The following is a 57,671-nucleotide window of genomic DNA, read 5'->3' on the forward strand; positions in this document are numbered from 1 at the left end:
GCGAGCGCCACCGAGTGGCCGCCCGAGGAGTACACGACCGCGGGCACGGTGTCCGAGGTCTCCTCCGACCACGAGCCGAGCAGACCGGAGAGCCGCAGCACGGGCAGGATCTGGCCGCGGTACTGCACGACCTCCCGGGAGCCGACCCGCTCCACGGCCTGCACCGGGAACTCCTCCAGGCGGGTGACCATGGACAGCGGGATGGCGACCCGGCGGTCGCTGACCCGGGTGACCAGCAGGCGGTCGCGGGTCTCGGCCTTGACCGCCTCGGCGGCCAGCGCGGCGGCCGCGGCGGCGGCGCGCTCGGCGTTGCCGAGGTGCGCGTTGCGGGCCAGCGCCAGCACGTCCAGGATCAGCGACACGCGGCCGTCACCCAGGATGGTGGCACCGGCGTAGCAGCCGACGTCCTTGAGGTGGCTGGCCAGCGGCTTGACCACGACCTCCTCGGTGGTCAGCACGCGGTCGACCACCAGGCCGAACTCGTGCCCCTCACCGTTGAGGACCGCGACGTAGATCGCCTCGCCGCGCTCCTCGGGGCGCTCGGGCGCGCCGCCAAGGGCCTCGTTGAGCCGGACCAGTGGCAGCAGTCGGCCGCGCAGGCGGCAGACCGGGGCGCCGGAGACGTACTCGATGCGCGCCGAGGTCTGCCCCTCGACCGAGACCAGCTCGCGGACCGACATCTGCGGCAGCACGTAGCGCTCGCCCGCGCTCTCCACGATCAGCGCCTGGACGATGGCCAGGGTGAGCGGGATGGTCAGCCGCCACGTGGTGCCCTTGCCGACCACCGAGCGCAGGTCGACCGCGCCGCCGATGGCCTCCAGGTTGGTGCGCACGACGTCCATGCCGACGCCGCGGCCGGACACGTTGCTGACCTTGGCCGCGGTGGAGAAGCCGGGCCGGAACACCAGGCGCAGCACCTCGTCCGGGTCCATCGCGGCGACCTGCTCTGCGGAGAGCAGCCCGCGCTTGACGGCGGTCGCGCCGATCAGCTTCGGGTCCACGCCCTTGCCGTCGTCGGCGACCTCGACCACGACGTGGCCGTGCTCGTGGTAGGCGCGCAGGGTCAGCGTGCCCTCGGGGTTCTTGCCCGCCTTGACCCGGTCCGCCGGGGACTCCAGGCCGTGGTCGACGGCGTTGCGGACCAGGTGGGTCAGCGGGTCCTTGACCGCCTCGAGCAGGCTGCGGTCCAGCTCGGTCTCGGCGCCCTCGAGCTCCAGCCGCACCTGGCGGCCGATGGAGTTGGACAGGTCGCGGACGACCCGGGGCAGCTTCGACCAGAGGTGGCTGATCGGCTGCATGCGGGTCTTCATGACCCCTTCCTGCAGCTCGCTGGTGATCAGGTTGAGCCGCTGGGCGGCCCGGCTGAGGGTGTGGTCGCCGGAGTGCTCGGTGGCCCGCACCATCTGGTTGCGGGTCAGCACGAGCTCGCCGACCAAGCGCATCAGCTTGTCCAGCAGGTCGACGTCGACCCGGACGGAGGTGTCGGCGACACCGCGGCGGCTGGCGGGCTCCTCGGTGGGCGCGGCGGCGGCCTCGGGGGCTCCCGGCTGCGCGACGGCGGCCGGGGCCTCGGCGACGGGCGCGTCCACAGCGGGGGCGTCCACGGCGGGCGCCTCGACGACCGGGGCGGGCGCGGGCGCCTCGGCGACCGGCTCGGCGGGCGCGGCGGAGTCGGCGGTGGGCACCGGGGCGGGCTCGCCGTTGATGCACGCCTCGACCTCCACGATCAGGTCGCGGATGTCCATCTCGCCCTCTTGGCCGTCGGCCTCGATCTGGGCGAGCAGCGCGCGCACCACGTCGACCACGCGCAGCAGCACGTCGGCGCCGCGGCGGTCGAGGATCTGGGCACCGTCGCGCAGCCGGGCGAGCAGCGACTCACCGACGTGCGTCACCTGCTCCAGCTTGGCGAACGCCAGGAACCCGCTGGTGCCCTTGATGGTGTGAATGGTGCGGAAAACACTGGCGAGTCGGTCGCGGGCCGTAGGGTCGCGCTCCAGCGCGACGAGGTCTTGGTCCAACTGGTCGAGGTTCTCGTAGCTCTCGACCAGGAATTCCTGGACCACATCATCGAAGTCTTCCACGCTCCACCACGCTTCCAGGTCCGGTGTCGACGCCTTCATCGGCGAGTCCGGCCAGCGCATGAGGTTTTGCGCACGGGGTTTCCGCGTGGCAGGCGGACCAGCCCCGATCGAGCGCATGCTGATGGCCAGGTTGGACTGTCCTTCGGCAACCGGGTCGAGCACTTCAGCGGGACCCCGGGAAAGCTCCGATCAGGTGGCCGATTTCGCCCCATCGGGCGACACCCGGCGCATCCCGCTAGATGACGGTCAGCGTCAGGGTCGCCGTGTAGGTGCCGGGGCTGGGGAGCAGCAGCCGGAAGTCGGCGGTGAGGCGCGCGGTGCCGCGACCGGCGTCCGGGTCGGCGGCGGCGAGCAGGCGGCTGCCGTCGAGACCGATGATGGCGCGGCCGGTGGTGAGGACCTGGACCGGCGAGTGGTCGACCACCAGCGGGGTCCAGGACATCGGGTTGCCGAGCACGGCACCGGTCGAGTTGGTGAAGGAGCTGATCTGGCCGGAGACGGTCCAGCCGGGGTCGCCCGCACGGGTGTCGACGACGGTCAGCGCCGGGAGGGTGCCTGCGGTGGCGTACCAGGTGCCCGCGAACCGGGCGTCCGGGAGGGCGTACGGGGTCTGGTCGACCGAGATGAGCAGGCCACCGTCGTCGACGGTGACCGCGAGGGTCTCGGTGGACGCCCACGCCGTGCCGCCGCTGCCCGCGAGGGCGAGGAGCACGAGCGCGACCACAACGGGCGCACGACGCATGGAGACCCCAGTTCTGACGAAGAATCGCCGCACAGTGGCAGGCGTCGGTGAACCGGGGGCAACCTGCGGCACAACAGCGGACGAACCAGTCGCTCGACCCAGAAGGTTGGCTGGGTATCGGCCTGTCCACGGCGTTCCTGGCAAGGCGCCGGAACGGCCTCGTACTGGACCGTACTTGGGCGTTTCGGCAACGCCGCCAGGGACGTCGTAGGCAGGTCGAGACCCTGTCAACCTTCTGGGTCGGGCCACTGAGTGGCCCGGACCTCCCTGCGGCGGTCCGGGCCACCCGGGCTCAGCGAACCACCTCGACGACATCCCCCGGGGCCAGCGTGCGGTAGAACGTCCGCGCGGCCTCGGGCGAGAGGTGGACGCAGCCGTGCGACTGCTGGGACAGGCTGCCCTGGTGGAACGCGACACCGGTGGTCGTGAAGAACACCGAGTACGGCATCGGCCCGTGGAAGGCCTTGCTGTAGTGGTCGATGTCCTTGTAGGTCACCTGGAAGCTCCCGGTCGGGGTGCGGTGACCGGCCTTGCCACTGGTGATCGGGACGGCGCCGTAGGTGACGGCGCCGTTGTCCATCAACCACGCGGAGTGCGCGCTGAGGGACACGCAGGCTCTCGCCGCCGCGCTGCACGGTGCCGCCGGTTGTGCCGGTGCCGCCGCCGCGGGTTGCGCCGTGAGCACACCCGCCACTCCCATGGCCACTGCCACACTCGTGACACCGACCGCCTTGCGCAGACCCGTCGCCGCCTCGCGTTGGGTCCCCATGCCGACCTCCCATCCGCCCGCGTGCGGGCTCGTGTTTGGTACTGCCTTGGGTAACCGGGTAGTACCCGGTTCCGTTGCGGCCCAACCGCCCACGATCCGGGAACCCGAGCGGGCGGGCGGCCGGAGCGGAAAAATCCCGGCATGGACCGGTTGCGCGCGCTGTTGACGAAGGCGGTGCTGGACCTGGGCGCTGTCCTCTACCCACACCCGGACTTCCTGCGGCCCCCGCCGCGGCCGCACCCGCCGTCGCCGGGGCACCCCGAGCTCATCGGGACGGCGCCGACCAGGGCCGAAAGGGCGGTTCTGCGCGCGTTGGCGGGTGAATAAGCGGACCTCGGGGTTATCTTTGATCGACCCACCGCGCGAGTCCCCGGAGGCGGTCATGGTCACGACCACCCAACTCAACCCAGTCCAAGACGGTCTGGTCCACTCCTACCTGTTCCTGCGCCGGGCGATCGGCTGCATCGGGCTGTGCCTGCCCGTGGCGCTGATCGTCGGCAACCTGGTCGTCGGCGACGGCCTGCGCGACTCGATCAGCGGCTACTACTACAGCGACGTGCGCAACGTGCTGGTCGGCGCGATGTGCGCGGTCGGGGTGTTCCTGTTCTCCTACCGGGGTTACGGCTGGGTCGACGACCTGGTGTCCGATCTGGCCGCCGTCGCCGCGATCGGGGTGGCGGTCTTCCCCGCCGCGCCCGCGAACCCGGTCGGCGACGACAAGGTCTACGGCGTCCTGCACCTGGTGTCGGCGGCCGTGTTCTTCCTGTCGCTGTCGTACTTCAGCCTGGTTCTGTTCCGCCGCAACGAGGGCGAGTACACACCGGAGAAGGCGGCCCGCAACCGGCTCTACCTGACCTGCGGCGTCGTGATGCTCGCCTGCCTGGCCGCGCTCGTGGTCTGCAACTGGCCCATGGCATCGGTCACGGCGGGATGGCGACCGGCACTGTGGCTGGAGACCACCGCGATCCTCGCCTTCGGCATCTCCTGGCTGACCAAGGGCGAAGCCATCCTCGGTGATTCACGTTAGTCAGCAACGGTTCCGCTCGTCGCAGGGCACGAACCCCGCGTCCCGGAGTTGGGTGCGGACGGCGTCGCCGGTCAGGTAAGCCAAAAACCTGCCCTCGGCGCTGTCCGCGTCCGGCTCACCGAAGCTGTAGACGGACAGCGGGCTCCAGAACGGGTAGCCGCCACCGCGCACGTTGGCGATGTCCGGACCGTTCCCGTCCAGGTTCAGGACGGTGAGCGTGCTGCCCTTGAGCGCGGGGAGGTCCGCGTAGCCGAGCGCGCCCACGGTGGCCTCGATGGCGTCGACCGTCGCGCTCGCGGTGTCGCGTTCGCACCGGATCACCGGGGCCGCGTTGTCGCGCGGCGACAGGCAGTCGTCGGAGGTGATGGCGGGCTCGGTGCCGTGCAAGACCTGCTTCTCGAACAACTCCCGGGTCGACGACTCCAGCCCGCGACCGACCAACCGGATGGGCACCTTCGCGCCGCCCAGTTGCGACCAGTCGGCGTACTTGCCCGCGTAGATGTCGCGGAGTTGGGTGCTGGTGAGACCGGTGATGCCGGTGTTCTTGTTGACCGCCAACCCGTAGATGACGGTGGCGAGTGGTCGCTCCACCAACGCCGGGAACGCCTTGTTCGACACCGGAACGACCGCCAGGTTCCCGTCGGCGCTGTCAGGATTGGGCGTGCCCAACCGGTTCAGTGTCTCGCGGGGTTGGGCACTTGACGTGATCACCACATGGTTGCCCGCGCAGCCCGTCGTGGCCACGTACTCCTTCACCACGCCGTCGAGCACGGGCGCGGCGATGCTGGACGCGAGGACCTTGACATCCCCCGTGGGGCAGGTGTTGTCGACCGAGCTGTTCCCGATCGCCAAGCCGAACAGCACGAGGAACACGACGAGCAGTCCGGTCAGCAGACCGGCGGCGGGTGATTTCTGCTTGCCGTGCAAGAACTTCCCCGCGCGGACGCGGCCGGAGGCGGTGACCGTGCGACCGGAACCGGACAGCAGCACCAGGAGTTTGAACCGCTCCCGGCGGTTGAGCGGTACCGGCGGTACGGCGAGGGTGTCCTGGCCCGCGTTGTCCGCCAGTTCAAGACCTCTGGACAACTCGGCCCGCAACCCGGGCGCGGCCTCGGCGATGTGCACGGCCTCGATCCGGCGGTCCGGGAAGGCGAACTCCACGCCCTCTTGGTCTTCCTGGTGCAGCGGCCGGGTGCCTTCGTTGGCGAGGCGGAGCAGGACCGTGCTGTGCTCGCTCGGGAGATCACCCACCATGACCGGCGCGTCCAAGTGCACCCGGTAAGTGAGCACCCGGCCGCGCCGCGACCACACCACGACCAGAGCGGCGACGGCCAGCAGCACACCGGCCCCACTCAGCGCGAGGTACCAGGTCACGTCGCCACGTCCACCAGCATCGGCCGGTCCTCCGCTCCCCAACTGTTCCGGCGGCATGCTAGCCCAGCGGCCGTGTGGCTACAGTTCCCCGTCATGGGGGTGTGGCGTCCGACGAACCGGCAGGCGGAAGGCCTGGTGCTGCTCGCCGTCGGCGGCGCCCTCCTGGTGGCGGCGAGCCTTGCTGTGAGCGGGGTGTTGCGCTGGTCCGATGTGCTGCGGTGGTTGCGGAGTTGGGGGCCGTTAGCCGGGCTGGCGCTGGTGGCATTCGTCTGTGTTGTCGTGGGCGCGCGAGCCGTGCGGGGTGGTCGTGGTGGGCCGCGTGCGGTGCAACCGATCCGGTGGTGGGTGTTCGCGGCCGCGGCGGTGTTGGTGGTCGGGATGACGTGGGCGGGTGTGAGCGGATTCCTGACCCTGGTACCGCCCACCGACCCGGTTGCCCGCCTGGAGGCCGTGAAGACCGGTCTGGCGGTCGGTGGCGGTGCCGTCGCCGGGATGGCGCTGCTGTTCACCGCGCGGAAGCAGTGGTTGAGCGAGCGGACGCAGGTGCACACCGAGACCGACGCGACCGAGCGCCGGGTCGCGGACCTGCTGCACAACGCGGTCGAGCAGTTCGGCACCGACAAGGACACGCTCGTCCGGCTGGGTGGTTTGTCCGCGCTGGAACTGTTGGGGCAGGAGCACCCCGACATGCGGCAGATCGTGGTCAACCTGGTGTGCGAGTCGCTGGTGTTGGGGCACCCGCACGTGCAGGTCAGCCGGGCGGCGCAGCGGCTGCTGACCACGCACCTGCGCCGGACGAGCGACCAGCACTGGACCGGCATCGACCTCAACCTCACCGGCGCGCACCTGGTCGACTTCGACCTGAGCGACTGCGTGGTCCGCACCGCGGTCTTCACCAACGCGCACTTCACCGGCGCCGCAACCTTCCGCGGCGCCCAATTCACCGAGGTCGCCGTGTTCCGGGACGCGCGGTTCACGGCAGTGGTCACCTTCAGCGGGGCGACATTCGCCGGGAACGCCGAGTTCACGGGAACCAGGTTCGACGCGGAGGTGACGTTCGACAGCGCCGGGTTCGGTGGCGTGACCAGCTTCCACCGGGCCAACTTCGCCGGAGTAGCCATCTTCGCGTCGACCGATTTCCGCGGCAGCACGAGTTTCGCGGAATCGACCGGGGACGCGACGCCGAACTTCTTCCGGGTGCGGTGCGCCACGGCGGTCAACTTCCGGGACGCCCGGCTCGGCGCCCTCGGTCAGTCCGAACTGGACTCACTGGTGGCCGCCCAACGGGCGGTCGTCGAGCCGCGGCGGTCGTTCTGGGGCTGGTAGTCCGGCAGGTCGGCGGTGGCCATGGTCGCGGTGCCTGCGACCAGCATCCGGCGGACGAAAGCGGTGCTGAACAGGGTGTTGCGCAGCCACAGTCCGGAGGCGGTGGCCGGGGCGAGGAACTTACCGGGGTTGGCGCCGCGCTGCCAGCGGGTCGTGTAGGGCCGCATTCTGTCCTCATAGGACTTCAAGGCCGCCGGATTCCCGTTCGCCCTGGCGAGTTCGCCTGCGAGGACGTAGGCGCCGACGAGGCCCGTGCCGACGCCCATGCCGCCGAGCGTGACACCCCAGGCCGCGTCACCGAGGAGCGCCACGCGGCCGGTTGACCAGTGCGGGACGCGAACGCGGCTGATCGAGTCGAAGTAGAGGTCGTCGGCGGCGCGCAGACCGTCGAGCAGCTTAGGGACGTGCCAACCCATGCCGGTCAGGGCCTTGGTGATCAGGGCCTTGTGCCGGTCGGTGTCGAACCAGTCGTGGTCGACGCGGGGCGCGGCGAATACGACGAGAGCGCCCGCCTTGGTTTCGTCGTCGCGGTCAGCGGAAACGCTCGCCATCCGGCCAGGTTGGTTGTACTGCAACGGCGTGGTGTCGACGCCGGGGTTGGGGAGGTCCCAGCCCGCGATGTAGTAGTCGAGGTGGCGGACGTAGTCGGTCTCCGGGCCGTGCGTGAGGACGCGCACGCCGGAGTGCAGGCCATCCGCGCCGATGACGAAGTCGAAGGTCCTCGGGGCGGCGTGGGCGAACTCGACGGCGACGCTGTCCGGCGCGTTGACCAGGCCGGTGACGCGGTCGCGGAACAGGTACTCCACGCGCGGGGCGGACCGCTCGTAGAGGACGCGGGACAGGTCGCGACGGCGCACCTCCAGGTCTCCCCCGGCGAACTCCGCGGGCAGCGTGAAGATCTCCCGGCCGTCGGCGGTCACGCAGGTCATCGCGCCGCCGCGGGTCCGCAGCGCGGTCAACTCGTCGAGCACGCCCATCCCGCGGAGCACGCCCAGGTGCGTCGACCCCCGGAAGTCGACGGCGAATCCGCTGGTCCGGAGCGTTTTCGCGATCTCGACCACGGTGACGGTCGCGCCGTGCTCGGCCAGCCACCACGCCACCGCCGGGCCCGCGACCCCCGCGCCCGACACCAGTACCCGCACACCTTCGAGTGACATCGCCCCTCCAGTCCAAAACTGTATCCGATGGAAACAGTATATGCTGGATACAGTCCCCGCGCGCAAGGAGCGACATGCCCGACGCCCACGACCTGCTGTGGGGTCACCGCCCGACCCCGACCCGCGGCCCCCGCCGCACCCTCACCGTCGAGCACATCGCGACCACGGCCATCACCATCGCCGACGCGGACGGTCTGCCCGCCACCACCATGCAGCGCGTCGCCGAACGGCTCGACGTCACCAAGATGGCCCTCTACCGCTACGTCCCCGGCAAGGACGAACTGGTCGCCCTGATGATCGACACCGCGCTCGGCGAGCCACCGGACGGGCCGCCCGCGCCGTGGCGGGCCGCCCTGCGCTCCTGGTCCGACGCGCTGTTCACCCGGTTCGCCGCCCACCCGTGGGCGCTGGCCGCCACCATCGGCCCCCGCCCGATCGGCCCGCACGAACTGACCTGGCTGGAACGGGCGCTGGCCGCACTGGCCGACACCGCGCTGACCGGCTCCGAGGCCATGGACACCGTCGCCACCCTGGTCGGCCACGTCCGCGGCATCGCCCAGCAGATGGCCGCCCAGCACACCGAGGCGGCCCTGCAGCACTCGTTCGCCACCCTGGTCGAGGGTCGCGCGGACCGCTTCCCCGCCATCGTCCGCGCCCTGTCCTCTTCGTCCTCTTCGGACAACCAGGACTCGGACAACCAAGGCTCGGACAACCAGGGTGGCGCCCTGGCGTTCGGCCTGGACCGCGTGCTCGACGGGGTGGAACTGTTCCTGCGGGTGAAGGCAAACCCGAGTTAACCCGCGGCTTGCCGGTCCCTGGCCGCCCGCGCCCTACAGTGCCCGTTGTGAGCCAGTTGAGCTATTTCGAAGCGATCGTGGTGGGGGCGTTCCAAGGGGTCACCGAGCTGTTCCCGGTGTCCAGCCTGGGGCACAGCGTGATCATCCCGGCGGTGGTCGGCGGGCAGTGGGCGCGCGACCTCTCCGTGTCCGCGCCGGAGTCGCCGTACCTGGCCTTCATCGTGGGGTTGCACGTGGCGACGGCGGCCGCGCTGCTGGTGTTCTTCTGGCGGGACTGGGTGCGGATCGTGGGCGGGCTGGTGTCCTCGGTGCGGTACCGGCGGCTGGAGACCGGCGACGAGCGGCTGGCGTGGTTGATCATCGCCGGGACGATCCCGGTGGGCGTTTTCGGCCTGCTGCTGGAACACCTGTTCCGCACGACCCTGGGGAAACCGATCCCGGCGGCGGCGTTCCTGGTCGCGAACGGCGTGGTGTTGCTGGTCGGGGAACGGCTGCGCAGGCGTACCGAGGTCACTGAGAATGCCGAGGCCACCGAGGACGAGGACGCGCGGCTGGGCCGGATGAGCTTCAAGGACGGCGTGTTCATCGGCTCGGCCCAGGTTCTCGCGCTGCTGCCGGGGATCAGCCGCTCGGGCCTCACCATGGTGGCCGGACTGGTGCGCGGACTGTCGCACGAGGACGCGGCGCGGTTCTCCTTCCTGTTGTCCACCCCGGTGATCCTCGCGGCCGGGGTGCTGAAGGTGCCCGACCTGTTCGGACCGCTGGGCGCCGGGATCGGCGGGCAGGTGGTCGCGGGGAGCGTCGCGTCGTTCATCAGCGCGTACCTCGCGGTGCGGTTCCTGACCCGGTACTTCCACACCCGGACGCTGACGCCGTTCGCGATCTACTGCGTCACCGCAGGCGCAGCCGCGCTGGTGTGGCTGTCGGTGGCGTGATCCACCAGACTGACCGCGGCGGGGAGGTGGCATGAGGCGGCGGATCGTGGGGTTGGCGCTGGCGGCGGCCGTCCTGGCGATCACCCTGTTCGGCTTACCGCTGGCGGCGGGCGTGGCCAAGTACAACCTGCACGACGAGCGCGCCGAGCTGGAGCGGATCGCGGCCAGGGCGGCGCTCGCGGTGGCGACCGACCCGCGCGCCCAGGTGGGGTCGGAGCTACACGTCGGCGAGCCCACCACCAGCATCGCCGTCTACGCCCCTACCGGCCAACTCCGCTACGGCACCGGCCCGTCCACCGCCGACAAGGCCGTGCGGCGGGCCTCGGGCGGCGACGTCGCCGACGACACCACCACCGCCGAGGTCGTCGTCGCGGTCCCGGTGCAGGCCCCGGACGGGTCGCTGACCGCGGTGGTGCGGGCGTCGACACCGCTGAGCGAGGTCACGCTGCGGACCGGGCTGATGTGGCTGGCCATGGTCGGGCTCGGCGTGCTGGCGCTGGTGCTGACCTGGCTGATCGCCCGGCGGATGGCGCGCAGGCTGGCCCGGCCGCTGGAGGAGCTGACCGGCGCGGCGCAGGTCCTCGGCGACGGCGACTTCACCGTCCGCACGGCGCGGACCGGGATCGCCGAGATCGACTCGGTCGGCGCGTCGCTGGACTCGACCGCGCGCAGGCTCGGCGAGACGCTGGACCGGGAGCGGGCGTTCTCCGCGCACGCCTCGCACCAGTTGCGCACGCCGCTGGCCGGGCTGCGGCTGCAGTTGGAGTCGGCGCTCGTGTCGCCGGACGCCGACCCGCACGCGGCGATCCGGGCGGGCATCGAGTCGGCCGACCGGCTGGAACGCATCGTCGAGGACCTGCTGGCGCTGGCCCGCGACGACGCCGACGCGCGCACGTCCCTGGTCGACCTGGACGCGCTGCTGGCCGACGTGCTGGCGAGCTGGAGCGGTCACCTGCCCGGCAGGCGCCTGGTGGTCGACGGGTCCGGCGCGCCGCGGCCACGGGCGTCGGCGGCCGCGGTCCGGCAGATCCTGAACGTGCTGCTGGACAACGCCGCCACGCACGGGGTCGGCACGGTCACCGTCACCGCGCGCGACGCGGGCGAGGCGCTGGCCGTCGACGTGACCGACGAGGGCGGCGTCGAGGCGGACCTGGACCCGTTCCACCACCGCACCGATGGTCACGGCATCGGTCTGGCGCTGGCCCGCAGCCTCGCCGAGGCCGAGGGCGGGCGGCTGGTGCTGGCGTCGCGGCACCCGACCGGCTTCACCCTGCTGCTGCCCGCCGATGGCTGAGGACGGGCCGGATACCCTCGACCCCATGTTCCGCGTGCTGCTGGTCGAGGACGACCGGGCGATCGGGCAGGCCCTGGAGTCCAGCCTCCGCCTCACCGGCTACGACGTCCGCTGGTCGCGCACCGGCGCGGCGGCGCTGGCCGAGCCCGGACCGTTCGACCTGGTGCTGCTCGACCTCGGCCTGCCGGACGTGGACGGCCTGGACGTGTGCAGGCGGCTGCGCGCGGCCATGCCGCCGTGCGTGCTGGTGATCCTGACCGCCCGCCAGGACGAGATGGACGTCGTCGTCGGCTTGGAGGCGGGCGCCGACGACTACCTGACCAAACCGGTGCGGCTGGGCGAGCTGCTGGCCAGGGTCCGCGCCCACCTCCGCCGGGGCCCGGCCGGTCAGCCGACCCGGCCGGTGATCACGGTCGGACCGCTGCGGGTCGACACGGCCGGGCGCCGGGTGAGCGTCGACGGTCAGGAAATCCCGTTGCGCACCAAGGAGTTCGACCTGCTGGCACGCTTGGCCGAGCAGGCAGGCGCCGCGGTCAGCCGGGACACCCTGATGACCGACGTGTGGGACGCGCACTGGTACGGCTCGACGAAGACGCTGGACGTGCACATCGCCGCCCTCCGCCGCAAACTCGCCGACGGCTCGGGCGGCCAGGCACCGGGGATCTCCACGTTGCGCGGCCACGGCTACCGGCTGGACCTGCCGTGACGATCAGCCGGTGATCCGCAGGAAGTCCTGGGTGCAGGTGAAGGTGAACCCGCCAAGGGGATCGGCGAACTCGCGGCGCACATAGGTGACCAGGTCGTCCCCGGTCGGCGGGTGGTCCACAGTGGACAGTGGAACGGTGTTCAGCACGAACTGCGCGATCAACACCGCGTCCGCCTCGCTCTCGGTGTGCACGACGGCCCGCACCGTGTCCAGGCCGCCCGCCCGGAGATCGGCCAGGTCGTAGGCGACCCCGGTGAAATGCCGCACCAACCGCATGCAGTCACTCGCCGGATTCTGCAACACGACAACCAACTCGCCGCCATCGGCCAACCACCCCCGCATGACATCGACCACGGACCCCCAGGCCGACCGCGGCACGTAATAGAGGACGTGCGCGCACAACACGAAATCCGCGGGCTCGGAGAGTGCGGCCCGGTCCACCGTCGCCGAGATCACCTCAGCCTCCGGCACCGCCGCCCGCAACGCCGGATGCAGGTGCGCACTCGGCTCCACAGCGAACGTCCGCCCAAACCGCCCGGCGAACTCCGCGGTCGTCCCACCCTCCCCCGCCCCCACGTCAACGAACACCCGCCGCCACCGAAGCCGGTCGACAACCCCGCTGAGATACCGGTGCGCCACACCCTTCTGATCGGTATGCGCGAGAAACGTCTCGAACGCCCGCCGGTAATCGTCACTGAGCGGATCGAGCACGGGCACGACCATGAAGACCCTCCGGTAAAACACCCGGCCACATTGCCGCACCAACGCTATCCGCCACCGCACCCCCAGCCCGCCACAACCGCCCAATCGAGTGACACGGACGGATATGCCTGTCTAGGCGGCGTCGAGTTGAGCGAGGGCGGCTTGGGCGAGTTGGACGAAGCGGGTGAGGCAGGCGCGGTCGAAGCCGAATTCGAACGCCTCGGCGGTGGGGCCGACGAGGAAGTCGACTTGGTCGGCGTCGGGGTGGACGGTGGTGAGGATCTTGCAGTTGTCGCGGATGGCGACCATGGTGATGACCTTGAACGACATGTGACCGGCCTTGATGAGTCGGGGGCTTGGCGAGCGCGGACGGGCTTGAGCTACGTTCACGTAGACCAAGCAAGCCGGTGAGCTGCTTTGAAGTGACTCAAGAGCAGTGTGAACTACACATCCTAGTGATGCAAGGCCAACTTGGGCTACCCTGGCAGAAGTCGACGACAAGCCACGGGACGTGAGAGACAACATGGTGGGATACACGGACATAGCGGCTCACTTCCGCAGCCGGATCGAGTCGGGGGAGCTGGCTCCCGGTCAGCGACTGCCGACCCTGCGGGAAGTCATGGCCGAGTTCGAGGTCGCCCAGCAGACCGCGAGCCGGGCCTACAAGGTGCTCAAGGCCGAGGGGTTGACCAAGGCCACCACGGGCGCCGGGACCGTAGTCGCCGATCCCGCGAGCGCCATCGGTGCCAGGGTGCGGGGTTGGGCCGCCACCGGGCGCGCGCTGTCCGCGGGCGAGTCTTCCGAGATCACCGAGATTGGCACGGTCAGCGCCGATGAGGCTGTCGCGATCCGGCTTGAATTGGCACCGGGCAGTCCCGTCTTCGTCCGCCGTCGGGTCGTCAGCCGTGACGGGGCGCCCACGCACCTGACGAGTTCCTACTACCCCGCCGAGGTCATCGAGGCGACTCCGGAGTTGGGGGTGCCGACCTCCACCGGCGGTTCGCGGGAATTGGCCGCGGAGCGGCTGGGCTCGGCGCAGGACCGGGTTCTCGAGGAAGTCACGTCCCGGCTGGCCACCGATGAGGAGAAGATCCAGCTCGGTCTGACCGGTTCGGGGGCGACGGTCGTCACGCAGGTCACCCGCACCGTTTGGTTGGTGGACGGCAGGATCGTCGAAGTCGCGGTGAAGGTGTGTCCGGGTGCGACAGTTCTCCGGTGGTCGACCCCGTTGGGCTGATAGGCCACCGTTCTCCACTGGTTCGAGGCGGGCGTCCTGCGGGCGCTCGCCTGCGCGCCGTACCCGTGCACTCCGGTAGGTGGGGTGCGGAACTGCCGGTTGTTGGTCGAGTTCGGTTGAAAACCGGACAATCGGGAGTACGCGGGCGGGGTGCTCGCCGGGGTTGGGGGTTCTGGGGATGTTGCGGGTGCGGTTGAGCGCGGATGACCTCGCGACGGTGCGGGTGTTGCCGACGATTGGGCCGTTCGCGGAGACGGTGGCGAGTGTGCAGGTGTTGCGGGATCGGGGGGTGGGGCCGGTGTTGGGGGCGTGGCGGCGGCAGGTGTTGGCCGAAGGGGGTGCGTCGCTGCGGGGGTTGGGGTTGGTGGTGCCGGGGCGGGAGCCGGGGCTTGACCTGGTGCGGTTGGCGGGGCCGACCGTGTGCCTGTACGAGGGGATCGAGCGGGTGCTGGCGGCGCCCAGCGACGTGGGCGCGGCGGGGTTCGCGAGGTCGGCGTGGGTTCGGGAGTTGCCGAGCGGGGTGGCGACGCGGTCGAGGTTGTTGGAGCACCTGGCCCGGTACTACTTCGCCGCGCTCGCGCCGGTGTGGGATCGGGTTCAGGCGCGGATGGACGCGGAGCGGGCGTTGTCGGCGGAGGCGCTGGTCGAGGGCGGGGTGGGGGCGTTGCTGTCCAGCCTGCACCCGGACATCGGCTGGTCGGCGCCGTGGTTGCGGATCGCGGGGGTGCCGGGTGGGGAAGTGCGGTTGAACGGACGCGGATTGCTGGTGGCGCCGTCGCTGTTCTTGCGCAGACCGAGCTGGTTGATGTGCGACTGCGAGGGCAAACCCGGTGTGTTGATCTACCCAGCGCGGTTGGACGACGTGGACCCGACCGCGATCCTGCCGGGCGCGCGACCACCAGACACGGCGGACAAGGGACTCGGGGCCTTGCTCGGCGCGACACGGGCCAGGCTGCTCACAGCGATCGGCGACGGATTGACCGTGCCCGCCGCGCTGGCCCGGACAGCGTCGGTGTCCACCGCCGCCGTCAGCCAACACGCCCGGGTACTGCGCGAAGCCGGACTGGTGGTGACCAGCAAACACCCCGGCGGCGTGCGACACACCATCACGCAGCGCGGACTTTCCCTGCTGGGGCGCGGCCAGTAGCTCGACCCAGGGGTTGGCCCGGGTACCGGCCACTCCACGGCGTTCCTGACAAGGCGCCGGAGTGCTACTCACACTGGACATCGGCAACGCGGCCAAGGACGCCGTGGGCAGATCGAGACCCGGCCAGCCCACCCGGTCGAGTCGCCAGTAGTTCGACCCGGGTCGACCAGGGGTGTTAAGCCAGGGCTATACGTGGTCGCGGCGACCACCGAGTTGCCGTCAAGATCTTCCTCGGCGGCCGGGAAAACGTTGGGCCGCAAGTGAAACTGGGGAAGGAACCGATATGAGATCCATGCGTGCGCTCGGGGTCATGCTCGCCCTCGTGGCACTCAGTCTGCTCGGCGGCATCACCACGGCCAACGCGGCTCCGACGGGGGCGTCGCTGGTGGCGAGCGGGCCGTTCACCTATGCGAATGTCAACAGTGGTCTGTGTGTGGAGACGCCTGGCTGGAGCACCACGCCTGCCACGCCCCTGCAGCAGTGGAACTGCAACGGGTCGACCGCGCAGTTGTGGTCCCACGACAACAAGCCCGGTGCGGTGACCTTCCGCAGCGCGGTGGCGGGCAGCAACCTGTGCATCGACGGCATCGCGGGCCGTGGTGGGCACGTCTGGCTCTTCACCTGCGACGGCAGCTCCGAGCAGTGGTGGCAGGACGTCGTCGTGAGCCCCGGCAAGCACTCGTTCCGCAACGAGCGCACCGGCGTTTGCTGGGACCTGGCGAACTGGTCCACCACTCCGGGCGAGCAGGTCACCCTGTGGGACTGCAACGGCAGCACGGCGCAGCAGTTCGTCTGATCGAACACCTGCCCGGGTGGAATCGGACCAGCGTCCGGTTCCACCCGGGCACCGCTGACAGATCCTCAGCAGTGATGCGCCATCATGAGCCGTCCGGTATGGACAAGTCGGATGAGTCGGCGGAGGGGACGGGGTAGGCGACATGCGCAAGATCTTCATCGCGGCGGCGGTGTACATGGGGCTCGGATTGGTGAGCGGGCTGTACTACCGCGAACTCACCAAGGCGAACAATTTCACCGGGGACACCCAGTTGGCTGTCGTGCACACGCACCTGCTGGCACTCGGCATGCTGTTCTTCCTGATCGTACTCGGGCTGGCGAAACAGTTCGACCTGACCTCAAGCCGATTGTTCGGCTGGTTCTTCTGGATTTACAACGCCGGTTTGGTCGTCACCATCGGGATGATGACGGTGCACGGCACGATGACGGTTCTCGGGCACGAGTCGAATGCGGCCATCGCCGGGATCGCCGGGTTGGGGCACATCCTGCTGACCGTCGCCCTGGTGCTGTTGTTCGTCGTCCTCGGCAGGCGGGTCACCGACCGGAAAGCCTGACCACGGTCCACCAAGTGCGCCCGCCGACCCCGGTCGGCGGGCTTCGGCGTGCCCGCGCCGGGGGAACGGCGCCCGGCATTCGGACGCAGCCGGCCGGAATACGACACCACACATATTCCCGCCCATTGTAATTTTACCGTCAATTATTAGACCACCGATGAATCTCGACCGGCAAAAGGTATTCCTCCGCACTTGTATCCGACGGCTGTGATCACCGCCTCAGGTCGAACGCGCCCCCGGGTCGACACCTTTCCCTACTCTTGACACGTGTCGTCCGCGTCCGATGGAATCCGCTCGACACCCGTTGATCCACACAAGTCGATCCGGAAAACAGCCATGTCGGCAGGAGCAATGCCCGATACCGCACACCCGTACCTGCACCGCGCCGCCACCGACGTCCCGTATTTCAGCGCGGACGCCGACACGTACCTGGCGAAGACGCCGCTGCGCGAACTGACCAAGTCGCTGCCGCTGCGCGTGCTGTCCGAGCAGGACTTCGCGCAGTGGCAGACCCTCGGGTACGTCGTCGTGCCCGAGGCCATCCCCGCCGAGCACGCCGGGCGGCTGCTGGAGTTCGCCTGGCAGTTCCAGGGCATGGACCCGGGCGACCCGGCCACCTGGTACCCGGCCAGGGACTTCCGCTCCGAGTTGGACCGCGACCTGTACGTCTACGGGTTCGTCGAGGCCTACCAGCACCAGTTGATCTGGGACAGCAGGCAGACCCAACGGGTGTACGACGCGTTCGTCGACGTGTGGGACTGCGCGCAGTTGTGGGTGACCCTGGACCGGCTGAACCTGAACCCGCCCAACCGGGGCAGCCGCGACCGGGCGCTGATCCCGCGCACCGACACCGGGTTCGACATCGACCTGCACTGGGACGTGGACAGCACGGCCGGTGTGCCGCAGCAGCGGGTCCAGGGCATCATCGCGTTGCACGACACGGCCGCCGACCTGGGCGGGTTCCAGTGCGCGCCGGAGCTGTTCCGCCGGTTCGACGAGTGGAAGGTCGGCCAACCGGCCGATCGCGACCCGATCCGCCCCGCGCTCGACCGCGGCGAGTTCCCGGTGGTGCGTCCCGAGTTGCGCGCCGGTGACCTGCTGATCTGGAACGGTCTGCTGGCGCACGGGGTGCTGCCGAACCTGTCGGCGGACGGGGTCCGCTCCGTGCAGTACCTGTCGATGATGCCCGCGCTGGAGGAGCACACCGCCCTGCGCGAGTCGCGGGTGAAGTCGTGGCGCACCCTGAGCACCCCCGAGTGGAACAAGACCCTGTTGGGCGACGCGATCCGGCACGAGTCGGAGCGCTACGGCACGGCCACGTTGACCGAGTTGGGCCGCAAGCTGCTGGGACTGTCGTCCTGGCGCGGGTGGGACCTCGACGGCGCGAGCGGAGATGCGGAATGCGCAGGATCTGTCTGACCCTCCCGACCAACCGGGAGTGCGTGGCGACCATCGCGGCCATCGGCGAGGAGGCCGGCTACGCCGTGTCGACCTTCGACGTGGCGGTCGTGCTGCTCATCCTGGACTCGTCGGACGCGGGAATCCGAGCGGAACACGAACGCGCGGTCGCCCGGTTACCAGCCACGTTCGACGTGCTGCACCTGGACGAGGACGCCCAGCGGGACTTCCTGCGCCGGGTGGTCGACGGGGCCGGAGTGGACAAACCGGACCTCGTGCTCGACCTGATGCTCCCCGACGGCGTCTCCTACGGCGCCTGCACGAACCGGGCGTTCGTCATCGCGCGGGCGTTGGGCTGCGAGTCGGTGCACCGCCGCGACTCGGACAGCTCGTACCAGGAGTTCAACGGCGCCAAGGTTTTCCCGATCCACCACGAGCTGGCCTCGATCGGGTCGCGGGCGGCGGACGCGGGCGCGGCCGAGAGCGCTCTCGACCCGGAGCACCTGGACAAGCCGGTGGTCATGGTGGGCGCGTCGTTCATCGGTGACCTGTCGGTCGACATCGCCGAGATCGCCACGACCGACCCCGAGGCGTACTACGACGTGGTCAGCCTGTGGGCGCCCGGCGACTGGACCGAGGCGCAGAAGCGGGACCTGGTGGCCGAGTCGTTCACCGGCGCCGGGCAGGACCCGTTCACCGGCGACCGGTCGGTGCTCGGCCTGGTCGACCCGATGCGGGTGGACATGTGCAACATCGCTTTCCACCAGGTGCAGGAAAAGGTGCCGCTGCCGCCCGCGACCGACACGATCGGCAGCGACTACTTCCTCATCCACCTGGTGCACGACGCGAAACTGCCCGGGGTGCTGCACAACCGGCACATCGTCAACTTCCACACCGGGGAACGGAAAACCGACGCCGGGTTCGCCGGGTACCAGTTGCGGCTGGCGAAGTTCTTCCTGTCGATGCTCTATTTCCACCACATCTACGACCGGATGACCGAGGCGGGTTCGGCGCTGCTGGACGACACCAACCAGGTTCGGGCGTCGGTGATCGCGGGGTACGCGCGGGAGAGCACCGGTCTGGCCAAGGCGGAGAACATCCAGCGGCTCACCGGTCTGGAGGCGGCGTACCGGCGACTGGGTGGCCGGTACGCGGAGTTCGCCGACACGATCGCCGCCGACGGCGACCGGTGGCTGCGCGAGGCCGAGCGGGACATCGAGGACTTCGCGCTGCTCATCGACGTGTGGGCGGCGCTGCTGGACCGGGCGTCGGCCACCCCCGTGGTTCGATGATGCTGAGCCCTCGGCTGCGGACCGCCCTGGCGGCCGCCACCGAAGACCAGCTTGTCTACGACCTCGCGGGCGTCGAGTCCGGGTTCCGGCGGCTCACCCGGGAACTGCCCGGGGTCCGGGTCCGGTTCGCCATGAAGGCGGCCCCGGTGCCCGAGGTGCTGGCGTGCCTGGTCGACCAGGGCGCCGGGTTCGACGCGGCCAGCCCCAACGAGATCGCACAAGCGCTTGCCAGTGGGGCCGCACCGCGCGAGGTCCACTACGGGAACACCGTCAAGTCCGATGAGGACATCGCCGACGCGTACCGCTTGGGAGTTCGGGACTTCGCGACCGACAGCGTGGAGGACGTCACGGCAGTGGCGGTCAACGCACCGGGGTCACGGGTGTTCTGCAGGTTGGCCACGACAGGCACCGGCGCGGTGTGGGGGTTGAGCCGCAAGGCAGGCTGCTCGGGTGAGGACGCGGTGCGGGTGTTGGAAACCGCGCGGAGCCTGGGTTTGACGCCGTCGGGGTTGTCGGTGCACGTCGGGTCGCAGCAGATGACCACCGCCGCTTGGCGGGACGCCGTCGACCGGATCGCCGATGTGCTGGTTTCCCTTGCCGGCAAAGGAATCCGACTCGACCACGTCAACCTGGGTGGGGGTTTGCCGGCCCACGGCTACTACGACCGGGCCGCGCGGGCGTTGAACCCACCGGTGCACGAGATCTTCGCGACGATCCGGGCCGGGATGGTGCGGTTGCGCCAGTTGGCACCCGGACTGGATTTCCTCATCGAACCCGGTAGGCATCTGGTGGCCGACCACGGGGCGATCCGGGCCCACGTGATGCGGTTGTCGAGCCGGACGCAGTTGAACGGGGAGCGCGAGCACTGGCTGTACCTGAGCTGCGGGAAGTTCAACGGGCTCTACGAGATCGACCGGTTGCAGTACCGGCTCGTGTTCCCGGACCACCGGGGCGACCCGGTGCCTGCGGTGATCGCCGGACCGACCTGTGACAGCGACGACACGTTCGGCGAAGGGCGGTTCCCGGTCCCGGTTCCGTCCCAACTGCGCTCCGGCGATCCGGTGTGGATAATGGCTTGCGGCGCGTACGCGACGAGCTACACCACGTTGGGGTTCAACGGGTTCGCGCCGTTGCCGCTGGCTTTCCTGCCTGGTGAAAGGGTCACGATCAATGTCTGACGTCCTGGTGCGGCCGATCGGCGATGGCGATTGGGGCGCCATCGCCGAGTTGGAGCGGTCGGCGTACGCGGGGCTCGGGCTCGCCGAAGAAGGCGTCGACGCGCTGCGGTCTCGGGCAGTGTCACCGGAAACGTGCTTCGTGGTGGAGTGCGGCGGGGTGGCGGGGTACGTGTTGGCACTCCCCTATCCGTTCGGCCGGTTCCCCGATTTGTACGTGTTGGAGGACGGGGTATTCCAGTCGTCGAACCTGCACCTGCACGATCTGGTTGTCGCCGAGGATCGGCGTGGGCGGGGTCTGGCGCGGGCGCTGTTGCACCGCCTCGCCGCCGCTTCCGGCTCGTACGACCGCGTTTCGCTGGTCTCCGTGGCGGGCAGCGTGCCGTTCTGGTCAGCGAACGGGTATCGGCCGCAGCCCGGTATCGCGGTTCCGGCGAGCTATGGCCCCGACGCGCTGTACATGTCCAAAGCACTCTGAGAAGGCTGGTTCCCCTGATGATCAGTGAGTTCCGCCGCGCCCAACTGGCGGTGGCCGCGTTGTTCTGCCTTCTCGGATTCCAGTACGCGACCTGGGCCGCGCAGATCCCGGCGCTGCAGAGCCGGATGTCCTTGTCCCCCGCCGAGTTGGGGGTGCTGCTGCTGGCCACCGGCGTCGGCGCCACGGTGTCGTTCCCGTTGGTCGCCACCTTGATGAGACGCCTCGGGTCCCGCGGTCTCGCGTGCCTGTCGGGTCTGGTTCTCTGCCTGGTCCTGGTGGCGCTGGCGGCGGTTTCCAGTTATCCCCTGGCTTTGCTCGTCCTCTTCATCGATGGCATCGCGGTGTGTTGCCTCAACGTCGCGATGAATGCCCAGGGCGCGGCGCTCGAAGAGAAGTTCAGCCGCACGACCATGGCCAAGCTGCACGCGACGTTCAGCGGCGGGACGTTCGTCGCCGCCCTGATCTCGTCCGGGATCAACTCGTTCAGCTCGTCCCTGATGGTCCACTTCGGAATCGCGATCGTCGCGCTGTTGGCGCTGATCGGCTACTCCTGGCCCGCCCTGCTCACCGACGACGCGCCCGTCCCCGCCGCCGAGGGCGCGCCCAAGGAAAAGAGCCGGTTGTCCTGGCCCACCCGGGTCACCGTGTGGCTCGGCCTGGCGATGGTCTTCGGTACCATCACCGAGGGCGCGATGAACGACTGGTCCAGCCTGTACCTGCGGGACGTCACCCACGCGTCCCCCGAGATCGCCCCACTCGGCATCGCCGTCGTGTCCGCCATGATGGTCCTCGCCCGCCTGTTCGCCGACCGCTGGCGCGACCGCTGGGGCGACCAGCGGGTCGTCCTCACCGGCGCCACCCTGGCCGGGGTCGGCCTGGTCCTGGCGCTGCTGATCGGCGGCGTCACCCCGGCCCTGCTCGGTTTCGCCTGCGTCGGCATCGGCATGGCCGCCGTCACCCCCTGCGTCTACGTCGCGGCCGCCAGGGAAGGCGCCAACGCGCTGACCCTGGTCGCCGCGATGGGCACCGTCGGTCTCCTCGCGGGCCCACCGGTGATCGGTTTCATCACCAACGCCACCACCCTCGTCTGGGGCATGACCGCCGTCGCCGCCTCCGCCCTCCTGGTCACCGCGTGCGTCTCCCAAACCCGCCAGCCCGGCGGCGAACGACTCACCGAGGCACCGGCGGGCTAGTCCTTCGCCGTGGCCAGACCGGCGATGATCACCTTGATCGCGTTGTCCAGGACCGGGGGGTCGGGGCGCATGGTGGCGGTCGCCTGGGAGAGGGCGCGGATCAGCAGGTAGACCTCCTCCACGGTCACCCGCGCGCGCACCGCCCCCGCCTCCTGGGCGCGGCGGAGTACCGCGCTGACGGCGGTTTTGAGGCGGCCGGAGACGGCGAGGACCGGGTCGCGGAGGTTGGCGTCGTCCGGGAGCAGGGTGAGCTTGGTGGCGCCGGTCTCGATCATCTCGCGGAGCAGGATGGACCAGGCGGTGGTCTGGTCGGGGTGGGCGGCGAGGGCGTCGGCGCGGGTGAGCAGGTGTTCGAAGTGGCGGACGAGGGCGGCGCTGACCAGGGCGTCCTTGGTGGGGAAGTGCCGGAACACGGTGGCGATGCCGACCCCGGCCAGCCGGGCGACCTCCTCGGTCGACCCGGCCGCGCCCAGGTCGCCGAAGACCGCCTCGGCGGCGGCGAGGATGCGGTCGCGGTTCTCCCGGGCGTCCTGGCGCATGCGGGGACTTTAACCGGAGTCAGGACTTCGGTACAGTTACCGGAGTCCCGACTCCGATTACCGCTGGGGGTACCGTGCCCACACCTGCCGAAGTCATCCGCGCCGTGGTCGACGGGGTGTGCCGCCTGCTCGCGGGCGACCTCGACGACCAGCAGCGCGAGGCGCAGCTCGACGCGCTGGCCGAGCTGTACGCCGAGGAAACCGACGTCCAACACCCGTTCGCGCCGCTCGGGGCGCCCCGGCTGCGCACCCGGGCCGAGCTGCGCACCCACTTCGCGAACGGCGTGGCCCAGCGGCGCGCGGAGCGGTACGAGGCGGTCGGCGAGGTCCGCCAGACCGAGGACCCCGAACTCGTGGTCTTCGAGTTCCACTACACCGGTACCGTCAACGGCCGCGACTTCTCGGTGCCGTGCGTCTTCGTCACCCGCGTCCGCGACGGTGTCATCGTCGAGTCGCGGGACTACCTGGACCACCTCGCCATGGCGCGCGCGTTCGGCGCCTATGACAAGGTGGTGGCCGCGCTGGCCGAAGCCAGTTAGGCCCGTTTTCGCGGTAGGGAACCCAGCAGCGAGGCGACCCAGCTCGCGCGTGGGTCGGTCTCCACCAGCAACGCCATGACCAGCAGGGTCGCGGGGATGGCGAGCAGGGCGCCGAGTGGGCCGAGGATCCACGCCCAGAACACCAGCGACACGAAGGCGAGGGTGGTCGACAGGCCCACCGAGTCACCGACGAACAACGGCTGGATCAGTGACTGCACAACGAAGTTGACGACGACGTAGACCAGTACGACGGCGAGCATCCGTCGCCACCCGCCGCCGAGGAGGCCGAGGACGGCGGGTGGGAGGACACCCAGGATGAAGCCGATGTTGGGGATGTAGTTGGTGACGAACGACAGCACACCCCACAGCACGGCGAGTGGAATATCCAGCCACACCAGGGCGAACGCGTCGAGTACGGCGATGATGAAGCCGAACACCGTTGTCACCACGAGGTAGCGGCGCACGCGGTGGGCGAAGGTGTGCAGGGCGGCGTGCAGTTCCGGGCGGACCTTGGCGATCCCGGCCAGCCGGTCGTCGATGCCCGCCGCCTCGACGCTGAAGAACAGCAGGAGGGCCAACAGGAACACCAGGCTCGTGGTCAGGCTCGTCACGTCGCCGAGCAGTGATCCCAGCGACGACAAGACTTTGCCGGTGTCCAACGAGCGCAGGGACTGCCGGATCTCGCCTGCGCCGAACCGCCCGGCCAGGTCGGCGGCGAGGTCCCGCGCGTCGGCGGCGTACTGCGGCAGCAGCGACCCCAGTCGCGCACCGGAAACGACGACCACCGCACCGAACCCGACGAGCGTCCCGTAGACGATCAGCACGAGCACCGTCGTCGCGGCCCAGCCGGGGAGGCCGCGGCGGCGCAGCCACCGGTGCACCGGGCTGGCGACGATCACGATGACCAGGGCGAGCAACGCGGGCGCGACCAACCACGCCGCGGCGCGCACCCCGGCCATCGTGACCACCGCGGCGGCGGTGCCGAGCAGGACCACCAGGCCGCGGGGCAACCCGGTCACGGCGAGACGCGACTCTCGTCGCCGTGGGCCACCAACGCCCAGATGACCACCACGCACAGCATGATCGCGACGATCGACCACAGTGGATAAACACCGATGAAAGCCAGTTGGGCGATGGCGTTGAGGCCCGCGAGCACGACGGTGGCCACCCGCGCCCAAACCTGGTCGGCCAGCAGCGCGATCCCGCTGATGAGCACCAGAGCGCCGATGAGCAGGTGCGCCCAGCCCCAGCCGGTGAGGTTCAGCACCAGCACGTGGCTCGGGCCTGCGATGTAGTAGTCCTGTTTGAACAGTGCGACCAAGCCCTCGATGACGTTGACGAACCCGGTCATGATCATGACCAGTCCGGCGAACCAGACCCACCCCGACCAGGCCGACCCGGTCGCCCAGTGGTCCTGGTCGGCCTCCCGGACCCGGCCGGGTCGGCTGTGGTGGTACTCGGTCATAGTGGCTCCTTTTCTCTGCGAGTCGACTCCAGCGTGGCCGCCACCGGCACCCGAGGTCTTCGCCCGACCTGGGTGGGTGGCGCGGCCTCACCCGGGACACGGGATGACCGGCGGCGGGTGAACTCGGAATCGTCGAGCCCGCAACGTCAACGGCGCGCACACGGAAAGGCATTCGATGCACGCAACCGAGACCACCGCCGAACCGAGGGTGCTGTCGGCCCGGCCGTCGCGGGGCTGGCGGATCTTCTTCGGACTGGTCACCGTGGCGGCCGGGGTGGCGATCCTGGTGTGGCCGGGGGTCGCCGTGGTCACCGTCGCGGTGATCCTGGGCATCCACTTCATCGTCGCGGGCGCGTACCGGTCGGTGACCGCGCTGACCCGCGACATCGACAACACCGCGCTGCGGGTGCTGTACCTGCTGCTCGGCCTGCTGCTGGTCGTCGTCGGGCTGCTCTGCCTGCGCTCACCGTGGCAGGCCAGTGCGGTCCTGGTCGTCCTCTTCGGACTGAGCTGGGTGGTCAACGGCGTCGTCGAGATGTTCCACGGCGTCAACGGGGGTGGCGGCTGGACCATCGCGTCCGGGGTGATCAGCCTGCTGGCGGGCCTGGTCGTGCTGATCTACCCGGCGCCCGGTCTCGCCGCCATCGTCTGGCTGTTCGGCGTGTCCCTGGTCGTCATCGGCGGCACCGTCACCATCAGTGGCGCCGCCGCGAAAACCCGACCCTAGAAGGAGAGTACACAGTGGATGGACAACCGGCGATCGCCGACCACGGGCTCATCGGCGACCTGCAGACCTCGGCCCTGGTGGCCACGGACGGCTCGGTGGACTGGTTCTGCTGCCCGCGGTTCGACTCGCCCAGCCTGTTCGGGGCCATCCTGGACCCGGAGCGCGGCGGCCGCTGCCGGATCGGGCCAGCCGACCGGCGGCACATCGCGCGGCAACTGTACTTCCCGGACACCGCGATCCTGATCACCCGGTTCCAACTGCCGTCCGGCACCGGCGAGGTGGTCGACTTCATGCCGCCCGCCGCCGCCGAGGCGACCACCCGGCACCGGCTGATCCGGATGGTCCGGTGCGTGCGCGGCGAGGTCGACTTCGAGGTCGAGGTGGCGCCGCGGTTCGACTACGGCCGCAAGCCGCACACCGCGCACCTGACCGAGAGCGGCGCCGTGTTCGAGTCCGACGACCTCACCCTGACCGCGCACGCGGTCCGCGAACCCGGGGACGAGCCGCTGGCCAAGGTCGCCGTGCTCGACAACGGCGACGTGCTGGGGCGGCTCACCCTGCGCGCGGGGCAGGTGCGCGGAATCGTCCTGGAGTCCGATTCAGACGGTCCACCGAGGACGATCCGAGTGGCGGACGTGGAGCGGGCGTTCGCCGAGACGGTCGAGTTCTGGCACGACTGGCTGGCCCGGTCGACCTACCAGGGTCGGTGGCGGGAGCAGGTGCACCGGTCGGCGGTCACCCTGAAGCTGCTGACGTACGCGCCGACCGGGGCCATCATCGCCGCGCCGACCGCGGGGCTGCCGGAGCAACTGGGCGGTGAACGCAACTGGGATTATCGCTACACCTGGGTCCGGGACGCGTCGTTCGCGGTGAACTCGTTGCTGGGCCTGGGTTTCACCGACGAGGCGGCCGACTTCGCGCGCTGGCTCGGTGATCGGTACCAACAGGCGGACGGGCCGTTGAAGATCATGTACCGAGTGGACGGCAGCTCGAACCTCGGCGAGGAGGTCATCGCGCACTGGTCGGGCTACCGCGACTCCCGCCCGGTCCGGGTCGGCAACGGCGCGGCCGACCACCTGCAGCTCGACATCTACGGCGAACTCCTGGACAGCGTGCACCAGGCCAACCGGCGCGGTCTCCCGGTCGGGCACCAGGGCTGGCAGGCGCTGTCCGCGCTGCTCAACTGGCTGGGCGAGAACTGGGACCGGCCGGAAGAGGGCATCTGGGAGACCCGCGGCGGGCGGGCCGACTTCACCTACGGCCGGGTGATGAGCTGGGTCGCCTTCGACCGCGGCCTCCGGCTCGCCGAGTCGCTGCGGCTGCCCGCCCCGGTCGCGGTGTGGCGGTCGCACCGGGACCGCATCCACGACCAGGTCTGGGCGCGCGGCCTGCGTCAAGGCGCCTTCGTGCAGCGGTACGACTCGGACGTCCTCGACTCGGCGTTGTTGCGGATGCCGCTGGTCGGCTTCATCTCCCCGCGAGACCCGGTGTGGTTGACGACCCTCGCCGCCATGGAACGCGATCTCGTCGTGGACAGCCTGGTCTACCGGTACAACCCGTCCGCCGCCCCGGACGGCCTGGCCGGTGATGAGGGCACGTTTTCGTTGTGCACCTTCAACTATGTCACCGCGCTGGCCCGCGCGGGCCAGGTGACCAAGGCGCGGCTGGTGTTCGAGAAGATGCTCACCTACGGCAACCACGTCGGCCTCTACGCCGAGGAGATCGGCCCGACCGGCGACCAACTGGGCAACTTCCCGCAGGCGTTCACCCACCTCGCCCTCATCGACGCCGCGCTGGCGATCGACCAGGCCCTCTGATGCGCGCTCGGACGGTGGTGCCGCTCGCGCTCGCCCAGTTCGTCTGCAGCTTCGCGGGCTCGAACATGAACGTGATGATCAACGACATCAGCACCGACCTGGGTACCACCGTCCACGGCGTACAGGTCACCATCACGCTGTTCCTGCTGGTCATGGCCGCCCTGATGATCCCGGGCGGCAAGCTCACCGACCGCTACGGCCGCAAGCGCTGCCTGCTGGTGGGCCTCGCGGTCTACGGGGTCGGCGCCGTCGTCAGCGCCATCGCGCCCGGCATCGGCGTGCTCGCCTTCGGCAACTCGATCCTGGAGGGGGTCGGCACCGCGCTGCTGATCCCGCCGGTGTACGTGCTGGCCACGGTGCTGTTCCACGACCTCACCAGTCGCGCCCGCGCGTTCGGCGCCATCATGGCCATGGGCGGCATCGGTGCCGCCGCCGGTCCGCTCATCGGCGGGTTGATCACCTCGGTGCTGAGCTGGCGGGCCGCCTTCGCCTTCCAGGCACTGGTGGTACTGCTGATCATCCTGCTCACCCGCCGCCTCCGCGACCCGTTGCCCGCCAACCCCGACCAGCCCTTCGACACCCGCGGCGCGGCGCTGTCCGCCGCGGGCCTGACCCTGGTGATCGTCGCCATCCTGGCCGCCGGTACGAACTGGACTGTCGCGATCGGACTTTTTGTCGCCGGGTGCGCCGTGCTGCTGCTGTTCTTCCTGTCCCTGCGCACAGCCAGGGAGCCGCTGGTCTCGCTGGCCCTCTTCCGCGACCGCGTGATCAACCTCGGCCTGCTCACCCAACATGTCCAATGGCTGGTCCTCATGGGAATCTCGTTCGTCGTGGCCGCCTACTTGCAGGTGGTCCGCGGCCACAACGCCGTGGAGACCGGCCTCTTCCTCACCCCGGCGACCATCGGCCTGCTCATCACATCCCTGTCCGCCCAACGATTCGCCCGCAACCGGTCCCAACGATCGCTCATCATCGCCGGTTTCGCGTTCACCCTGGCCGGAATCGGTCTCCTGCTGTGCTCGTCCGCCGTGATGGGCCTGTTCCTCATCGGCATCGGCGTCGGCACCATGCTGACCCCGTCGGTCAACATCGTCCAATCCCGCGGCGGCCCCAACAAGGGCGAGATCTCCGGCGTCTCCCGCTCGGTGTCCAACCTGGGCTCCGCCACGGGCACCGCCATCGCGGGCACCATCCTCGCCACCCACCCCGGCGAAGCCTCCTACACGACCGCCCTGACCACCCTCGCCGCCGCCTGCCTGATCGGCCTTGCCGCCGCCCTGCTCCTCCCCCGCACATCGATCTCCACCTGACACCGGCAAGAGGTACCGTCGATCGCGTGGACACCGTTCAAACAGGCACAGTGGCGGCCCCACGACCAGGGTTCGTGGCACTGTGGTTGCTCGGCAACCTCGTCATCGGGCTGATCGCGTCGGTGCCGCTGTTGATGGCGGTTGTCTTCAGCTACTTCGTGGGGCGCGGGTCTGGGGCTCGGTGGCCTCGCCGTTCCGGAGCGGGAGCGCCGAGGAGGAGGCGGCGATCATGATCATGGTGGGCGGCGCCGTCGTGGTGGTCGCCGCCGCTCTGGTGAACCGGGCGTTGCGGAAGCGGGTAACGCTGTCAACCGCGTGGTTCTGGGTGTGGACGGTCGTGCTGGTGCCGGCGTTGTTCCCGGTGGTGTGGGCGCTCGACGCGGGGTGAGCGCCCAGCACCGGGAGGGTCAACGGGCGTAGACCTGCTGTCCGGCGAACCAGGTCTCGGTGACGGTGGTGGCGGCCAGGTCGGTCACCGGCGACTGGAACGGGTTGCGGTCGAGGATGACGAAGTCGGCGGACTTGCCCGGAGTCAGGGAGCCGGTCACGTCGTCGACGCCCATGGCGCGGGCGCCGGAGAGGGTGAACGCCTCGATGGCCTCGGCGAGGGTGATGGCCTGCTCCGGCCACAGCGCGCCGTCGAACGCGCCGGTCGGGTCCTGGCGGGTGACCAGGCCCTGGATGCCCTCCCAGGCGTTGGGCGACTCGCTGACCGGCCAGTCGGAACCGCCCGCGACGAGGGCGCCGGTGTCCAGCAGGGCGCGGTTGGGCTGCATCCGGGCGGCGCGCTCGGCGGGCAGCACCCCGGCGATGGCGGTCGGGATGACGCCGGGCACCCACAGGAACGGCGAGATGTCGGCGGCGACACCCAGTTCACCGAAGCGGGCGAGGTCGTCGGGGTGGACGAACTGGCCGTGCGCGACCTGGAACTTGATGTCGGCGAAGCCCTCGGTGCGCAGGGCCCGGACGGCGTCCAGGGTGGCCCGGACGGCCGCGTCGCCGGTGCAGTGGATCTTCGCCGAGAGACCGGCCTGCGCGGCGACCCGCAGCCAACCCTGCAGTTCCGACGCGGGCATGGTCGTCGCCCCGTGGAAGCAGGCGCCGTGCGCCTCGTCCGGCAGGTAGGGCTCCAGGAACGCGGCGGTGCGGGTGGGCGGGACGCCGTCGAGGAAGATCTTGACGAAGTCGGGCCGGTGGTGCTCGGTGCGGTACCGCTCGCCGACCTCGATCAGCGACCGGCCGATCGGGTCGAACCCGAAGATCGGGTCGTTGATCAGCAGCGACGACACGACCCAGGCGTGCAGCCTGCCCTGCTCGTCGAGCGTCTTGAGCGCGTTGAGGATGTCGACCGACACCCCGGCGTCCTGGAACGCGGTGATGCCGTACGAGTGCAGCACGCCGATGCCGTGGTGCGACGCGCCTGCGTGCTGCTCCGGGGTGAGCGCCCCGGTCTCCCGGATCGCCCGCTCAACCGGGACGCCAGCGGCCTCCAGCAGCACGCCGGTCGGCTCACCGGTCGCCGGGTCACGCACGATCACACCACCGTCGGGGTCCTGGGTGGCGGCGGTGATGCCCGCCAGCTCCAGGGCGCGGGTGCTGACCCACTTGTTGTGCCTGCTGTCGTCGCTCAGCGCGACCGGCCGACCACCAGCAGCCTCGTCCAGCGCGTGCCGGGCCTCGACCCGGGTCAGCGTGTCAACCAGGGTGGACGCCCACGCGCCACCGACAACCCACTCATCCGGCCCCAGGTTGGCCGCCCACCCGCGAACAGCGGCGAGGATGCCCTCGAACCCCTGGTCCCCACCGAAGGTCAACTCGAACAACGCCGCCCGCCCGGCGAGAGCGTGGTGGTTGTGCACGTCGACCAGACCGGGCATGACGAACGCGCCACCCAGGTCGCGCACCTCGGTGTCCGGACCGACCTCGACCTCGTCCAGCGCCAACACCCTGCCATCCCGCACAGCCAGCGTCGTCGCCCACGGCCGGGCGGGATCCACCGTGTAGACGGTGGCGTTGGTGAGGATCAGGTCGGCTGCCAAGTGTGGTCACTCCCCGATGAGGTCGCCGTCGGTGCTGGTCCCCGGCAGTCTTGGCGGGCCGGGGACTCCGCAGAACCGGTTCCGCGCGGTCGTGCGGCACCGGACAAGAAGGGTGCGCTGTCAACCAATCCCCCGCGACCGCGACACCCCGGTCGGGTGAAATAGCTCCTGGCTACCACGCCGGAAACGCCTTTCCACACGAAGTGGAACCGGTGGCTCGACCCGGATCCGGAGTCAGGCTGACGGGCTGGGGCGGGACGCGATGAGGACGGCGATGCCGTCGAGGATGCGGGTGAGGCCGAAGTGGAGGGCGTGTTCCGGGTCGTCGGCGGTGTTGTGTTCGGTGCCTGCTCGGGTGGCGGTGGGGTTGTGGACCTTGGCGAGCCACGGGGCCTGGACCTGCCACCACTGTTCGCCGGTGAGGCCGGTGGCGCGTTGGCGGTCGTCGGCGTCGGCGGCGGCTCGGGCGGTGCTGCGGACGTGGGAGAGGACGAGGGTGAGGACGGAGGCCAACTCGTCGTCGGTGAGGGGGGTGCCTGCGAGGCAGGCGAGCTCCCGGTCGTGCTTGGCGATGAGGTTGGGGCCGAGGACGGGGCGGCTGGTCTCGACGTGGGCGAGCCAGGGGTGGGCGCGGTAGAGCACCCAGTTGGCTCCTGCGACGCGTTCGAGGCGGGTGCGCCAGTCGCCGGTGGGGTCGAGGGCGGGGAGTTCGCCGTAGACCGTGTCGGTCATCAGGTCGATGAGTTCGGCCTTGCCGGGCACGTAGGTGTACGTCGACATGGTGCCGACGCCGAGGGCCTCGCTGACCCGGCGCATGGTGAGGGCACCCACACCCGCCGTGTCGGCGACGCGGATGGCGGCACGGACGATCTTGTCGACGCTGAGGTCGGTGCGGCCATCGCGGGGCGCGGGTTCGCGGGTGCGCCACAACAGCGCGAGGCTGCGCGCCGGGTCCGACTTGACGGCCTTGCCGCGGTCCTTCGCCACGGTGTACCAGCCTATCCCCGCACCGGTTCCGGCTCACCGAACGACACGTCGGCCAACCCGGTGCCGGGACCGGCAAAGACCCCGCCGCCACCCGGAACGGGTACCAGCGGCCCTCCCGGAGTAGCGCGTCCTGTTCGACGGTCGTCCACCGGTCGCGCCACACGGTCGGATCATGCACTACCGCGACCGGGCAATCGCGATCTTCGTCTTCCGCCCCCCCATCGACCACGACCACCGTGATGGCTACCAACGCCGCGTCTACAACTGGAGACGCCATGTCGATGTCGGCCAGTAGCGGCGCCAAATCCAGCCGCGGGGCGGGGAAACGCGCGCGGAACGAACGTGGGTGGGATGGGCGCAGGTGAGGTGAACGCGCGCGCGGGGGTAAACGTGGGCCGGGCGAAACGCGGAGTGGGGCCGTGGTGCTGTTGCCGGACGCGAGTTGTCGGGCGATCTGCCACGCCGAGTTTGCCCACAGGCCGTTGGCCCATCCACAGGCCGCTCGTCGAGGCCGGTTTCCGCCGCCCGCGCTCGCTAGGCTGGATTCGGGGGCTGCTCAGCACCGTTGATCTTGACCGAACCCCGACACCGGTCAACCAGCCGGGACGGCGACCCGGTCCGGGTCCGACACCGCCCTCGGGGTGAGGGCGCGGAGACCGAACAAGGTGGCCAGCAACGCCGCCGCCGGGCCTGCCACGGCGAGGACCAGGGCCGCTCCGCTGCCGCCGAGGTCGACCAGTGATCCACCCGCCGCCGAGCCGATCGCCATGCCCAGGATCACCGCGCTGGCCAGCCACGCGTACCCCTCGGTGAGCGCGCCGCGCGGCACCAGGAACTCGACCATCGAGGTGGCGGTGATGAGTACCGGCGACACGGTGAGCCCGGCGAGCACGGTCAGCGCGGCCATCAGCGGCAATGAGTCCGCGAACAGCAGTGGAATTGTGGCGAGCGCGAGGGCGAGGGTGCTGAACAGCAATCGGCGGCTCACACCGTTCTTCCACTTCACCGCGCCGACCACGAGGCCGGCGACGAAGCTACCGGCGGCGAGCAGGCCCAGCAGCAGACCGGTTGAGCCGAGTGCGCCGTGTTCCTTGGCGAACGCGATGAGGCCGACGTCGAAAGTGCCGAAAAAGACACCGGTCGCGACGTAGACGAAAAGGAGCACCAGCAGTCCGACGGACAGGATTCCGCCTTTTTCCACCTGCCCGTCCGGGATGTGCGTCACCGGTTGGGTGGACCGTTGGGCGGCGAGCCAGATCCCGCCCGCGACGTAGAGGACCAGCGCGCCCAGCACGCCGGACACCGGGTCGACGCCGACCGCGAGCACGGTGACGAGCATCGGGCCGACCACGTAGATGACCTCGTCGAGCACGCCCTCCAGGGCGGCGGTGCCCGGTACACCGGGCGCGACGGCGCTCCACCTGGTGCGCACCAGCGACCCGATCGGCAGCGCCGCGACCCCCGCCACGGCGGCGGCCGGGAACAGCGTCCAGGCGGGTGCCCGGAAGTGCGCGAGCAGCACGAGCGCGACCGTGCCCACGACGTTGGCCGGCAAGGTGGCCATGATGACGCGGCGTTGCCCGAGCCGGTCCATCAGCCGCCCGACGGTCGGACCGGCGGCGGCCTGGGACAGCGCCAGCACCGCCGTGACCGCGCCCGCGAGCGCGAACGAGCCGGTCAGCGCGGACACCATCAGCACGCACCCGACCGACCGCATCCCCATCGGCAACCGGGCGACGAAACCCGCGGCGCAGAAAGCCGCCGCTCCCGGTATTCGCAACAATGTCCAGTAGGTGCGCACGCGAACAAGCCCCCCAAAGTGCCGAGAACGCCTCGGTTGGATCTTACGCGATCGGGTGAATGACCGGTGAACTTCTTTCGGGTGATTTCGCGCCGTTCCCGCCCCGGCGCGGATTTACCCATAACGCGGGTGACCGGACTCGCGATGCTGGACAATGCCGGGGCAGCGAAGCCGGAGGTGGGTGCGAGTGTTGGACGAGGACAACATCGACCATGTCGAGCACGTCACGGACGACAAGGACGACAGAGACGGCGAGGCGCGGCGGCGCTGGGTCCCGTACGTCCGGTTCGTCGCGTGGTGCCTGCTCGGCGCGCTGCTGGTCGGCACCGCCGTGTACGTCTGGTGGCAGGCCAAGCCCTCGGAGCAGGACCTGCGGCACCAGGCCCTGCTGGACACCAAGTCCGAACTGCGGATCGGCGTGATGCCGGACATGCCCGGCGTGTCGCTGTTCGACGAGACCACCAAGACCTACAGCGGGTTCGACATCGACATCGCGTACATGGTGGCCGCCGACCTCGGGTTCCAGCCGAGGCAGGTGCGCTTCTACACGATGAACAACGAGGACCGGGACAAGGCGTCGGTGCTCGACCCCAGCACCAGGCAGAGCGTGCAACTGGACCTGGTGGTGGCGTCCTACAGCATCACCGACGCGCGGCAGGCCAAGCCGTACGTGAACTTCTCGTCGCCGTACCTGCGCACCGAGCAGTCCGTGGTCACCCGCGCGGGCCACGCCCCGGTGCGCTCGCCCGCCGACCTGACCAAGCCGCCCGCGCACCCGGACAAGCCGGAGGTGGTGTGCACGCTGGGCACGTCGACAGCGGAGACGCCGACCACCCAGGTGGAGAACCGGATCTCGGACTGCATGCGGCGGCTGACCGCCCCGGACCACGACGTCGACGCGGTGCTGACGGACGCGGCCATCCTCGCCGGTTTCGTGTACCGGGACCAGCAGTCCGGGCGCAACCAGCTCAAGCTGCACAACATCAGCATCGACGGCGAGGAGCGGTGGGGCATCAGCACCGGCGGCCACACCGACGACAAGGAAGCCCTGCGCAAACTGGTCAACCTGTCGCTCTACCGGTCGCAGCACGACCCGACCGACCGGCGCTGGGAGGACGCGTTCGACCGGTGGCTCGGGCCGGAGCAGTCCGCGGCGGGCGACCAGCGGGTCGCCATCGATGTCCAGCCCGACGCGGAGAAGGAAGAGGTCCGGGAGTGGCCGTGGCAGACCCTGGGGCTCGGCCGGGACAACCGGACGCCGGTGGAGCAGGCCCGGCTCGGACAGCTTCGTCGGAGTCGTCGCAGTCGTCGCCGTCGTCGAGCGAGCTGAAGCCGAGCTGGCAGTGGGCGCTGACCCTGCTGCCCAGCTTCCCGCTGGTCCTGCTGGTGCTGCGGCTGTGGACGCTGGGCCACCAGGACGTGCCGACGATGCTGGTGCTGGTCCGGCACGTCAGCCCGCTCGGCCTGGTCGCGTCGCTGGTGATCTCGCTGGTCTGGGTGCCGCCGGTGGTGATCCTGACCGTGCGGATGGCGGGCGACCTGCTCGCGGCCAGCGGCGAGTGGGCGCGGCCGAAGCCGTCCTGGCTGGTGCGGCTGGCGGCTCGGCTGCCCGGCTGGGTCGTGCTGACCACCGGCATGTGGGCGGCGCTGAGCTGGGAGCTGCGGTTCCTGCCGACGCTGACCGCGGTGCTGCTGGCGACCCTCGGCCTGGCCGCGCGGCGGCGGTACCCGGCGGGGCACCCGGTGGTGTTCCAGGTCGCCGTCCTGCTGCCGATCGTGCTGGGCGTGGTGGAACTGGCGGTCACCGGGCCCGCCATCGGGTCGGCGCTGGCGGCGGGCGAGGTGGTCACCGCGCTGCTGTTCGCGGTGCCGCCGGTGGTGTGCCCGCTGCTGGCCGGTCCGCTGCCGACCGGGGTCGCCCGCTTCGCGACGCACTGGCCCGCCACGGTCTGCGCGTTCGCGGCACCGATCGCGGTCGGCACGATCTTCCTGCACACCCCGGTCCTGCCGTCGGTGGCGCTGGAGATAGGCAGCCCCACCGAGGTGGCCCGCGGCCGGTTGATCGACGTGGACAACCAGATGACGCTGCTGCTCAACGACGCGGGCGATGTCCGGTTCATCCTCAACGACCTCGTCCACGCGACAACGTTGTGCCCCGACGCGGAACAGCTCCCGTACAGCGTGGTCACCGTGCACGGGTGGCAGGTCGAACGCCCGGCCCTGCGGTGGTTGCTGCCGTCCCGGTCGCCGCAGCCGGAACCCCAGCAGTGCGAGGGCAGGCTGCCCGGGTGAGACCGGCGGTCCACTGAGGACCTCGTGTGGGAATGTTGGTCCACCCGAAATGGCGGACTAGCGGGAATCAGTCACAGGTTTCCTGGTGGTGAACCGGTTAAGCGGCTGTTAACAGACAAAATCCCCGGTATTGCCGGGAAATCTGCGAATGGCCGGGAACTTTTGGTTGCAGCTTTCCCGGTCTTGGTCCGCCATGCTCGAACGACGGGGTGCTCGCCGCGCGGCTTCCGGTGCCGGGAATTGCCGTCGCGGCGCCTGCCTGCCCCGCCCGACCAGCGATGAGAGGGACCCGCATGACCACGATCTGGCTCACCGGGCTGCCGAGTTCCGGGAAGACGACCCTGGCCAAGGCGCTCGCAGGCCATCTGCACCGGCCGACCCAGGTACTCGACGGCGACGAAGTGCGGCGCGAGTTGTTCCGCGAGTTGGGTTTCGACGAACAATCCCGCCGGGAGAACATCCGCCGGGTCGGCTGGATGGCCAGAATGGTGGGGCAGCACGGCGTGTTGGTGTTGGTACCGGTGATCGCGCCGTACCGGGACGCGCGGGCACAGGTGCGCGCCGCACACGAGGCGGTGGGCCAGCGGTTCGCCGAGGTGTACGTCGACGCGACGTTGTCCGCGTGCGTGGAACGGGATGTGAAAGGGCTCTACGCCCGGCGCACCAAGGGGATGACCGGGGTGGACGCGGTGTACGAGCCGCCACTCGAACCGGACCTGCACCTGCGCACCGACCGGTCGACGGTGGCCGAGTGCGTGGACTCGCTGGTCAACCTGGTCGCGGCGCTGGACCTGCGCGAGCTGAACGGGGCCGTCCGGTGACCGCCGCCGTCGCCGTCATCGGGGCGGGCGCCAGCGGCACCCTCGTCGCCGCCAACCTGGCCAGACTCGCCGCCGAACTGGACGCTCCCGTGCTGGTGCACCTCGTCGAGCGATCGGGCACGGCCGGGCCGGGGATCGCGTACAGCACAACCGACAACCGCCACCTGATGAACACGCCGGTCGGGAAGGTCAGCGCGTACACCGCGGACCCGGACCACTTGCTGCGGTGGACCAACGACACCCAACGGTCCGACTTCATCACCCGCGCCGAGTTCGGCCAGTACCTCCACGACACCCTGCACGAGGCGTTCGCCGGTTCCGTTGTCGCCCGGTTGTACGAGCACCACGACGACGCGGTGAGCGTGCGCGATCACGACGGCGGGGTCGAGGTCACCTTAGCCGGCGGCAAGGTTCTCCGGGTCGCCGCGGCGGTGTTGGCGTTGGGCAACTCGGTCACCGCGCGGACGCCCGCGGTCTTCACCCGCGCCGGGGACCGGTACCTGGACGCGCCGTGGCTCACCGGGGTGGACGCCGTGCGGCCCGGGGAATCGGTGCTGCTGCTGGGAACTGGACTGTCCATGGTGGACATCGCGGCCACGTTGTCCGAACGCCCCGGCGTCACCGTGCACGCCTTGTCCCGCCACGGTTTGCTGCCCACCGCCCACCAGACGGCGTGTTCGCACGGCGGCCACCCGGAACTCATCGCCGCCGTCCTCGCCGAACGCGACCTCACCGGGCTGGTGCGCGCGTTCCGGGAGGCCGTTTCCGAGGCCCCGGACTGCTGGCGCGCGCTCGTCGACGCGTTGCGGCCGCACTCGTTCAAGATCTGGGAGCAGCTCGACCACCCCGACCGCGACCGCTTCCTCACCCGGTTCGGCCGCTTCTGGGACGTCCACCGCCACCGGCTCCCCCCGGTCGTCGCGACCCGCCTGCACGACCTGATCGCCGCAGGCAGGCTGACCGTGACCGCGGGCACCCCCACCGCCTGTGTCCCCGCGGCCGACGGGCTCGACGTCACCATCGGCCGCCCGCACGGCGTGGAACACCTGACGGTGGACCGAATCGTCAACTGCGCCGGTTTCGGCCGCGACGTCACCGCCGCCACCGACCCGCTGCTGCGCGACCTCGTCGCGCGCGGCGTCCTGGTCGCCGACCCGCTCCGCCTCGGCGTCCACACCGACCACATAGGACGGTTGATCGACCGGGCAGGCGCCGTCAGCCCCACGCTGAGCACCATCGGCCCACTCCGCCGCGGCACCCTGTTCGAAACCACCGCCATCCCGGAGATCCGCGACCAGGCGTCCGCCATCGCCGCCCACGTGCTGAGCACGGTCGCCACCACCTGCGTCTCCGTCACCGAGACCGCGGTGCCGTCCAGCCCCGGCGAACTCGTCTCCCTCGCCCTGCGCGCCGCCCGCGCCCCGGACCCGACCCGGGCGCTGACCGACCTCCAACGCACCATCGCCGCCCACCGGCACACCATCCTCCGTTGGCTCCCCGGCGCCGGAACCGACGAAACCCTCCTCTACGCGGGCCCCGACATCACCATCCTCCGCGTCGAAATCGCCCCGCACACCGCTTTCCCGCCGCACGACCACCAAATCCCGGCGTTCATGTCGGTCCTGCACGGCACCGAACACAACACCTACTACCGCCTCTCCCCCACCGGCCTCACCACAACCGCGCACACCCCAACCCCAGCGGGCGGCGTCATCGCCATGCCCCCGGACACCATCCACTCGGTCAGCAACCCCACCCACCCCCGCTCCACCGCCCTGCACATCTACCCCGGCGACCTGTTCGCCCTGTCCCGCACCATCTGGGACCTCGACACCGGCACCACCCACCCCTACACCGACGACAACTACTTCGCCCTGGCCCGCCCATTCACCCTGTAGCCCTCGCATGGACGGCGAGACGGACAGGCTTGCCGCCACGTGATCAGCACCCGAAACACCGCAGGCCCGGCTCACCAGGAGGTGGGCCGGGCCTGCGGTGTGACTGGCGTCAGGCGACGTCGTAGCGGTCCAGGTTGGTGAGCTTGGTCCAGGCGGCGACGAAATCGGTGACGAACTTGGTGGTGGCGTCGGAGCTGGCGTAGACCTCGGCGACGGCGCGGAGTTCGGAGTTGGAGCCGAACAGCAGGTCGACGCGGGTGCCGGTCCAGCGGAGGTCACCGGTGGCGCGGGTGCGGCCCTCGAAGGTGTCCGCCTCGGCGCTGGTCGGCTTCCACTCGGTGGCCATGTCGAGCAGGTTGACGAAGAAGTCGTTGGTCAACACACCCGGCCGGTCGGTGAGCACACCGGCGGTGGACTGGCGGTGGTTGGCGCCCAGCACGCGCAGACCGCCGATGAGCACGGTCAGTTCCGGGGCGGTCAGGGTGAGCAGGTTGGCACGGTCGATGAGCAGGTACTCGGCCGGGAGGCGGTGGCCCTTGCCCACGTAGTTGCGGAAACCGTCGGCGGTCGGCTCGAGCGGGGCGAACGAGTCGGCGTCGGTCTGCTCGGCGGTGGCATCGGTGCGGCCCGGGGTGAACGGGACCGACACGGACTGGCCGGCGGCCTGGGCGGCCTGCTCGACACCGGCGTTGCCCGCCAGCACGATCACGTCGGCCAGGGAGACCTTCTTGCCACCGGTCTGCGCGGCGTTGAACCGCTCCTGCACACCCTCCAGGGCGCGCAGCGCGACGGCCAGGTTGTCCGGCTCGTTGACCTCCCAGCCGCGCTGGGGCTCCAGGCGGACGCGGGCACCGTTGGCGCCGCCCCGCTTGTCGCTGCCGCGGAAGGTGCCGATCGACGCCCACGCGGTGCTGACCAACTGCCCCACGGTGAGACCGGCTGCGAGGATGTCCCGCTTGAGCGCGTCGACGTCCGCGGCGTCCACCAGCTCGTGGTCGACGGCGGGGACGCGGTCCTGCCAGATCAGCTCCTCCTGCGGCACCTGGGCACCCAGGTAGCGCTGGATCGGGCCCATGTCGCGGTGGGTGAGCTTGAACCAGGCGCGGGCGAACGCGTCGGCGAACACGTCCAGGTTCTCGGCGAACCGGCGGGAGATCGGCTCGTAGACCGGGTCGAACCGCAGCGCCAGGTCGGTGGTCAGCATTGTCGGCGGGCGGGTCAGCTCGCCGGACTCCGGGTCGGGCACGGTGTTCGCGCCCGCGCCGTCCTTGGGCTGCCACTGGTGCGCGCCCGCCGGGCTCTTGGTCAGCTCCCACTCGAAGCCGAACAGGTTCTCGAAGAAGGTGTTGTCCCACTTGGTCGGCGTCTGCGTCCAAGTGGTCTCCAGGCCGCTGGTGATGGCGTCGCGGCCCTTGCCGGAGCCGAAGCTGTTGCGCCAGCCCAGGCCCTGGTCCTCCAGCGAGGCACCCTCCGGCTCCGCGCCGACGTGCTCGTCGGCCGGGGCCGCGCCGTGCGCCTTGCCGAAGGTGTGACCACCGGCGATGAGGGCGACGGTCTCCTCGTCGTTCATCGCCATCCTGGCGAAGGTCTCCCGGATGTCGCGGGCCGCTGCCAGCGGGTCCGGGGTGCCGTTGGGGCCCTCCGGGTTGACGTAGATCAGTCCCATCTGGACGGCGGCAAGCGGGTTCTCCAGGGCGCGGTCGCCGGTGTAGCGCTCGTCCCCCAACCAGGTGCGCTCGGGGCCCCAGTAGACGTCCTGCTCGGGCTCCCACACGTCGGCGCGGCCACCGGCGAAGCCGAAGGTCTTGAGGCCCATGGTCTCCAGCGCGCGGTTGCCGGTGAAGACCATCAGGTCGGCCCAGGAGACCTTGCGGCCCCACTTCTGCTTGACCGGCCACAGCAGGCGACGGGCCTTGTCCAGGTTGCCGTTGTCCGGCCACGAGTTCAGCGGGGCGAAGCGCTGCATGCCCGCGCCCGCGCCACCGCGGCCGTCGGCGATGCGGTAGGTGCCCGCGCTGTGCCAGGCCATCCGGATCATCAGGCCGCCGTAGTGGCCGAAGTCGGCGGGCCACCAGTCCTGCGAGGTGGTCAGCACCGCGTCGACGTCCGCGGCGAGCTCGTCGAGGTCGACGGTCAGGAACTCCGCCGCGTAGTCGAAGTCGGCGTCCATCGGGTCGGCGACCCGGTTGTGCTTGCGCAGGATGCCCAGGTTGAGCTGGTTGGGCCACCAGTCGCGGTTGCTGCCGCCCTCGGTCGGGTGGCTGAACCGGCCGTGCGCCACCGGGCACCCGCCAGCGCCCTCCTCGTTCATGTCACCGACGCGGGCGTTGTGGCTCTCGGACACGCGAATCCTTTCGGGGGACGGAATTAGCTGCGAACGGAACAATCGGGGCACAGGCCCCGGTAGACGACCTCGGCCTCGTCGATGACGAAACCGTGGGCCTCGGAAGCGGTCAGACACGGGGCGTAACCGACTGCGCAGTCGACATCGGCGATGGTGCCGCAGGACCGGCAGACGACGTGGTGGTGGTTGTCACCCACGCGCGCCTCGTAGCGTGCTACGGATCCGGGGGGTTCGATTCGGCGTAAGAGGCCTGCGGTGGTTAAGGCACGTAGGACGTCGTAGACGGCCTGGTGGGAGACGGTGCCCAACTCGTCGCGGACGAGGCCGATGATCGAGTCGGTGTCGGTGTGGGGGTGCTGGTGCACGGCGGACAGCACGGCGAGCCGCGGGGCGGTCACTCGGAGTGACACGTCGCGGAGCATCTGCCGGAAGTCGGCTGCCGGGGGCACGAGGGTGAGGCTTCTCCATGTTCTGGAATTAGTCAAGTTAACGATGGGTGGGGGTGGGGTGTGAGGGGTCTCTGGGCCTCGCTGCGCTCGGGGGTCGGCCTGGTCGCCTGGCGGCGACGCCGGCCGCGGGCGCCAGATTAAAGCTGGGGTGCCCGTTGTGGTGAAGTTGTTTTGTTTGGGGCCCCTAGCGGTGGCCTGGGTAAGGCTAAAAGGCGGGGCCACTGGAAAGCGTGGCCTTACCCGCCAGCCGGCTTAAGCCACCGCTCCCCCCAAACAAAACAACTCCACCACAACGGGCGGTTGGTATCGGCGGCTTTCGAGGCGCGCGGGGTGGGCTGGCGGCCTTCGTCGGTGAGGTGTGGGTTTTTGGGTGTGCGGTGTGGGTATGGGGCTTCGTCGATATGGGGTGGTCTTTTTTTGGGGGAGGTGTGGGAGTGGGGCTTCGTCGATTTCAGGTGGTTTCGAGGCGCGTGGGGTGGGAGTGGGGCTCGTCGATTTCGGGTGGGTTTTGGGTGGGTTTGGGGGGTGCGTGGGGTGGGCTGGCGGCGTTGTCGGTATGGGTGGGTTTGGGGCGCGGGGGGTTAGCAGGTGGTGTCTTGGAAGGGGGTGCCGTTGGTGAGGTAGGTGGTGACGGCGGTGTTGCCGCAGGGGTTGCCGTTGGTGAGGTAGGAGCCGTGGCCGCCGGAGTTTACGGAGATCATTCGGGCTCGGTGGCCTAGGGCGGCGCGCATTTTCAGGGCGGCGGGGTAGGGGGTGGCGGGGTCGCGGCGGTTTTGGACCATGAGGATGTTTTCGGGGCCGTGCGACGAGATTGTGATGGGGGTTTCGCTGGGGTAGGGCCAGAAGGTGCAGGGCCAGATGTTGGCGGGCATTCCGGCGGTCAGCGGGAATGCCTGGCGGTTTTCGGCGACGGCTTGGGGGTATTGGTAGACGGTGTGCGGCCAGGGGACGTCGTTGCAGGCGGTGGCGACGGCGGTGGCGAGGATGTTTTGGTAGGTGGCGGGTGGGGGTGCCGGGAGGGGGGGGACGGGGCCGCCCTGGAGGGTTTGGGCGAGGAGGGGGAAGGTGGCGTCGCTGTAGAGGGAGTTGAGCATGATGGCTCGGAGGGCGGCGCCGGTGAGGTCGGGGCGGGGGGTGTGGTCGAGGTCGTCGGCGGTGGTGAGGTAGCGGGTGGTTACGGCGTCGGGGGTGGTGCCGAGGCCGTAGGTGTCGTTGCGTAGGGCGGCCCAGGTGGCGAAGTCGGGGAAGCGGTCGGTGGCGCCGGTGGCGAAGTTCTGGATCCAGCCGCGTTCGGCGGTGGTGGGGTCGTTGCTGCTGTCGAGGATGACGCGGTCGGTGCGGTTGGGGAACAGGGTGGCGTAAACGGCGCCGACGTAGGTGCCGTAGGAGACGGCCCAGTAGGAGATCTTCCGCTCGCCCAGGGCCTGGCGGATTCGGTCGATGTCCTGGGTTTCGACGCGGGTGCTGATGTGGCGCATCAGGTCGCCGCCGTTGTGCGCGCAGGCTTGGGCGACGCGTTGGGCTTTGGCGATGTTCCCGGTGATGTCACCGTCGGCTCCTGGCCACGGAAGGAGTCCGAGCGGGTCGGCGTCGGGGCCGGAAATGTCGCAACTGACCGGTGCGCTGCGGCCGGTGCCGCGCGGGTCGAAACCGATGATGTCGTAGCGGTCGCGGACTTCCTGCGGGAGCCGCGCGCCGAGGACGCTCGGGCGGTCCAAGCCGGAATTGCCGGGGCCGCCGGGGATCAGCAGGAGCACGCCCCGCCTGAGTCCGGGTTTGGCGGTCTGGATTCGGGAGACGGCGATCGAAATCCGTGGTCCCGCCGGCTTCTGGTAGTCGACGGGCACCTCGACGCCCGCGCATTCCTCTTGTGGGATGCCCGCGCAGGGCGCCCAGGTCAGGTTGTTCGGGTGGGCCTCGGCGGCGGGTACGAACACGGCGGTCGCCGCCACCATGATGGCTGCGATGAGTTTTCCCCTCATACGGCAAGGATTTCGTCGCGGGCGGGCGCGGTCCATCCGGCCAGCCGGTCGAGCGGCGGTGGGGCAGACCCCACCGGGCCGGGAAAGCGCCCGCCCGTTACGTCCGGTTGACCGGTCCTGTTAATCCGCGCTTCGCCCGGAGTTCCGCTCGCACGCGCCCGGGGGATCGGGTTCGACGCCCATACTGCCCAACGACCACCGACCCCGGGTAGCGCGGAGTGATCATGACGGACGTGAACCGCAGGCGTTTCCTCCAAGTGGCGGGCGGTACCGCGGCGGGCTCGTTGCTCTCCGCGAGCATCGCGCGGGCGGCGGAGATCCCGGCGTCCCGGCGGACCGGGACGCTGCGCGACATCGAGCACGTTGTCGTGCTGATGCAGGAGAACCGGTCGTTCGACCACTACTTCGGCACGATGCGCGGCGTTCGCGGATTCGGTGACCCGCGTCCGGTTTCCCGCCCTGACGGCAAACCCGTGTGGTACCAGTCGAATGGCGTCCGGGACCTGCTGCCGTTCCGCCCCGACGCGGACAACCTGGGGCTGGCGTTCATCCAGGACCTGCCGCACGGCTGGAACGACACGCACGCGGCCTGGAACGGCGGCGCATACGACAAGTGGGTGCCCGCCAAGGGTTCCACGACGATGGCGTACCTCACCAGAGACGACATCCCGTTCCACTACGCCCTGGCCGACGCGTTCACCGTCTGCGACGCGTACCACTGCTCGTTCATGGGTTCCACCGACCCGAACCGGTACTACATGTGGACCGGTCACACCGGCAACGACGGCACCGGCGGCGGCCCTGTCCTCGGCAACGACGAGAAGGGCTACTCCTGGACCACGTACCCGGAGCGCCTGGAGAAGGCCGGGGTGTCCTGGAAGGTCTACCAGGACATCGGCGACGGCCTCGACGCGAACGGTTCGTGGGGCTGGATCAACGACGCCTACCGCGGCAACTACGGCGACAACTCGCTGCTGTACTTCACCGCCTACCAGAACGCCAAGCCCGGCGACCCGCTGTACGACAAGGCCCGCACCGGCACCAACGCCAAGGCGGGCGACGGTTTCTTCGACGTCCTCAAGGCCGACGTCAAGGCGGGCAAGCTGCCGCAGGTCTCCTGGATCGTCGCGCCGGAGGCGTTCTGCGAGCACCCGAACTGGCCGGTGAACTACGGCGCCTGGTACATCGCGCAGGTGCTCAACGCGCTCACCGCCAACCCCGAGGTGTGGAGCAAGACCGCGCTGTTCATCACCTACGACGAGAACGACGGCTTCTTCGACCACATCGTGCCGCCGTACGCCACCGCCGACAAGTCCACTGTAGACACCACGGGTGAGATCTTCGCGGGCTCGGCGAAGAACCCGGCGGGACCGTACGGCTTGGGGCAGCGTGTGCCGATGCTGGTGGTCTCGCCGTGGAGCAAGGGCGGTTTCGTCTGCTCCGAGGTGTTCGACCACACGTCGATCGTCCGGTTCATGGAGCGCCGCTTCGGCGTGCACGAGCCGAACATCTCACCGTGGCGCCGGTCGGTCTGCGGCGACCTCACCTCGGCGTTCGACTTCTCCCGCACCGACACCAAAGTGCCCGCGCTGCCGGACACCGCCGGTTACCTGCCGCCGGACAACAAGCGCCACCCGGACTACGTGCCCGCGGTGCCCGCGAACCCGTCGCTTCCCAAGCAGGAACGCGGTTTGCGGCCCGCTCGGCCCCTGCCCTACAACTTGTCCGTCGACGCCGTCGCGGCCGCGGACCACCTGGCACTCTCGTTCGCCAACCACGGTCACGCGGGGGCGACGTTCCACGTGACCTCGGCGGGGGCGCCCACGACATACACCGTCGAGGCCGGTCGCTCGTTGGCCGGTGTTGTTGCGGTGTCCGGAAAGTACGACGTCGCGGTGCACGGGCCCAACGGGTTCCTGCGCCAGTTCGGCGGAAACGGCGTCGGCGCGGAGGTCACGGCCGTCCACGACCACGACGACGTGCGGCTCGTGCTGAGCAACCCGGGCCGGACGACGGTCCGGCTGACCGTCGCGAGTGCGTACGGGCACTGCCCGCGCACGACCCACGTGCTGCGGCCGGGCGCCCGGGTCGTCGAGACGGTCGACACCCGGTCCGGGAACAACTGGTACGACATCACGGTCACGGCGGACAACAACACCGACTTCCACCGTCGTCTCGCCGGTCACGTGGAGACGGGCCGCGCGGGCACCAGCGACCCCGGCATCGCCACGGTCTGACCCCCCGGACCGGCCGCGGCCCGGGTTGCCGCCTCCACACCCCGGGCCGTGGCCACCTGGAAACGCCGACGGCCGACCCCCGCCAGGGTCGGCCGTCGGCGTTTGTCAGACCTCGGCGAGCACCTCGGCGCGCTTGCCGCCGCCGAGCACGCGTTCGGCGAGCGGCCCGAACACCAGGCCGATCGTCGCCCACAGGACGACCTGGGCGAGCACCGAGTAGAGCCGGAAGTTGGCCAGCGTGTCGGCCGGGAACCCCGGGTAGACGATGTCGCCCTGGGTGTTGCGCAGCGGCAGCGGCGTCTCGGTGGCCTGCTCGCCGAACTGCGCGACGTTGACCGACAGGTGCCCCAGCGACGGCAACAGGGCCATCAGGATGCCCGCGAGCAGGGCGAACACCAGACCGCCGACGAGGGTCGCGTTCCAGGCGCCCAGCCGCTGCGACAGCGTGCGCCCCACCACCACCGCGACAACCAGGAAGATCACCGACGCGGCGACCATCACCAGGTACAGCGCGCTGCGCGTGCCGATCGTGTCGCCGTTGCCGATCGCGGGCGGGTTCGCCGGGTACTTCAGGAACGGCACCAGGTACAGGCTGAGGAACCCGCCACCGGCCACGAGCAGTGCCAACACCCGGGCCCTGACCTGCCCGACCCGCCCCAGTGACACGGTGTACACGACCGCGAACAACGCCCCCATGGCGATGCCGAACAGCACCATGCCGACGCCGATACCGAGGTTGCCCTGCAGGGCGCGGCTGAACACCTCGTGCTCGTGCCCCTCGACCTGGACACCGGCCGCCTGGTCCAGGGCTTCCTGGGCCTCTTCACGCCCCGACTCGTAATCAATCGCCGCCTGGATCTGCGGCTCGGCGAAAACCCGGGCGAAGAGGAACGCCAACAGACCACCGAGCCCGCCCGCGAGCAGGCCGCGCAGGATGAGCTTCTTCTCCATTTTCGGTTGTCCCCGCCCGCGTCAGTGGCAGGGGAACCCGAGGAAGTGCCGCGCGTCGTGCACGAACTCGTGCACATGCGTGTCACTCCCGAACACCGACGTCGCCCCCTGGTCGACGCCCACGAAGTAGTACACCGCCAACGCCACGAACACGGTGATGCCAAGCCACAACACGGCCTTGGACACAGGCAGGACAACGGGGGTCGAACGATCGGCCGGAATGGTGGCCATCAACAGCTCCTTCGGGATGACGCGTCCCTTGCGGGTGGACCAGTGACAGCTCCTCGACCTGACTCGCCCGCCTCCCGACGGGCTCACAGTGGCGCGACCGTGCCGGACTCACACCGGCTTCGGGAAGCCATCACGCACCCGGCACCGTACGTCCGCCCCGGTCAACCCGTCAATCCAGCCCGACTGAGGCACCCCTCACTTCGTCCGTTCGGCCGCCGCCACCCGACGCGGCCGGAGTCGCGTCGGGTGGAACGACACGAGGTCGATCCGGTCACCACTGTTCCGGCGGAAGCCCGGCCCGCACGGTGTCCAGCGCCCGACCGATCACCGCGCGCACGGTGCGCGCGACATCCTTCTCCACCCCGACCAGGGACGAGAACTCCCAGTCTTCGATCTGCAGCGCCTGGGTGATCGCGTTCGACAGCAGCATCAACTCGGTGGCGGAGCAGGTGAGAATCGCGGTCGCACCCTCGTGTTGTACGTCCATCACCTCACCGCCAAGAAGTAGTCGTAGCCATCCACCGGGCGAAACGCGGTTCCACCATCCCCAGCTCTGGGGTTGCGAATGACGATCGTCCCATCGTACCAATAGGCCGAGCGGCCACCGCCGAGCGTCTTGGGCTGACCATTGACGATGACGTCCTCAATGAGACGGGCGAACTCCTCCGGCCCGGTGATCTCCGGGTACTCACCCTGCTCGATCACGTGCTTCTCGTAGGCGTGGCCACCCGCGATCTCGTCTCCCGCCAACTGCGCCCGCAACCGCACGCCATTGGCGACGTTCTCCGCACCCGAGGTAACCCGCGGTGTGGCTGCCGCACTCGAGGAGACCGACCTCGCGGTCACCGCTTCCGCCGCGGCAGCCTGGGAGGTGGACGCACCGGTTCCGGACTCGACAGCAGCGGCGACACCGCGAGCCGCCACCCCCTCGCCCGCACCCATGACGGCGCGACCCGCGAGCCCCGCGGCCGGTCCGACGACGAACGGCGCTGCGAAGCCGACGCAGTCGGCCACGTTCGGATCGCGGAAGCAGTCCACGGCCTGCTGGACACCGGTGATCGAGGCCAGGAAGTCGAACATCTGCTGGTGCAAGCTCTTGTCAGCAGGAGTGGGCTTCGCCTGCGGGTAGGCCTTGTCATACGCCGCCCGCTCCGCACGGGTTCTGGTGCTCGGGCCGACCGTGGGTCCCTTGGGTTTGGCGGGCGTGCAGTTCGCCCACGGCACCAGGGTCACCAAGAAGATGACGAACGGGATCTCGAACACGCTGTGATCGATGCCCGGCCCCTGGATGGGGCTCTTCCACCGGATTGCCCCGTAGAACGCCTGGGTGTTGACCACCTTGTAGTTGCGTGGCCCGATCGCCTGCAGGTCGGCCACGTACCCGCGAGCGGCCTCGACACCCTGGGCACCGATGCCCATCACGACGAGGAGACCGGTCGGGTCCGCCTTTCCCACTGGATCGTTGTCGGCGTAGGAGTAGCCGCACAACTGGTCTGGGTCGGCGGGGTCGAGCTCCGGGTCGACGCTGAGGAACCGGCCGGTGACCGCGTCGTACTTGCGAGCGCCCAGATCGGCCAGACCTGTGGAATCGTCCACGGGTTTGTTCAGGAACCCGTGCTTGTCCGGCCACGGACCGCCAGACCCGGTCCCGAGGGGGTTGCCGTACGGGTCCATGGTGCGGCGGGTAACCGCGAACGTGACTGCGTCGACAGCGACCGAGCTGGTGCCGTGCAGATCAGCGACCAGGTACTTGGGGTTGCCACCCGCCACCCGCTCAGCGACGGTGACGCCGCCGTGCTTGTAGTACCGGGTGCCGGTGATCACACCGGTCACGTTGTTACGGCTGAGTTCCTCGCCGGGCAGATAGACCGTCGTCTCGGACGGGGTGCGGCGGACCAACTGCGACCCGCTCGCGTCATAGGTGTACGAAGTCGCGCCGGACGGCGTGGAAACGCCTGCCATCCGACCCTCGTCGTCCCAGGTCAGTGTCTGGTTGCCGTGACTGGTGGTGTTGCCCGCAGCGTCGTAGCCGAACGAGTCGGTGGACGTGCCGGAAGGCCCGGTCGTGGTCGTGCTCGCGAGAGCGTGGGCCTTACCAGCTTGGTAGGTGTACGTGGTGCTGGTGTCGCTCGCCGTGCCGGTGCCGTGCTTGACCTGTCCGCTGCGCAAGCCGATCGCGTCGAACGTCCACGAGAGCCAGTACGCGTCGGGTCCGCCAACGGTGGTCGAAGAGGGCGCGGCCACGCAACTGTCCGTCGCGGTCCACGCCTTTTCCAACCGGTTGAGGGCGTCATAGCCGTAGCACTGGGTGCGTACCTGACCAGAACCGACCGCGCCCTGGGTGTTGACCGACTTGGTGATGTTGCCGACCGCGTCGTAGCTGTAGCGGGTGTCGTCGACCTGGGTGGTCGATGCCGACGACACCGCCATAGTGACCTGCGTCGGTTTCCGGCTGTGCGCGTCGTAGTCGAAGCTCAGGTAGGCGTTGTTGCTGGACGGGCCCAGTGTGAACTGCTTCGGTTCCCCGTAACCGGTGTAGGTCGTCGCCTGCACGTACGTGTTGTAACCCGCCTCGGTGATTGGCTTACCGAAACGGTCGTAGCTGAACGAGATGACCTCACCGGGCAAACCTCCACCCGCGGCCGGTGTGGTTGAGCTCATCTGCCCGGTCGACGTGTACGAGTACAGGGTGGTGTAGAGCGCATTGAGACCGGTGACGCTTGCCGGGATCTGGGTGAGCTGCTTGTTGGGGTTGCCCGCCGTGTCGTAGGCGGTGACGGCGGAGATGAAGTTGCCGTCCGTGGTGTACCGAGTGGAGACGTAGGGAAGACCGACGCCGTTGGTGGCGCCGTCGTAACTGAACGACGCGACCTTGGCGCCAACCCCCGGAACGGTCCCCGGGTAGATTGCCGTCTTGCGGCCCAGTTGGTCGTACTCGTACGCGAGACTCTTGCCACGGGCGTCGGTGGTCGACGTGAGCAGGCTGGCGAGGTCGTAGCCGTAGGTGGACGTTCCGCTGTCCGGGTCGGTCTGGCTGGTCTTGCGGCCGAGGAAGTCGTAGTCGTACGACCAGACGTTGCCGACGTTGTCGGTGATCCGGTCCATCAGGCCGGTAGTGGTGTAGCGGTAGGCCGTCGTCTGGGCTGTGCCGCCGGTGACCACGTCGCCGCTGACCGTGGGTGCAGCCGTGTACCGCAGGAGTTGCAGTCCGTGGCCGCGAGCATCGGTTACAACGGTCGTACTCACCCCGCCTGATGGTGCGATGGAGGTGGTCCGGTCACCGCCGTAGATCGTGCGGGTCTCGGTGACCTTGGTCAGGCCCTGGTAGGAGGCCTTCTTGACCTCTCGGCCGAAACCGTCGTAGCCGGTAATGGTGCGGTCGTCCACGTCGCTCGCCGTCACGATGACGTAGGACGTGTTCGGCGCGCCCGCGGTCAGGTACCGGTTGTTGGACCGGACTTCCCAACCGTGCGAGTCGAAGAAGTGATCTTCGACCAGCCTGGTGTTGTCGGCGGTCTCGGTTTGCGTCTGCCGCTTCTGACCGAACGCGTCGAAGAGCTCCACGGTCGTCGTCTGGAACAACCCGGTCCCGGTGTCGACGAGTTTGTGCGCGGTGATGGCGGACTGGGCATTGGTGCGCTGCAGGTACTCGTAACTCACCGTCGGGAGACCGGACCTCGGCCTGCCCGGCTGCCACCCCGACACCAGCCGACCAAGCGCGTCATAGGCCATCTCGGTCCGGCGGCCACCCACGTCAACACTCGCGATGGTCTTCCCGCGGGCGGGCTCCACCTCAACACTGGACGTCTGCGACTTGGCGTTGGTCGTCACGGTCTTGGACAGCACCCCGCCATCAGCAGGTGTGTACGCCGTGGAGGTGACGAAGCCGCGCTGGTCGGTGGTCGAGGTGGTGCGGCCGGACGCGTCGAACGTGGCGGCACCGGACGCGGTCCAGGTCGGCACGCCACCGCTGTAGGCGGTGATCGTCTCGGTCTTGGTGATGTCTCCCGCCCCGGGCACCGCACCCGCGACCGTGCTCCCGTCGAAGTAGGTCCGGGCACCGCTGAGCAACGGGGTTGGGCTGCTGCCGTTGGTGGGACAGTCCTGCTGGGACACCAGGACCTGGCTGATCCGCGACCTGATCCACGACGTGGTGTTGTCCGCGTACGTCCGTGTCGTGCAGATCGATGGCAGCCCGTCTGCGGTCTCGGTGGTCGAAACCGGCCGACCCGCGGAGTCGTACCGGTAACTGGTTCCGACCGTCCGATTGCCACCCACGGCGAGTGCCGTGATGGTGCGGGTGCGGTCCACTCCGATCAGTACCGCCCGCTCCGGATCCAGCCCGGTGCGATTGCGAGTCGCCGTAGCCGCACCGATGGTCACCGGGTTGGTGATCTTCGAAGAGACTCGCGCGCCACCGTCGCCGTTGAAGTCCTGCACCTCCAGGACCGTTCCGGCGAACAGGTCGTTGTCGGGCACGGACTCGCTGACCGAGTTGGTCACCGCCACCGAGCGGTGCGCGTTGCCCGGCAAGACATCCTGGTCCATGCCGGTGAAGTACGTGGTGCGAGTCAACGTGCGCTGGTCGGGAACAGCGTCGATGGAATAGTTGGAGTCACCTGTGCGAACCTCGACGGTTCGATAGCCACGGAACTGGCCGTATGTGCGGTACTCCGGCTTCACCAGCTCGTTGTCGTCGTAGTGCCAAGCCGCTCCGCCGAGGTAGGCGTAGTCGGTCACCTGGTCCGGTGACCGGCCGGTGTCCGGGTTCTGGCCGGGCGGCGGCGTGCCCGCATCGCTCGCCACGACCCTGGTCACCACGTACTTGTGGAAGAAGTCGAGAGTCGGATTCTGGTTCCCGGGAAGGGTTCGGTAGACGGGGAAACACCGGCTGGTGTTGGTGGAAACGTTCGTCGGCACGGTCAACGCGGTGCAGTCCGCGAGGCTGTAAGTCACCTTGATCGTGCCGCCGGTGTCGGTGGTGACATCCGTCAGCCGCCAATGCGGCATGCCGGACTGGTTGCCGTAGCCCTGGACGTGGTTGTCGTAGGACTGGCTGGTGAAGGTGATCGCGGGCTGGGTGATGGAGGTCCCGCCGCTGTAACCGGTGTGTGTGATCGAGTCAAGGCGGAGTTCGGAGTCGCTCAGTTCCGGGAGGGACTGTCCCAGTTGGAACGAGTCGACGGTCACCGGGCCCGTGCCCGCGTTGTACTGGGTGGTGATGGTGGTCAGGCGCTTGCGGGACCAGAAGCTGGGCGCGTGGTTGGTGCAGGTGGAACCGGAGGCACAGTTCTGGTCGACCGGGACGTCCGGCCAGCGCAGGGCGTTGGCGGTGGTGAACTGGTTGTCCGCACAGGTGAACGCGCCCGCGGGGGTGCAGCGCTCGGCGGTGGTGAACACGACCTGGTTCGGGACGGTCTGGGTGTAGATCGAGCCGCCGATCTCGCGGAGGCCGTAGTCGACGCGCTTGAGGGTGCCGCCGCGGGTGTAGGAGACGGCGGTGTTCAGCTTGTTGGCGCCGTAGTAGTTGGTCTCGCGGTCGTAGTAGTACGCGCTGGTGTTGCCATGCGTGTCGCGGACGAAGTCGAGGTTCCAGCGCCAGGCCTGGGCGCAGGACGACTGGGCGAAACCGGCGGAGTTGTAGCAGGGGTCGGTGGAACGCGGGCCGTAGACGGGAACCGTCCAGGCGGAGTTGGTGCGTTCCTGGTTGGTGAAGCCGGGACCGCGTTCCTTGCCGAAGAAGTACTGGGTGCCGTCGGTCGTCGTGACCTTCCAGTACTCACCGTTGCGCGCGCCGTTGTTGCCCGGTGCCGTGTCGGTGACGAGCTCGACCCGGGAACCGTCGTCGGTGCGCGGGTGCCAGGCGCCGGTCGTGTCATCGCGGACGAGGGTGACGGTCTGGCTGCCCAGGTTCATCGTCACCAGTTGACCGGCCCAGCACAGGTCGTCGGTCTGCTGGGCGGCGGGCAGCGTCTTGTCGTCGGAACACTGCCGGTACGTGCGTTCGATGTAGCCCGGCTGGTAGTCCCAGCCCTGACCGATCCAGGAGGTCTGGTTGTTCGTGGTGGACGTGCGACCGTCGACGGCGGCGGAGTTGTAGTTCAGCGAGATCGACGGCGTGACCCCGGCGCCCGCGGCGGCGGGCGGCACGGCAACCGGGTAGTTCCACGAGAAGGCACCGGAGTTGGCCGTCACCGACCAGCTGCCGGACGGGGACAGCGGGGTGGCGGCGAAGCTGCCGGTCGAGCCGGACACATCGGCGACAGCGGCCAGCACGATCGGCGTGGGAGCCGACTTGGCTGACGCGGCGGGAGCAGTGGGGGTGACGTCGGCGGACAGAACCTGTGCCACACCGTCATTACGCGATGGCAGCGGTGTCCTGGTGCGACAGTCGGCGACGTCCGGAGTTGTCAACGCACACGCGGGCAGCTGGACCAGGCGCAGCCGGTCGGCGTAGCCGGCACCCAGCACGTCCCGGAACCCGGAGTAGTCGAGACCGATCGACAGCGGACCGGGGTCGGCGGTGGACGCGGCGGCCACGGAGAAGAGGACACCGGCCACACCAGCGTGCTCGGTCTTCGCCTGGTCGGCGACCGTTACGTGCACGGAACCGTTGACAGGTGGCGCTTTCGCCGCCTTATCTGCTTTGCCGGTGTCGCGCGCGGTCACCAGCACCGGCAGCCCGGCGACCTTGGCGGCCGCCTTGGCCTGCGCGGGCGACACGTCGCCCTCGCCCGCTGCGGGCCAGGTGACGGCCGCGGACCTGGCGCGCTCCACCGTGACCGGCTTGCGCGCCTGCACGGACTTAGCGATGTCGACCCGAACCAGCTTGTCGGCGGTCACCGCGGGCGCGCGTCCCTTGGGCGCCGCAACCGCGCTCGGCGGAATGGCGAGCAAAGTCGTGGTGACAATGGTGGCGAGCAACGCCGCCAAGTACCTTCTGGTTACTCGTTCACCGCGCGAGCGCGTGGAGACAGCACGAAACGACATCCAGTTGAACACATCGCCCCCAGCGCGAGTTCGTAGCCAACCAGGAGGACTTTACGAACTCGTGCCGCCTGCCATGAGCGCCGAACGGCGTAATTCGGCCAACCGTCCGCGTTCCCGCCGGTCAGCCGGGTTCGACTACACGTGTTGTACGTTACGCCGACCAGCCGCTGCCGCCGGGCGGGCTTTACGGCTACTGTCCGCCCCGTTTACCTGTGTCGCAGCGCAAAGTCTCCTGGGGGTTCCATGCGCCATGCCCGGAAAACGTCCACCAACCGCGCGCCGCGCGGTGGGTTGTGGACCCGATTGTTGATCACCGCGGTCGCCGCCGCCGCGGCTGTGGCGGTGGTCGAGCCCGCGGTGGCGGCCGCCGCGCCGAAGGCAGCCGCGGCGGCGCCGAGCGCGGACCCGGTCGTCGAGGCCAAGCGCACCGGCAAGCCGCAGGAGGTCGTCTCGCAGACCACCGAGACGACCCAGGTCTTCGCCGAACCCGATGGCTCGTACCGAATGCACAAGAGCGCGCTGCCCACCCGGGTCCGCAAGGACGGTGCGTGGCGCGAGATCGACACCACCCTGCAGACGCGGTCGGACGGCCTGCTCGCACCCAAGGCGTCCACAGCGGACATCGCCTTCTCCCCCGGCGGTGACGGCCCGGCGATCACCTTCACCGACGGAGCCGACCGGCTTTCGCTGTACTGGAAGGGATCGCTGCCCAAGCCCGTGGTCGAGGGCGCGAAGGCGGTCTACCACGACGTGCTGCCCGGGGTCGACCTGCGGCTGACCGCCGAAACCACCGGCTTCTCCCAGGTCCTCGTCGTGCACAACGCCGAGGCCGCGCGGCAGCCGGGCCTGCGGGAGCTGCGGTTCACCGCGGTGGGCACCGGGGTGCGCGTCGACAGCGGCGCCGACGGGGTGTTCAACGCCGTCGACAGCGCGGGCAAGACCGTGTTCCAGGGTTCCACGCCGGTCATGTGGGACTCCACGACCGACCAGACGGCGCCGGCGCGGGTGAGCGACAAGTTCGGCTCCGGCCGGGTCGCCCGGATCGGCGCCCGCACCGAGCGCGGCACTGACCGGACCGCGCGACCGGCCGCCAACACGTCCACCGTGGACGTGGTGATCACCCCGGACCAGCGGGCGCTGACCGGGTCCGAGGTCGAGTACCCGGTCTACATCGACCCGGTCTACTCCAAGTCCAAGGCCAACTTCGCCGAGTTCACCAACAACGGCTGGTACTACTTCGACGCGAACATGGACGCCCAGGTCGGGCGCTGCGAGTGGTCCGGCTGCGGTACGACGTTCGTGGCCAGGTCGTTCTTCCGGTTCACCACCCCGGAGCTGCAGGACCGCAACGGTCGCAAGGCCGTGCTGCGCCAAGCCTACTTCTACGCCTGGCAGACCCACGGGACCAGCTGCACCGACGAGTCTATAACGCTCTACCTCACCGGGGAGTACAACGGTAGCACCCGGTGGCCCGGCCCCGGCGGCACCGCGATCACCACGGTCGGCTCGCACGCGGGCGACCAGTGCGGTGGCACCGCGTCGGTGTCGTTCAACGCCTTCAACGCGGTGCAGACCACCATCAACAACAACGCCGCGACCATGGTGCTCGCCCTGATGTCCCCGGACGAGGGCAACAAGTACCAGTGGAAGAAGTTCATCAACAACCCGTCGCTGGACGTGTACTTCTCCTTTCCGCCGCAGCAGCCCGCGGGCCTGGGCGTGCAGAACGCGGTGCTGTGCAACGGGCAGACCATCTCGTCCACCGCCACCCCGACCCTGCTCGCGTCCGCTGTGGACAACAACGCGCCGCCGCTGGACATCAGCCTCGGCTACGACCTGTACAACTACCCCGGCAACCAGAAGGTGGCCAGTGGCGCGACGACGACCGCGTCCGGCAACACCGGTGGTTGGACGGTGCCGAGCCCGGTCGGTGACGGCGCCTACTACATGCGGGTGTCGTCGACCAACGTCTTTCCGGGCCAACCCGGCTGGGGGGTGAACTCCGGCGCCACGACCGACTACTGGTTCGACGTCATGGCGGCGCCGCTGGCCAAGACGCCGGTGATCAACCCGAGCACCGACTACCCGCGCAACCAGTGGGGCGCGCCCGCCAACGCCCCCGGTGTGTTCAACCTGTCCTACGAGGGCGGCGGCATCGCGGGGTTCGCCTACACCTGGGGCGGTTCGGGCACCGAGACCGTGCCGACCACGGCCGACTGCGACTACGACCGCTCCATCGGCACCAGCGGCGGCTGGGTGTCCACCATGACCGGCAACGCGACCATCGCGGTGCCCACCTGGGTCACCCCGGGACCGCACACCCTGTACGTGAAGGCGTTCGACCGGGCGCACAAGATGTCCGCGGAGTCCCAGGCCTACGAGTTCTTCGTCTCGCCGAACCTCGCGGGCTCCGGTCAGACCTGGCTGGAGGCGGAGAACCTGGCCGTGAGCCAGCCCGCCGGGCAGAACCAGACGGTAGGTGTGCAGGGCAACTGCTGCGGCATCTACTGGTCCGCGGGCGCGCAGATGTGGTTCCGGGGTACCGCGGCGGGCCAGTCGTTCACCCTCGACGTACCGGTGGGCACGACCGGTGACTACCAGTTCGGCGCCGGAATGACCCTGGCGGCCGACTACGGCACCACCTCGTTCCAACTTGACGGCGTCCCAGTCGGACAGACCAGCGACGCCGCCGCGCTGGGAACACCGCTGGACAACTACACCACCTCGGTCCGCCACCGGCACGTCGACCTCGGGTCACAACGGCTGACGGCGGGCACGCACAAGCTGACGGTGACGATGGCGGGCACCAACCCGTCCTCGATCAACACGCGCTACATGGCAGGCGTGGACTACATCTCGCTGAGCTCGACCTCCCGCTGGGAGGCCGAGAACTCGGCACAGGTCGCGGTGACCCAGCCCGCGGGCCAGAACCGGCCGCTCGCGGTGGACCAGACCACGGCGGGCTCGGGTGGACCGTGGTCGCAGGGCGCGGCGCGGCGGATCGACTTCAACGCGCCGGGCCAGTCGCTGCGCACCCAGTTCTCCGTGCCGATCGCCGCGGACTACAGCCTGGGCATCGGCGCATTGAGCAACCAGGCGGGGGCCAAGTACACCTACCGCGTCGACGACATCCCGCTCAACGGAACCGATACCCAGCCGTGGGGTCGGAGCACGGCCAACCCCGACACGGTCGAGCACCTGTCGCTGGGTGGTCTGCACCTGACGGCAGGCCCGCACACGCTGTCGGTCACGCTCACCACCCCGGATCCATCGGGTAACGAGCGATTCTGGCTGGACTACCTGCGCGCCACACCGATCAACAACGCCAGCGCGGCCGACTTCGGCTCGGCGATGAACAACAAGGGCTTCGCCGCGACCGGGTCGATCGCCGACCTTGACCTCAACCACGGTGGGCTGACACCTCAATCGCTGTCCGATGTCGGCTTGGCGCCTGGCTCGGTCAAGACCGTCGACGGCGCGACCTTCGTGCTGCCGGCAGCCACGACCACCGGCGACAACGTCGTAGCGCTCGGGCAACGGATCCCGTTCCCCGGAGCGCAGCAGGTGAAGGCGAGCGCGGTCGGCCTGCTCGCGATCAGCACCTGCGGCGAGTCGCGGCCGAACACTGCCACGATCACCTACACCGACGGCTCGACGCAGAACCCGGTCGTGCCCGCGGTGCCGGACTGGACCAGTGGTCCAGGCGGTTCGGCGCTGCCCCCGCTGGCGCTGGCCACCATCGAGGGCGTGGCGCAGACCGGGTTCCGACCGCGGGTGTACCCGGTGTTCGTGCCGAGTGACCCGACCAAGACGCTGCAGTCGATCACGCTGCCCAACTACGGCACCTCGCTGCTGCGCGGCTGCGGTACTGCCGCGCTACATGTGCTGGCGATGGCGCCCCGGTCGAGCAACCAGGGTTGGGTCGGCACGTGGGGAGCCCCGGCTGACACGGTCGCCGCTCCACCGGGTGGTGCCGGGTTCGCCAACCAGACGCTGCGCACCGTCGTGCGGCCCATCGTGTCCGGGCCGCGGGTCCGGATCAGGCTGGCCAACCCGTTCACCACGCAGCCGGT

Annotated in this window: 48 protein-coding genes and 1 riboswitch (2 of these 49 cut by a window edge); of the genes, 28 read left to right on the forward strand and 20 right to left on the reverse strand. The window is 69.7% G+C overall.

The window, feature by feature from the left end; translation table 11 throughout:
- The 3 genes from H504_RS0103610 to H504_RS0103620 form a co-directional block, all read right to left on the reverse strand.
- Positions 1-2,243: the 5' portion of a chemotaxis protein CheW gene (locus H504_RS0103610; RefSeq protein ID WP_245614060.1), read on the reverse strand. Its footprint begins 199 nt before the window's first position; 2,243 of the gene's 2,442 nt are visible here — the first part of the coding sequence; its start codon is at positions 2,241-2,243; its stop codon lies beyond the left edge, outside the window.
- A gap of 73 nt (positions 2,244-2,316) precedes the next feature.
- Complete coding sequence (locus tag H504_RS0103615) at positions 2,317-2,823, reverse strand: WxL domain-containing protein (protein WP_157440177.1); 507 nt, start codon at positions 2,821-2,823, stop codon at positions 2,317-2,319.
- 292 nt (positions 2,824-3,115) lie between these two features.
- Positions 3,116-3,592, reverse strand: coding sequence for a L,D-transpeptidase (locus H504_RS0103620; protein ID WP_051385447.1), 477 nt, complete (start codon positions 3,590-3,592; stop codon positions 3,116-3,118).
- A gap of 141 nt (positions 3,593-3,733) precedes the next feature.
- Between H504_RS0103620 and H504_RS0103625 the strand changes: the two genes are divergently transcribed.
- Both H504_RS0103625 and H504_RS0103630 read left to right on the forward strand, forming a co-directional pair.
- The gene (locus H504_RS0103625) at positions 3,734-3,919 is read left to right on the forward strand and encodes a hypothetical protein (protein WP_026421663.1); all 186 of its coding nucleotides are present in this window, start codon (positions 3,734-3,736) and stop codon (positions 3,917-3,919) included.
- A 55-nt stretch (positions 3,920-3,974) separates the two neighbouring features.
- A complete protein-coding gene (locus tag H504_RS0103630) occupies positions 3,975-4,619 on the forward strand; it encodes a hypothetical protein (RefSeq protein ID WP_026421664.1) in 645 nt (214 codons plus the stop codon).
- On the opposite strand, the gene H504_RS0103635 is transcribed toward H504_RS0103630, so the two are convergent.
- On the reverse strand, positions 4,620-5,993 hold the full coding sequence (locus H504_RS0103635; protein WP_026421665.1) for a substrate-binding domain-containing protein: 1,374 nt from the start codon (positions 5,991-5,993) through the stop codon (positions 4,620-4,622).
- A 93-nt stretch (positions 5,994-6,086) separates the two neighbouring features.
- On the opposite strand from H504_RS0103635, the gene H504_RS38350 reads away from it, so the two are divergent.
- A complete protein-coding gene (locus tag H504_RS38350; protein ID WP_051385448.1) occupies positions 6,087-7,319 on the forward strand; it encodes a pentapeptide repeat-containing protein in 1,233 nt (410 codons plus the stop codon).
- Here the strand turns inward: H504_RS38350 and H504_RS33120 are convergent.
- Entirely contained in the window at positions 7,244-8,476 is a 1,233-nt protein-coding gene (locus tag H504_RS33120) for an FAD-dependent monooxygenase (RefSeq protein WP_084467345.1), read from the reverse strand. The two genes, H504_RS38350 and H504_RS33120, sit on opposite strands and share 76 nt — an antisense overlap.
- A 74-nt stretch (positions 8,477-8,550) precedes the next feature.
- On the opposite strand from H504_RS33120, the gene H504_RS0103650 reads away from it, so the two are divergent.
- Genes H504_RS0103650 through H504_RS0103665 form a run of 4 tightly spaced genes read left to right on the forward strand, consistent with a single transcriptional unit; the run spans position 8,551 to position 12,208 of the window.
- Positions 8,551-9,273: a TetR/AcrR family transcriptional regulator gene (locus tag H504_RS0103650; protein WP_026421666.1), complete on the forward strand. Its 723-nt coding sequence runs from the start codon at positions 8,551-8,553 to the stop codon at positions 9,271-9,273.
- A 47-nt stretch (positions 9,274-9,320) separates the two neighbouring features.
- A complete protein-coding gene (locus H504_RS0103655; protein ID WP_026421667.1) occupies positions 9,321-10,208 on the forward strand; it encodes an undecaprenyl-diphosphate phosphatase in 888 nt (295 codons plus the stop codon).
- Between the two features lie 31 nt (positions 10,209-10,239).
- Positions 10,240-11,502 carry a sensor histidine kinase gene (locus H504_RS0103660; protein WP_026421668.1) on the forward strand — a complete coding sequence of 421 codons (1,263 nt, stop codon included), beginning with the start codon at positions 10,240-10,242 and terminating at the stop codon, positions 11,500-11,502.
- 25 nt (positions 11,503-11,527) lie between these two features.
- A complete protein-coding gene (locus H504_RS0103665) occupies positions 11,528-12,208 on the forward strand; it encodes a response regulator transcription factor (RefSeq protein WP_026421669.1) in 681 nt (226 codons plus the stop codon).
- Between the two features lie 3 nt (positions 12,209-12,211).
- Here H504_RS0103665 and H504_RS38355 read toward each other — a convergent pair whose 3' ends face one another.
- Both H504_RS38355 and H504_RS0103675 read right to left on the reverse strand, forming a co-directional pair.
- Entirely contained in the window at positions 12,212-12,919 is a 708-nt protein-coding gene (locus H504_RS38355; protein WP_169735314.1) for a class I SAM-dependent methyltransferase, read from the reverse strand.
- A 123-nt stretch (positions 12,920-13,042) separates the two neighbouring features.
- Positions 13,043-13,240: a hypothetical protein gene (locus tag H504_RS0103675; protein WP_026421671.1), complete on the reverse strand. Its 198-nt coding sequence runs from the start codon at positions 13,238-13,240 to the stop codon at positions 13,043-13,045.
- A 193-nt stretch (positions 13,241-13,433) separates the two neighbouring features.
- On the opposite strand from H504_RS0103675, the gene H504_RS0103680 reads away from it, so the two are divergent.
- From H504_RS0103680 to H504_RS0103720, 9 genes are all read left to right on the forward strand, one after another.
- Complete coding sequence (locus H504_RS0103680) at positions 13,434-14,147, forward strand: GntR family transcriptional regulator (protein ID WP_035303200.1); 714 nt, start codon at positions 13,434-13,436, stop codon at positions 14,145-14,147.
- Between the two features lie 178 nt (positions 14,148-14,325).
- Entirely contained in the window at positions 14,326-15,294 is a 969-nt protein-coding gene (locus H504_RS43545) for an ArsR/SmtB family transcription factor (protein WP_051385449.1), read from the forward strand.
- Positions 15,295-15,577: 283 nt separating this feature from the next.
- The gene (locus H504_RS0103690) at positions 15,578-16,090 is read left to right on the forward strand and encodes an RICIN domain-containing protein (RefSeq protein ID WP_084467347.1); all 513 of its coding nucleotides are present in this window, start codon (positions 15,578-15,580) and stop codon (positions 16,088-16,090) included.
- Positions 16,091-16,232: 142 nt separating this feature from the next.
- Positions 16,233-16,643 carry a DUF2871 domain-containing protein gene (locus tag H504_RS0103695; RefSeq protein WP_026421674.1) on the forward strand — a complete coding sequence of 137 codons (411 nt, stop codon included), beginning with the start codon at positions 16,233-16,235 and terminating at the stop codon, positions 16,641-16,643.
- A gap of 351 nt (positions 16,644-16,994) precedes the next feature.
- A complete protein-coding gene (locus H504_RS0103700; RefSeq protein WP_026421675.1) occupies positions 16,995-18,062 on the forward strand; it encodes a phytanoyl-CoA dioxygenase family protein in 1,068 nt (355 codons plus the stop codon).
- Entirely contained in the window at positions 18,044-19,333 is a 1,290-nt protein-coding gene (locus tag H504_RS0103705) for a DUF6271 family protein (protein ID WP_026421676.1), read from the forward strand. Before H504_RS0103700 ends, H504_RS0103705 begins: the two co-directional genes overlap by 19 nt.
- Positions 19,333-20,511, forward strand: a complete 1,179-nt coding sequence (locus tag H504_RS0103710) for a type III PLP-dependent enzyme (protein ID WP_245614061.1) — start codon at positions 19,333-19,335, stop codon at positions 20,509-20,511. Before H504_RS0103705 ends, H504_RS0103710 begins: the two co-directional genes overlap by 1 nt.
- On the forward strand, positions 20,504-20,986 hold the full coding sequence (locus H504_RS42830; RefSeq protein ID WP_035303202.1) for a GNAT family N-acetyltransferase: 483 nt from the start codon (positions 20,504-20,506) through the stop codon (positions 20,984-20,986). The genes H504_RS0103710 and H504_RS42830 overlap by 8 nt, the downstream gene beginning before the upstream one ends.
- Positions 20,987-20,991: 5 nt before the next feature.
- The gene (locus H504_RS0103720; RefSeq protein WP_342668752.1) at positions 20,992-22,179 is read left to right on the forward strand and encodes an MFS transporter; all 1,188 of its coding nucleotides are present in this window, start codon (positions 20,992-20,994) and stop codon (positions 22,177-22,179) included.
- On the opposite strand, the gene H504_RS0103725 is transcribed toward H504_RS0103720, so the two are convergent.
- On the reverse strand, positions 22,176-22,718 hold the full coding sequence (locus H504_RS0103725) for a TetR/AcrR family transcriptional regulator (protein WP_026421679.1): 543 nt from the start codon (positions 22,716-22,718) through the stop codon (positions 22,176-22,178). The genes H504_RS0103720 and H504_RS0103725 overlap by 4 nt on opposite strands.
- Before the next feature lie 74 nt (positions 22,719-22,792).
- Between H504_RS0103725 and H504_RS0103730 the strand changes: the two genes are divergently transcribed.
- Positions 22,793-23,257, forward strand: a complete 465-nt coding sequence (locus H504_RS0103730; protein WP_026421680.1) for a nuclear transport factor 2 family protein — start codon at positions 22,793-22,795, stop codon at positions 23,255-23,257.
- Here the strand turns inward: H504_RS0103730 and H504_RS40780 are convergent.
- Both H504_RS40780 and H504_RS40785 read right to left on the reverse strand, forming a co-directional pair.
- Complete coding sequence (locus H504_RS40780) at positions 23,254-24,276, reverse strand: AI-2E family transporter (protein ID WP_026421681.1); 1,023 nt, start codon at positions 24,274-24,276, stop codon at positions 23,254-23,256. The two genes, H504_RS0103730 and H504_RS40780, sit on opposite strands and share 4 nt — an antisense overlap.
- Positions 24,273-24,722 (reverse strand): DUF7144 family membrane protein, encoded by a 450-nt coding sequence (locus tag H504_RS40785; RefSeq protein WP_026421682.1) that lies wholly within the window; start codon positions 24,720-24,722, stop codon positions 24,273-24,275. Before H504_RS40785 ends, H504_RS40780 begins: the two co-directional genes overlap by 4 nt.
- A 175-nt stretch (positions 24,723-24,897) precedes the next feature.
- On the opposite strand from H504_RS40785, the gene H504_RS0103745 reads away from it, so the two are divergent.
- The 4 genes from H504_RS0103745 (at position 24,898) to H504_RS0103760 (ending at position 28,964) form a co-directional block, all read left to right on the forward strand.
- A complete protein-coding gene (locus H504_RS0103745; protein WP_026421683.1) occupies positions 24,898-25,449 on the forward strand; it encodes an HdeD family acid-resistance protein in 552 nt (183 codons plus the stop codon).
- 14 nt (positions 25,450-25,463) lie between these two features.
- Positions 25,464-27,266: a glycoside hydrolase family 15 protein gene (locus H504_RS0103750; RefSeq protein ID WP_026421684.1), complete on the forward strand. Its 1,803-nt coding sequence runs from the start codon at positions 25,464-25,466 to the stop codon at positions 27,264-27,266.
- Entirely contained in the window at positions 27,266-28,576 is a 1,311-nt protein-coding gene (locus tag H504_RS0103755) for an MFS transporter (RefSeq protein ID WP_026421685.1), read from the forward strand. Before H504_RS0103750 ends, H504_RS0103755 begins: the two co-directional genes overlap by 1 nt.
- A 181-nt stretch (positions 28,577-28,757) precedes the next feature.
- Positions 28,758-28,964 (forward strand): hypothetical protein, encoded by a 207-nt coding sequence (locus H504_RS0103760; protein ID WP_026421686.1) that lies wholly within the window; start codon positions 28,758-28,760, stop codon positions 28,962-28,964.
- 19 nt (positions 28,965-28,983) lie between these two features.
- On the opposite strand, the gene H504_RS0103765 is transcribed toward H504_RS0103760, so the two are convergent.
- Together H504_RS0103765 and H504_RS0103770 are read right to left on the reverse strand one after the other, a co-directional pair.
- The gene (locus H504_RS0103765; RefSeq protein WP_026421687.1) at positions 28,984-30,615 is read right to left on the reverse strand and encodes an amidohydrolase; all 1,632 of its coding nucleotides are present in this window, start codon (positions 30,613-30,615) and stop codon (positions 28,984-28,986) included.
- Between the two features lie 234 nt (positions 30,616-30,849).
- Positions 30,850-31,602, reverse strand: coding sequence for a TetR/AcrR family transcriptional regulator (locus tag H504_RS0103770; RefSeq protein WP_026421688.1), 753 nt, complete (start codon positions 31,600-31,602; stop codon positions 30,850-30,852).
- Between the two features lie 172 nt (positions 31,603-31,774).
- On the opposite strand from H504_RS0103770, the gene H504_RS43550 reads away from it, so the two are divergent.
- Positions 31,775-31,897: a hypothetical protein gene (locus H504_RS43550; RefSeq protein WP_281173585.1), complete on the forward strand. Its 123-nt coding sequence runs from the start codon at positions 31,775-31,777 to the stop codon at positions 31,895-31,897.
- Between the two features lie 297 nt (positions 31,898-32,194).
- On the opposite strand, the gene H504_RS40790 is transcribed toward H504_RS43550, so the two are convergent.
- The gene (locus H504_RS40790; RefSeq protein WP_026421689.1) at positions 32,195-33,403 is read right to left on the reverse strand and encodes an MFS transporter; all 1,209 of its coding nucleotides are present in this window, start codon (positions 33,401-33,403) and stop codon (positions 32,195-32,197) included.
- Positions 33,404-33,590: 187 nt separating this feature from the next.
- Here H504_RS40790 and H504_RS33140 point away from each other — a divergent pair, with 187 nt between their 5' ends.
- The 4 genes from H504_RS33140 to H504_RS33150 all read left to right on the forward strand — a co-directional run bounded on the left by H504_RS33140 (position 33,591) and on the right by H504_RS33150 (position 38,414).
- On the forward strand, positions 33,591-34,733 hold the full coding sequence (locus tag H504_RS33140; RefSeq protein WP_051385451.1) for a transporter substrate-binding domain-containing protein: 1,143 nt from the start codon (positions 33,591-33,593) through the stop codon (positions 34,731-34,733).
- Positions 34,625-35,695, forward strand: a complete 1,071-nt coding sequence (locus tag H504_RS33145; protein ID WP_157440179.1) for a hypothetical protein — start codon at positions 34,625-34,627, stop codon at positions 35,693-35,695. The genes H504_RS33140 and H504_RS33145 overlap by 109 nt, the downstream gene beginning before the upstream one ends.
- A gap of 278 nt (positions 35,696-35,973) precedes the next feature.
- Positions 35,974-36,516, forward strand: coding sequence for an adenylyl-sulfate kinase (gene cysC / locus H504_RS0103795; protein WP_084467353.1), 543 nt, complete (start codon positions 35,974-35,976; stop codon positions 36,514-36,516).
- Positions 36,513-38,414 (forward strand): FAD/NAD(P)-binding protein, encoded by a 1,902-nt coding sequence (locus tag H504_RS33150; RefSeq protein ID WP_051385453.1) that lies wholly within the window; start codon positions 36,513-36,515, stop codon positions 38,412-38,414. Before cysC ends, H504_RS33150 begins: the two co-directional genes overlap by 4 nt.
- 109 nt (positions 38,415-38,523) lie before the next feature.
- Here H504_RS33150 and katG read toward each other — a convergent pair whose 3' ends face one another.
- The 3 genes from katG to H504_RS33155 form a co-directional block, all read right to left on the reverse strand.
- Positions 38,524-40,758 carry a catalase/peroxidase HPI gene (gene katG / locus H504_RS0103805; protein WP_026421691.1) on the reverse strand — a complete coding sequence of 745 codons (2,235 nt, stop codon included), beginning with the start codon at positions 40,756-40,758 and terminating at the stop codon, positions 38,524-38,526.
- A gap of 23 nt (positions 40,759-40,781) precedes the next feature.
- The gene (locus tag H504_RS0103810; protein ID WP_084467363.1) at positions 40,782-41,180 is read right to left on the reverse strand and encodes a Fur family transcriptional regulator; all 399 of its coding nucleotides are present in this window, start codon (positions 41,178-41,180) and stop codon (positions 40,782-40,784) included.
- 608 nt (positions 41,181-41,788) lie between these two features.
- Positions 41,789-43,189, reverse strand: a complete 1,401-nt coding sequence (locus H504_RS33155; protein ID WP_211239249.1) for an alpha/beta hydrolase — start codon at positions 43,187-43,189, stop codon at positions 41,789-41,791.
- Between the two features lie 224 nt (positions 43,190-43,413).
- Between H504_RS33155 and H504_RS0103820 the strand changes: the two genes are divergently transcribed.
- Positions 43,414-45,426 carry a phosphocholine-specific phospholipase C gene (locus H504_RS0103820; protein ID WP_026421693.1) on the forward strand — a complete coding sequence of 671 codons (2,013 nt, stop codon included), beginning with the start codon at positions 43,414-43,416 and terminating at the stop codon, positions 45,424-45,426.
- Between the two features lie 105 nt (positions 45,427-45,531).
- Here the strand turns inward: H504_RS0103820 and H504_RS0103825 are convergent, their stop codons facing one another.
- The 4 genes from H504_RS0103825 to H504_RS33160 all read right to left on the reverse strand — a co-directional run bounded on the left by H504_RS0103825 (position 45,532) and on the right by H504_RS33160 (position 53,451).
- Positions 45,532-46,377, reverse strand: coding sequence for a CbtA family protein (locus H504_RS0103825; protein WP_026421694.1), 846 nt, complete (start codon positions 46,375-46,377; stop codon positions 45,532-45,534).
- A gap of 21 nt (positions 46,378-46,398) precedes the next feature.
- A complete protein-coding gene (locus H504_RS0103830) occupies positions 46,399-46,608 on the reverse strand; it encodes a CbtB domain-containing protein (RefSeq protein ID WP_026421695.1) in 210 nt (69 codons plus the stop codon).
- Between the two features lie 57 nt (positions 46,609-46,665).
- Positions 46,666-46,726: riboswitch (cobalamin riboswitch) on the reverse strand.
- Between the two features lie 153 nt (positions 46,727-46,879).
- Entirely contained in the window at positions 46,880-47,095 is a 216-nt protein-coding gene (locus H504_RS0103835) for a hypothetical protein (protein WP_026421696.1), read from the reverse strand.
- The gene (locus H504_RS33160; RefSeq protein ID WP_169735315.1) at positions 47,095-53,451 is read right to left on the reverse strand and encodes an RHS repeat-associated core domain-containing protein; all 6,357 of its coding nucleotides are present in this window, start codon (positions 53,449-53,451) and stop codon (positions 47,095-47,097) included. Before H504_RS33160 ends, H504_RS0103835 begins: the two co-directional genes overlap by 1 nt.
- A 453-nt stretch (positions 53,452-53,904) precedes the next feature.
- On the opposite strand from H504_RS33160, the gene H504_RS0103845 reads away from it, so the two are divergent.
- A protein-coding gene (locus H504_RS0103845) for a LamG-like jellyroll fold domain-containing protein (protein WP_157440181.1) crosses the window boundary here: on the forward strand, positions 53,905-57,671 show its 5' portion. 1,648 nt of this gene lie beyond the right edge of the window; only the first 3,767 of its 5,415 coding nucleotides appear in the window; it begins with the start codon at positions 53,905-53,907; its stop codon lies beyond the right edge, outside the window.

The organism is Actinokineospora inagensis DSM 44258, from assembly GCF_000482865.1.
In the GTDB taxonomy this organism is placed as follows: Bacteria; Actinomycetota; Actinomycetes; order Mycobacteriales; family Pseudonocardiaceae; genus Actinokineospora; species Actinokineospora inagensis.

What these genes read in the sequence shown, in the direction of transcription:
- H504_RS0103615 (WP_157440177.1), bottom strand. Translation starts at nt 2,823, where the DNA reads ATGCGTCGTGCGCCCGTTGTGGTCGCGCTCGTGCTCCTCGCCCTCGCG.
- H504_RS0103620 (WP_051385447.1), bottom strand. Translation starts at nt 3,592, where the DNA reads ATGGGGACCCAACGCGAGGCGGCGACGGGTCTGCGCAAGGCGGTCGGT.
- H504_RS0103625 (WP_026421663.1), top strand. Translation starts at nt 3,734, where the DNA reads ATGGACCGGTTGCGCGCGCTGTTGACGAAGGCGGTGCTGGACCTGGGC.
- H504_RS0103630 (WP_026421664.1), top strand. Translation starts at nt 3,975, where the DNA reads ATGGTCACGACCACCCAACTCAACCCAGTCCAAGACGGTCTGGTCCAC.
- H504_RS38350 (WP_051385448.1), top strand. Translation starts at nt 6,087, where the DNA reads ATGGGGGTGTGGCGTCCGACGAACCGGCAGGCGGAAGGCCTGGTGCTG.
- H504_RS33120 (WP_084467345.1), bottom strand. Translation starts at nt 8,476, where the DNA reads ATGTCACTCGAAGGTGTGCGGGTACTGGTGTCGGGCGCGGGGGTCGCG.
- H504_RS0103650 (WP_026421666.1), top strand. Translation starts at nt 8,551, where the DNA reads ATGCCCGACGCCCACGACCTGCTGTGGGGTCACCGCCCGACCCCGACC.
- H504_RS0103660 (WP_026421668.1), top strand. Translation starts at nt 10,240, where the DNA reads ATGAGGCGGCGGATCGTGGGGTTGGCGCTGGCGGCGGCCGTCCTGGCG.
- H504_RS0103665 (WP_026421669.1), top strand. Translation starts at nt 11,528, where the DNA reads ATGTTCCGCGTGCTGCTGGTCGAGGACGACCGGGCGATCGGGCAGGCC.
- H504_RS0103675 (WP_026421671.1), bottom strand. Translation starts at nt 13,240, where the DNA reads ATGTCGTTCAAGGTCATCACCATGGTCGCCATCCGCGACAACTGCAAG.
- H504_RS0103680 (WP_035303200.1), top strand. Translation starts at nt 13,434, where the DNA reads ATGGTGGGATACACGGACATAGCGGCTCACTTCCGCAGCCGGATCGAG.
- H504_RS43545 (WP_051385449.1), top strand. Translation starts at nt 14,326, where the DNA reads ATGTTGCGGGTGCGGTTGAGCGCGGATGACCTCGCGACGGTGCGGGTG.
- H504_RS0103690 (WP_084467347.1), top strand. Translation starts at nt 15,578, where the DNA reads ATGAGATCCATGCGTGCGCTCGGGGTCATGCTCGCCCTCGTGGCACTC.
- H504_RS0103695 (WP_026421674.1), top strand. Translation starts at nt 16,233, where the DNA reads ATGCGCAAGATCTTCATCGCGGCGGCGGTGTACATGGGGCTCGGATTG.
- H504_RS0103700 (WP_026421675.1), top strand. Translation starts at nt 16,995, where the DNA reads ATGCCCGATACCGCACACCCGTACCTGCACCGCGCCGCCACCGACGTC.
- H504_RS0103705 (WP_026421676.1), top strand. Translation starts at nt 18,044, where the DNA reads ATGCGCAGGATCTGTCTGACCCTCCCGACCAACCGGGAGTGCGTGGCG.
- H504_RS0103710 (WP_245614061.1), top strand. Translation starts at nt 19,333, where the DNA reads ATGCTGAGCCCTCGGCTGCGGACCGCCCTGGCGGCCGCCACCGAAGAC.
- H504_RS42830 (WP_035303202.1), top strand. Translation starts at nt 20,504, where the DNA reads ATGTCTGACGTCCTGGTGCGGCCGATCGGCGATGGCGATTGGGGCGCC.
- H504_RS0103725 (WP_026421679.1), bottom strand. Translation starts at nt 22,718, where the DNA reads ATGCGCCAGGACGCCCGGGAGAACCGCGACCGCATCCTCGCCGCCGCC.
- H504_RS40785 (WP_026421682.1), bottom strand. Translation starts at nt 24,722, where the DNA reads ATGACCGAGTACCACCACAGCCGACCCGGCCGGGTCCGGGAGGCCGAC.
- H504_RS0103745 (WP_026421683.1), top strand. Translation starts at nt 24,898, where the DNA reads ATGCACGCAACCGAGACCACCGCCGAACCGAGGGTGCTGTCGGCCCGG.
- H504_RS0103755 (WP_026421685.1), top strand. Translation starts at nt 27,266, where the DNA reads ATGCGCGCTCGGACGGTGGTGCCGCTCGCGCTCGCCCAGTTCGTCTGC.
- H504_RS43550 (WP_281173585.1), top strand. Translation starts at nt 31,775, where the DNA reads ATGCACTACCGCGACCGGGCAATCGCGATCTTCGTCTTCCGCCCCCCC.
- cysC (WP_084467353.1), top strand. Translation starts at nt 35,974, where the DNA reads ATGAGAGGGACCCGCATGACCACGATCTGGCTCACCGGGCTGCCGAGT.
- H504_RS0103810 (WP_084467363.1), bottom strand. Translation starts at nt 41,180, where the DNA reads ATGCTCCGCGACGTGTCACTCCGAGTGACCGCCCCGCGGCTCGCCGTG.
- H504_RS33155 (WP_211239249.1), bottom strand. Translation starts at nt 43,189, where the DNA reads ATGAGGGGAAAACTCATCGCAGCCATCATGGTGGCGGCGACCGCCGTG.
- H504_RS0103820 (WP_026421693.1), top strand. Translation starts at nt 43,414, where the DNA reads ATGACGGACGTGAACCGCAGGCGTTTCCTCCAAGTGGCGGGCGGTACC.
- H504_RS0103825 (WP_026421694.1), bottom strand. Translation starts at nt 46,377, where the DNA reads ATGGAGAAGAAGCTCATCCTGCGCGGCCTGCTCGCGGGCGGGCTCGGT.
- H504_RS0103830 (WP_026421695.1), bottom strand. Translation starts at nt 46,608, where the DNA reads ATGGCCACCATTCCGGCCGATCGTTCGACCCCCGTTGTCCTGCCTGTG.
- H504_RS0103835 (WP_026421696.1), bottom strand. Translation starts at nt 47,095, where the DNA reads ATGGACGTACAACACGAGGGTGCGACCGCGATTCTCACCTGCTCCGCC.